The sequence below is a fragment of the Pseudomonas sp. HP_08 genome, from assembly GCF_055284095.1.
Genome location: NZ_JBTOQC010000018.1, coordinates 56,883 through 105,927 on the forward strand (window position 1 = coordinate 56,883; position 49,045 = coordinate 105,927).

At 62.5% G+C, this 49,045-nt stretch carries 41 protein-coding genes (1 of these 41 running past the window's edge); 27 read left to right on the forward strand and 14 right to left on the reverse strand.

Translation table 11 applies throughout. The features are described 5' to 3' along the window. On the reverse strand, positions 1–3,417 hold the 5' portion of the coding sequence (locus ACYAS9_RS17265) for an alpha-2-macroglobulin family protein (RefSeq protein WP_463569486.1). 1,551 nt of this gene lie to the left of the window's left edge; the window shows 3,417 of its 4,968 coding nt (coding positions 1–3,417); it begins with the start codon at positions 3,415–3,417; the stop codon falls past the left edge of the window. A gap of 192 nt (positions 3,418–3,609) precedes the next feature. On the opposite strand from ACYAS9_RS17265, the gene ACYAS9_RS17270 reads away from it, so the two are divergent. Further along, positions 3,610–4,950, forward strand: a complete 1,341-nt coding sequence (locus ACYAS9_RS17270) for an MATE family efflux transporter (protein WP_463569527.1) — start codon at positions 3,610–3,612, stop codon at positions 4,948–4,950. On the opposite strand, the gene ACYAS9_RS17275 is transcribed toward ACYAS9_RS17270, so the two are convergent. The 5 genes from ACYAS9_RS17275 to ACYAS9_RS17295 form a co-directional block, all read right to left on the reverse strand. After that, positions 4,852–6,282, reverse strand: coding sequence for a contractile injection system protein, VgrG/Pvc8 family (locus ACYAS9_RS17275; RefSeq protein ID WP_463569487.1), 1,431 nt, complete (start codon positions 6,280–6,282; stop codon positions 4,852–4,854). The genes ACYAS9_RS17270 and ACYAS9_RS17275 overlap by 99 nt on opposite strands. Positions 6,283–6,434: 152 nt before the next feature. Next, positions 6,435–8,348, reverse strand: a complete 1,914-nt coding sequence (speA, locus tag ACYAS9_RS17280; RefSeq protein WP_463569488.1) for an arginine decarboxylase — start codon at positions 8,346–8,348, stop codon at positions 6,435–6,437. A gap of 75 nt (positions 8,349–8,423) precedes the next feature. Next, positions 8,424–8,795, reverse strand: a complete 372-nt coding sequence (locus tag ACYAS9_RS17285; RefSeq protein WP_463569489.1) for a translation initiation factor Sui1 — start codon at positions 8,793–8,795, stop codon at positions 8,424–8,426. A gap of 165 nt (positions 8,796–8,960) precedes the next feature. Next, positions 8,961–9,512 (reverse strand): NUDIX hydrolase, encoded by a 552-nt coding sequence (locus tag ACYAS9_RS17290; RefSeq protein ID WP_463569528.1) that lies wholly within the window; start codon positions 9,510–9,512, stop codon positions 8,961–8,963. Between the two features lie 9 nt (positions 9,513–9,521). Next, entirely contained in the window at positions 9,522–10,601 is a 1,080-nt protein-coding gene (locus ACYAS9_RS17295) for a DUF2333 family protein (protein WP_463569490.1), read from the reverse strand. A 258-nt stretch (positions 10,602–10,859) separates the two neighbouring features. Between ACYAS9_RS17295 and ACYAS9_RS17300 the strand changes: the two genes are divergently transcribed. From ACYAS9_RS17300 to ACYAS9_RS17365, 14 genes are all read left to right on the forward strand, one after another. Next, on the forward strand, positions 10,860–12,509 hold the full coding sequence (locus ACYAS9_RS17300; protein ID WP_463569491.1) for a diguanylate cyclase: 1,650 nt from the start codon (positions 10,860–10,862) through the stop codon (positions 12,507–12,509). Between the two features lie 134 nt (positions 12,510–12,643). Next, entirely contained in the window at positions 12,644–13,186 is a 543-nt protein-coding gene (locus tag ACYAS9_RS17305; protein WP_463569492.1) for a hypothetical protein, read from the forward strand. 336 nt (positions 13,187–13,522) lie between these two features. After that, complete coding sequence (locus ACYAS9_RS17310) at positions 13,523–15,316, forward strand: protein-disulfide reductase DsbD (protein ID WP_463569493.1); 1,794 nt, start codon at positions 13,523–13,525, stop codon at positions 15,314–15,316. A gap of 127 nt (positions 15,317–15,443) precedes the next feature. Continuing rightward, positions 15,444–15,896, forward strand: coding sequence for a type II 3-dehydroquinate dehydratase (gene aroQ, locus ACYAS9_RS17315; protein ID WP_463569494.1), 453 nt, complete (start codon positions 15,444–15,446; stop codon positions 15,894–15,896). Between the two features lie 86 nt (positions 15,897–15,982). After that, complete coding sequence (gene accB / locus ACYAS9_RS17320) at positions 15,983–16,435, forward strand: acetyl-CoA carboxylase biotin carboxyl carrier protein (RefSeq protein WP_463569495.1); 453 nt, start codon at positions 15,983–15,985, stop codon at positions 16,433–16,435. 17 nt (positions 16,436–16,452) lie between these two features. Continuing rightward, a complete protein-coding gene (accC, locus tag ACYAS9_RS17325) occupies positions 16,453–17,799 on the forward strand; it encodes an acetyl-CoA carboxylase biotin carboxylase subunit (RefSeq protein WP_463569496.1) in 1,347 nt (448 codons plus the stop codon). A gap of 181 nt (positions 17,800–17,980) precedes the next feature. Next, positions 17,981–18,859, forward strand: coding sequence for a 50S ribosomal protein L11 methyltransferase (gene prmA / locus ACYAS9_RS17330; RefSeq protein ID WP_463569497.1), 879 nt, complete (start codon positions 17,981–17,983; stop codon positions 18,857–18,859). A gap of 24 nt (positions 18,860–18,883) precedes the next feature. Further along, positions 18,884–20,254 carry a DUF3426 domain-containing protein gene (locus tag ACYAS9_RS17335; protein WP_463569498.1) on the forward strand — a complete coding sequence of 457 codons (1,371 nt, stop codon included), beginning with the start codon at positions 18,884–18,886 and terminating at the stop codon, positions 20,252–20,254. Between the two features lie 307 nt (positions 20,255–20,561). After that, positions 20,562–21,575 carry a tRNA dihydrouridine synthase DusB gene (gene dusB / locus ACYAS9_RS17340; protein ID WP_463569499.1) on the forward strand — a complete coding sequence of 338 codons (1,014 nt, stop codon included), beginning with the start codon at positions 20,562–20,564 and terminating at the stop codon, positions 21,573–21,575. After that, entirely contained in the window at positions 21,572–21,892 is a 321-nt protein-coding gene (gene fis, locus ACYAS9_RS17345) for a DNA-binding transcriptional regulator Fis (protein ID WP_045486967.1), read from the forward strand. The genes dusB and fis overlap by 4 nt, the downstream gene beginning before the upstream one ends. A 77-nt stretch (positions 21,893–21,969) precedes the next feature. Continuing rightward, entirely contained in the window at positions 21,970–23,574 is a 1,605-nt protein-coding gene (gene purH / locus ACYAS9_RS17350) for a bifunctional phosphoribosylaminoimidazolecarboxamide formyltransferase/IMP cyclohydrolase (RefSeq protein ID WP_463569500.1), read from the forward strand. 158 nt (positions 23,575–23,732) lie between these two features. After that, on the forward strand, positions 23,733–25,028 hold the full coding sequence (purD, locus tag ACYAS9_RS17355; RefSeq protein WP_463569501.1) for a phosphoribosylamine--glycine ligase: 1,296 nt from the start codon (positions 23,733–23,735) through the stop codon (positions 25,026–25,028). Positions 25,029–25,114: 86 nt separating this feature from the next. Continuing rightward, positions 25,115–27,907 carry a hybrid sensor histidine kinase/response regulator gene (locus tag ACYAS9_RS17360; protein WP_463569502.1) on the forward strand — a complete coding sequence of 931 codons (2,793 nt, stop codon included), beginning with the start codon at positions 25,115–25,117 and terminating at the stop codon, positions 27,905–27,907. A 49-nt stretch (positions 27,908–27,956) separates the two neighbouring features. Then, a complete protein-coding gene (locus ACYAS9_RS17365) occupies positions 27,957–28,556 on the forward strand; it encodes a MarC family protein (RefSeq protein ID WP_463569503.1) in 600 nt (199 codons plus the stop codon). Between the two features lie 18 nt (positions 28,557–28,574). Here ACYAS9_RS17365 and ACYAS9_RS17370 read toward each other — a convergent pair whose 3' ends face one another. The 8 genes from ACYAS9_RS17370 to cobG form a co-directional block, all read right to left on the reverse strand. Next, positions 28,575–29,225 carry a hypothetical protein gene (locus ACYAS9_RS17370; protein WP_463569504.1) on the reverse strand — a complete coding sequence of 217 codons (651 nt, stop codon included), beginning with the start codon at positions 29,223–29,225 and terminating at the stop codon, positions 28,575–28,577. Between the two features lie 229 nt (positions 29,226–29,454). Further along, positions 29,455–30,072 (reverse strand): hypothetical protein, encoded by a 618-nt coding sequence (locus ACYAS9_RS17375; RefSeq protein WP_463569505.1) that lies wholly within the window; start codon positions 30,070–30,072, stop codon positions 29,455–29,457. A gap of 16 nt (positions 30,073–30,088) precedes the next feature. Next, positions 30,089–30,799 carry a hypothetical protein gene (locus tag ACYAS9_RS17380; protein WP_463569506.1) on the reverse strand — a complete coding sequence of 237 codons (711 nt, stop codon included), beginning with the start codon at positions 30,797–30,799 and terminating at the stop codon, positions 30,089–30,091. A gap of 70 nt (positions 30,800–30,869) precedes the next feature. Beyond that, positions 30,870–31,682, reverse strand: a complete 813-nt coding sequence (locus ACYAS9_RS17385; protein ID WP_463569507.1) for a hypothetical protein — start codon at positions 31,680–31,682, stop codon at positions 30,870–30,872. Positions 31,683–32,063: 381 nt separating this feature from the next. Beyond that, positions 32,064–33,788 carry a precorrin-3B C(17)-methyltransferase gene (cobJ, locus tag ACYAS9_RS17390; RefSeq protein WP_463569508.1) on the reverse strand — a complete coding sequence of 575 codons (1,725 nt, stop codon included), beginning with the start codon at positions 33,786–33,788 and terminating at the stop codon, positions 32,064–32,066. Continuing rightward, positions 33,788–34,519 (reverse strand): precorrin-2 C(20)-methyltransferase, encoded by a 732-nt coding sequence (locus ACYAS9_RS17395; RefSeq protein ID WP_463569529.1) that lies wholly within the window; start codon positions 34,517–34,519, stop codon positions 33,788–33,790. The genes cobJ and ACYAS9_RS17395 overlap by 1 nt, the downstream gene beginning before the upstream one ends. Next, on the reverse strand, positions 34,519–35,145 hold the full coding sequence (locus ACYAS9_RS17400) for a precorrin-8X methylmutase (RefSeq protein ID WP_463569509.1): 627 nt from the start codon (positions 35,143–35,145) through the stop codon (positions 34,519–34,521). Before ACYAS9_RS17400 ends, ACYAS9_RS17395 begins: the two co-directional genes overlap by 1 nt. Then, positions 35,138–36,481 carry a precorrin-3B synthase gene (gene cobG / locus ACYAS9_RS17405; protein ID WP_463569510.1) on the reverse strand — a complete coding sequence of 448 codons (1,344 nt, stop codon included), beginning with the start codon at positions 36,479–36,481 and terminating at the stop codon, positions 35,138–35,140. The genes ACYAS9_RS17400 and cobG overlap by 8 nt, the downstream gene beginning before the upstream one ends. A 133-nt stretch (positions 36,482–36,614) precedes the next feature. Here cobG and cbiE point away from each other — a divergent pair, with 133 nt between their 5' ends. From cbiE to urtD, 12 genes are all read left to right on the forward strand, one after another. Then, complete coding sequence (cbiE, locus tag ACYAS9_RS17410; protein WP_463569511.1) at positions 36,615–37,817, forward strand: precorrin-6y C5,15-methyltransferase (decarboxylating) subunit CbiE; 1,203 nt, start codon at positions 36,615–36,617, stop codon at positions 37,815–37,817. Further along, positions 37,817–38,905 (forward strand): cobalt-precorrin-5B (C(1))-methyltransferase, encoded by a 1,089-nt coding sequence (locus tag ACYAS9_RS17415; protein ID WP_463569512.1) that lies wholly within the window; start codon positions 37,817–37,819, stop codon positions 38,903–38,905. Before cbiE ends, ACYAS9_RS17415 begins: the two co-directional genes overlap by 1 nt. Positions 38,906–38,915: 10 nt before the next feature. Beyond that, positions 38,916–39,644: a cobalt-precorrin-6A reductase gene (locus ACYAS9_RS17420; protein WP_463569513.1), complete on the forward strand. Its 729-nt coding sequence runs from the start codon at positions 38,916–38,918 to the stop codon at positions 39,642–39,644. A 116-nt stretch (positions 39,645–39,760) separates the two neighbouring features. Continuing rightward, positions 39,761–40,768 (forward strand): MsnO8 family LLM class oxidoreductase, encoded by a 1,008-nt coding sequence (locus tag ACYAS9_RS17425; protein WP_463569514.1) that lies wholly within the window; start codon positions 39,761–39,763, stop codon positions 40,766–40,768. A 193-nt stretch (positions 40,769–40,961) separates the two neighbouring features. After that, positions 40,962–41,177, forward strand: coding sequence for a DUF6124 family protein (locus tag ACYAS9_RS17430; RefSeq protein WP_463569515.1), 216 nt, complete (start codon positions 40,962–40,964; stop codon positions 41,175–41,177). Positions 41,178–41,257: 80 nt separating this feature from the next. Beyond that, positions 41,258–41,734: a copper chaperone PCu(A)C gene (locus ACYAS9_RS17435; protein WP_463569516.1), complete on the forward strand. Its 477-nt coding sequence runs from the start codon at positions 41,258–41,260 to the stop codon at positions 41,732–41,734. 13 nt (positions 41,735–41,747) lie between these two features. After that, complete coding sequence (locus ACYAS9_RS17440) at positions 41,748–42,212, forward strand: DUF2946 domain-containing protein (RefSeq protein WP_463569517.1); 465 nt, start codon at positions 41,748–41,750, stop codon at positions 42,210–42,212. Positions 42,213–42,348: 136 nt separating this feature from the next. Continuing rightward, complete coding sequence (locus ACYAS9_RS17445; protein ID WP_463569518.1) at positions 42,349–43,734, forward strand: PepSY-associated TM helix domain-containing protein; 1,386 nt, start codon at positions 42,349–42,351, stop codon at positions 43,732–43,734. A 325-nt stretch (positions 43,735–44,059) separates the two neighbouring features. Then, positions 44,060–45,325, forward strand: coding sequence for an urea ABC transporter substrate-binding protein (gene urtA, locus ACYAS9_RS17450; RefSeq protein ID WP_463569519.1), 1,266 nt, complete (start codon positions 44,060–44,062; stop codon positions 45,323–45,325). A gap of 162 nt (positions 45,326–45,487) precedes the next feature. Continuing rightward, positions 45,488–46,996, forward strand: coding sequence for an urea ABC transporter permease subunit UrtB (gene urtB, locus ACYAS9_RS17455; RefSeq protein WP_463569520.1), 1,509 nt, complete (start codon positions 45,488–45,490; stop codon positions 46,994–46,996). After that, on the forward strand, positions 46,996–48,075 hold the full coding sequence (gene urtC / locus ACYAS9_RS17460; protein WP_459746409.1) for an urea ABC transporter permease subunit UrtC: 1,080 nt from the start codon (positions 46,996–46,998) through the stop codon (positions 48,073–48,075). The genes urtB and urtC overlap by 1 nt, the downstream gene beginning before the upstream one ends. Further along, entirely contained in the window at positions 48,072–48,935 is an 864-nt protein-coding gene (urtD, locus tag ACYAS9_RS17465; RefSeq protein ID WP_463569521.1) for an urea ABC transporter ATP-binding protein UrtD, read from the forward strand. Before urtC ends, urtD begins: the two co-directional genes overlap by 4 nt. Positions 48,936–49,045: the final 110 nt, after the last annotated feature.

Genomic DNA, 49,045 nt, shown 5'->3' on the forward strand with positions numbered 1-49,045 from the left:
CTGGTTCAGCACTGCACGGTAATGACGCAGCATGGCCGGGTACGCCGGGCGCACGCCGATGGTCCATTCGCGCGACAGCGGCGGCAGGTTCTCACCCGGCAACACCAGGCCATCGACCTGCACCCGCAGCTTGCCCTGCCCCAGACCGCCTTGCGCCTGCACCGGCACCTTGAGGGTGATGCGCTGGCCTTCTTTCAACTGCACGGTCTTGAACTGGTCGCCACCGGGAATGCTCAGTTGCCCTTCGGCGAACAGTTGCACATCAAGCTTCTGCGGCTTGCCCGACAGGTTGGACAGGTCCAGCGCCACGCTGGTCTGGTCACCACCGGCCAGGAAGCGCGGCGTCGACAGTTCGGCGATCAATGGCGCTGCGACCACGGTCTTGGCCTCGGCCATGCCATAGCGCTCGTCGGTCCAGGCCTGGGCCATCAGGCGCAATTCACCGTTGAAGTCCGGAATATCGACGCTGACTTCGCCTTCGCCCTGTTCGTTGAGGGTCACCGGCGCACTTTGCAGGGCCACGATGGTGACGCTGGTATCAGGACGCTTGCCGCCCTTGGCCAAGGCATCACCACCGAACGCCAGGCTGGCCACACGGCCCTGCCCGGCTTCGATCAACTGGCCATAGATGTCGAGCTGGTCGGCGCCGTATTCCTTGCGGCCGAACAGGCTGGCGAACGGATCAGGCGTGGCGTAACGGGTGATATTGAGAATGCCGACGTCCACTGCCGACACCAGCACCTGCACCTGTTTAGGCACGCTGCCATCGGCGTTTTTCGCCGTCAGTTTGAGCTTGAGCGGTTGCTTGGGACGCATTTTCTCAGGCGCAGTAACGCTCAGCGCCAGTTTGCGCTGACCACGTTCCAGCGGCAGGTGCAGCACGCCCACGGCACGTTTTGGCGTGACATTGGCCTTGCGCTCGCCGGGACGAATGACCAGCGCGCTGACGTACAGGTCGTGGCGCGCCCATTGTTTGTCCAGCGGGATATCGAACGCCTTGCCCTCGGCCGGCACATCGATTTCCTGCCACCACAGCGGACCTTCACTGGACTCGACCAGCAGATAGCCCTTGCCGGCCGCTGGCGGTGTGACGGTTACTTTAGCGGTGTCGCCATCGCCATACGCCGGCTTGTCCAGCGCCAGTTTGACCTGGTCGGGACGTACGGCGCCGCCTTCGGCGTTGTCCTGCCAGCGGTAGCCGGCCCAGAAACGCAGGCTGCTGACCAGACCGGTGCTCGGGTCTTCAACCTCGACACGGTACGGGCCCCACTCCACCGGGAAGCTGACCTTGACCGTGGAGTCTTTCTTGATGCTGACGGTTTCTTCGTTGAGGCTGAGGAATTTCTCGTTGAAGTTGTAGCTCCAGCCGTCGCTCTCCGAGTAAGTCCAGTAGTAGTCGCGGCGCTCGCGCACCAGACGCACCTTGACGTTGTCGGCGGCCAGCTTGTTGCCGGCGCTGTCGGCAACCAGAATTTCGAACTCGGCAGGACCATCGCCATCGGTCTGCGCTTCGCCACGGCTGGCGCTTTCGTCATATTCGTCTTCACCGGTGCTGGTGCCGAACAGCGCACGCACGCCCGGCAATTGCTCGGCCGGCCACACCGGCTGCACCACACGACGCGTGATCGGGCGACCGCCGGATTCCTGCAGGCTGACCTGCACGATCACGTTCAGCGGCGAACGGGCCTTGGCCCACTCGGTCTGCACATCGAGCAGCGCCTCACCGTTGGCGTCCAGGGTCGAGCCGTCCAGCTCGCGGTCCATCTTCAGGTCTTCTTCGGTGATCGAACCGAATTGATAGCCCGGCAGTTTTTCCACCGCTTCACGCAGCGGCCGTACATACAGTTGGCCGGTCAGGCTGTTGCCCGATGCCGGAGCGCCGTACAGGTAGCGACCGGTGATTTCGAATTGCGGGTTCTGCTCGGGCGAGATCGGCGTTTCGCTGCCCTTGAGCTCCAGCGCCAGCCGCTCGGGCAGGAAGTCCTCGACATTGAATTCATACAGTTGCGGCTTGCCGTCGCCCAGGTCGTAGACCAACTGCCAGCGCCCGGTCGGCGCCTCTTCGGCCAGTTGCAACTGGTACTGGTACAAGCCGTTGCTGCCCGGTTCCCAGACAAACTTGCGGCTGACCTGCTCGTCGGGGCGGCGTACTTCAACGTTGATCGGCTGCGCCTTGACGCTCTTGCCGTCCTGATCGCGCAACAGACCATTGAGCAGCACGGTTTCGCCTGGGCGATACAGGTCGCGCGGACCGAAGATAAAGAACTGCAACGGGTGGGCTTGCGGGCCGGAGATATCAAACTCGGCCAGGTCCAGCGCCGGGCTGTTCAGGCGCAGCAGGCTGGTCTGTTCGTCCTTGTGCGCCAGAATCAGCGCGGCCTTGGCCGGCAGCGGCAGTTGCGCATGGCCCTTGCCATCGGTCTTGCCCTGACCGACGACCTTGCCGTCCTGGTCATAGACATCGACATTAACATCGCTCAGCGCCTTGCCGCCTTCCAGTGCCTGGGTGAATACATCCAGGCGCTGGCTGTAGCGGTGCACCGACAGGCCGATGTCACTCAAGGTGAACAGGGTCGCCGGCAGCGTGTAGCTGTATTTGCCCGAAGCGCGCATGACCGCCAGGTAAACGCCCGGCTGTTGCAGCGGCTTGATGCCGGCAATCGGCAGCAGCAGGGTTTCGCGGGTGTTGCGCGCAGGCTTGAGGTCGAAGCGCCCGCCGTAGACCAGGTCGGCCAGTGGCAGCAGCTCTTCGGAGTTGTACGCCGACAGACTCGACGAACCTTCCCAGTTCGCGAGGAAGTTCGGCAACTGGTCAGGCTTGATGCGGAAGAATTCGACATCGACCTTGTCGACGTTCAGCGCGATCACCGGCAGGCCCTCGGCCAGGCGGGTCGGCAACAGGCTGCCACGGCTGGCGAAACCGACGGTGGCTTGCAGGTCGCGGGTTTCCAGGCGGGCGCTGAATTCATTGGCCAGCTTGGCCTTGTTGATGCCTTGCAGGCCGGCATCGACGGTCAGCACCAGTTTGCGCTGCGGCTCAAGGTGGCGCAGGCGCAGCTCCATGAGGTTATCCGACAGCTCCCAGGCGCCATCGACCTTGCCGTTCTTGCTGTCGACCAGATGCAGCTTTTCAGCGAATTTCTGCTCAGGGTCCAGCGGCACAGACACACTGACCGACAGGGTACTGGCCCCTTCGACCTGGATTTCCGAGACATCCACCACCGTCAGCTCGCGGCCTTCATAGCGCTTGGCCAGGGCCGGCAGATCAACTGCAGGTTTCGGTTTCGCCGGCTGGCTGGCCGCAGGCGCAGACGCCTGTGCGGGCGCAGGCGGCGTCGCCGGTTTATCGGTGGAGGAAGAATCGCAGGCACTGAGTAGCGCAAGCGCGCAAGCCAGGAACAGTCCTTTGTTGAGCATGGGACACTCGTCGACAGCAAGAGGAAAGGGGTGACTATATAGCAGTCACCGTGGTGGGTCGGCGTGTAGACCACACAGTTGTGACTTCGTTCTCAATCCCCCGGAACACGCCCTGTAGGGACGGCATTGTGACTGGGCACCATGGGCTCGTTACAATGCCGGCCCCTGACCGGAGCCTGCATGTCTATCCATCTGTCCACGCTGTCCAGCGACTGGCGTCATCGCCCTGCCCACAAACGGGTCTGGGGCCTGGCGACGCCGATGATCGTGTCGAATATCTCTGTGCCGCTGGTGGCGCTGGTCGACAGCATCGTCATCGGCCATTTGCCGCATGCCCATCAACTGGGCGCGGTGGCCGTCGGTTCGACCCTGTACACCTTCCTGGCCTGGGGCATGGGCTTTCTGCGCATGGGCACCACCGGTTTTGCAGCCCAGGCGGCTGGGCGCGATGACGGCGCGGCGTTGCGGCGCATCTTGCTGCAAGGGCTGTTGCTGGCGCTGGGCCTGGCCTTGAGCCTGGCGGCGCTGGCGGTGCCGTTCAGTCACGTGGCGCTAGGCTTGATGCAGCCTTCGGCCGAGTTGCAGCAGTCGGCGCTGGATTTCTTTCATACCCGGCTGTACGGCCTGCCCGCGACCCTGGCCAGCTTTGCCCTGATCGGCTGGTTTCTCGGCACCCAGAACGCCCGGGCGCCGCTGGCGATTCTGCTGACCACCAACCTTGCCAACATCGCCTTCAACTTGTGGTTCGTGCTGGGCCTGGATTGGGGCGTGGTCGGTTCGGCGCGTGCCTCGGTGCTGGCGGAATGGCTCGGTGTGTTGCTGGGCCTGGCGCTGACCCGTGGCAGCCTGCGTGCCTGGCCGGGGCAGATTGCCTGGCGGGCCTTGGCGCTGTGGCGCAACTGGCGGCCGCTGCTGGGGGTCAACCGCGATATCTTTCTGCGCACCCTGGCGCTGCAATCGGTGATGTTTCTGATCACCGTGCAGGGTGCGCGGCTCGGCGATGTGACGGTGGCGGCCAATGCTTTGCTGCTTAATGGCCTGCTGCTGACCTCGCATGCGCTGGACGGCCTGGCGCACGCGGTCGAGGCGCTGTGCGGGCATGCCATCGGTGCCCGTGACCGCACCGCGCTGCGCCGCTATCTGGTGGTCGCCGGCGGCTGGTCGCTGATCGCCAGCCTGCTGTTTGCGGCGGCGTTTCTGGCCGGCGGGCACTGGTTCATCATTCTGCAGACCGATATCCCGGCGGTGCGCGAGACCGCCATCGCTTATCTGCCTTACCTGGCTGCGATGCCGCTGCTGGCGGTCTGGAGCTATTTGCTCGACGGGCTGTTCATCGGCGCCACCCGCGCCCGGGAAATGCGCAATGCCATGCTGGTCAGCGCGGCGCTGATCGCACCGGTCGCCGCTCTGGCCTACAACCATGGCAACCACGCGCTATGGCTGACCTTCCTGCTCTTCACCCTGCTGCGCGGGCTGAGCCTGGGCCACATCGCCTGGCGCCTGAGCCGCGATGACGGCTGGTTCAGTCGCTGACACGCTGAAGTTCACTGCCGGGCTTGTCAGGCTCAGGCCGTGGGCATCCAGACGAACCTCGCTGGCGCCAACCTGCAACACCAGTTCGGCGCCCGCTGCCAGCGTTACAGACGGGCCGTCGTCAATGTTCATTACGCCGCCCTCGCCCAGCAGCCAGCCCGCGTCGAGCCGGGCCTGAACCGTGGGCGGCGTATCGCCCATACGCAGCGGTTCGTGCGGGCGGTGATCGAGACAGGCAATGACCACCGGCACGGTATCGGGAGGCGCCGGCGAACCCACCAGCACCGCCATGCCGCCTTGCAGTGGCCCGCCTGCGCCCGCATCGACCGGCAACCAGCAATCGGCGAAGCGTGCGCCATGGCCTTGCAAGGCCCACTCGAACTGCACCCGCACCCGTCCGACCGCATCGTGCAGTACATCCTGCCCTGGCGGACCGACCAGCCACGCCCGCTGCAAGGCCGGCAAACCCTCGGCCAGTACCTGCGGCACGCTGATGCCCACCTCCCACGGCAAGGCCACAAAACGGTTGCCGTAAGCGCCGGCGCCGCGGTGCTCGACATGCGTCACCCGCCACAGGTGATTGCATTCAGCGCGCGCATGGCCGGTCAGCGGCAGCAAGTGCCCGCTGCTGACAAAGGGCAGCGTGCTGTGCCCTTCGGCGCGCTGGCCGACGCGGCTTTTCGCTTCGGCAGGCGCGGTATGGCACACCGTGAAGCGCGTCACTCCCGGTACATCCAGCCGCGTACGCCAAGGCGCTTCGGGCGTACGGCGGGCGCCGTGGAGGCCACTGCCAAACACCAGTTCGTGGTGCCGGGGCGAGTGGACAAAGTGATAGTGAATGCTCTCTTCGGCGCACAGGCGCTGGATGAATTGCAGGTCGTTCTCGCGGTACTGGGCGCAAAACGCTCGCTCGGTGCACAGCGTCTTGAGTTCGAAGCGGTAGCTGTCTTCCAGCAACCCGTGCTCGCTCAGCACCTGGTCGATGATCTGCGTGGCGCTCATGTGCTGGAACACCCTGGAGGTGTGGCGCTGCGCCAGGCATGCCAGGCGCGGGCCGAGGCTCACGCGCAAACTCACCGGTCCCGGCCGGTAGTGATTGCGGGTCACGGCGTGGATCTGCCCATGAAACCCTGCGCGCCCCTCATCCACGGCCAGAAAAGCCGGCTGGTACATCAGTTGTGCGGGGGTGATGTCAGTGCTGCAAAGCACATCGAGGGTAAAGGTATAGGGCTGGCTGATCGCTTCACGGCCCCGAAAAGACACAACGGCCAGACGCTGCCGCCCGCCGCCGATCTCCAGGCGGAAGCGCGGCACGCTCGGTGAATCGGGCATTGGAGGGTCTCTACATGGCAAGGCGAATGCCAATTCTGGTCGAGAAGCGTGGCCAGGTAGAGAGCCGGAGCAATAACAGGAAGCGCCCTACAGCGCCTGAGGCTTTTTCTTACATGAGTGGGGCCAGACGAACGTCGTCTGGCCCACTTCCATCACGACGACAGGTACGAAGAGCGGGTCAGCCCCAAACGCAGGGCATCCAGGAACTGGGTGCGCTCGCGCGGGGTGATTCTGGCGCTGGCGACCTTGTCGCGGTAGTGAGTCATCAACTCCTCCGGCGACAAGTGCACATAGCGCAGCATGTCTTCGATGGTGTCGTGGGTCTCGATACCGGCGTGGTACACGCTGCCGTCCTGGTTCTGGTAGATGTTCACCGAGTCGGTGTCACCGAACAGGTTGTGCATGTCGCCGAGGATTTCCTGATAGGCACCCACCAGGAAGATCCCCAGCAGGTAGTCCTCGCCTTCTTCGATGGCGTGCACCGGCATGCTGGTCTCGATGCTCTGCTCGTCGACGTACTGGTTGATCTTGCCGTCCGAGTCGCAGGTCAGGTCCTGCAGCACCGCGCGACGCACCGGCTCTTCGTCCAGGCGATGCAGCGGGATGATCGGCAGTACCTGGCCGATGGCCCAGGTATCGGGCAGGCTCTGGAACACCGAGAAGTTGCAGATGTACTTGTCGGCCAGCTTGTCGTTGAGTTCGTCGAGCACCTGGCGATGCGAACGCTGACGCGCCTTGAGCGAGTTGTGCAGGCGCCGGCACACGGCGAAATAGCACTGCTCGCCCAGCGCCTTTTGCGCCAGGGTGATCTTGCCGTCGGCGTACTGCGAAGCGATGTCGCTCATGTAGTGCGTGGCGCGCCAGTAGGTTTCGGTGACCATCTCCAGATCGGTCGGGCCGAGCAGGTCAACCAGCCACTGTACGGTTTCCGGCAGGTTTTCCTTGTCGTCGACTTGCGGCACCTGATCGTTATGGCGTTCCACGTCAGTGACCTGGACCACCAGCACGGCGTGGTGCGCGGTCAGCGAGCGGCCGCTTTCGGAGAAGATGTGCGGGTGCGGCAAACCTTGTGCGTCGCAGAACTCCTTGAGCATGCCGACCACGACACCGGCGTAATCGTCGATGTCGTAGTTGATCGAGCTGGCGTTGCGCGAATGGGTGCCGTCGTAGTCGACACCAAGGCCGCCGCCGACATCGATGTGATCCACCGGCAGGCCGAGGCTGCGCAGTTCGCCGTAATAACGGATCGCTTCCTTGAAGCCGTGCTGGTAGTCGGCCAGGTTGGCGATCTGCGAGCCCATATGAAAGTGCAGCAGGCGAATGCCCTGGTCCAGGCCGGCCTGACGGAAGCGCTCGACCACCGACAGCAGTTGCGCCGCCGACAGGCCGAACTTGGACTTCTCGCCACCGGTGTCGGCCCATTTGCTCGATGCCAGCGACGACAAACGCACACGCAGGCCGATCTGCGGCGCCACCTTGAGTTCGGCGGCCTCCTCGATCACCAGTGCGACTTCGGATTCTTTCTCGATGACGATGAACACGTTGTGGCCAATCTTCTGGCCCATCAGCGCCAGACGGATGAACTCACGGTCCTTGTAACCGTTGCAGACGATGGTGCCGCCCTTGGGCGCCAGCGCCAGCACGGCCATCAGTTCAGGCTTGGAGCCGGCTTCAAGACCGATCGAAACGTCCTGGGTGGCAATGATGTTTTCCACCACCGCTTCTTGCTGGTTGACCTTGATCGGGTACAACGCGGTGTAGCGGCTCTGGTATTCCAGGCGCGCAATGTTCTCATCGAACGCGCCGGTCAACTGGCGCACCCGGTCTTGCAGAATGTCGGGGAAGCGCACCAGCAAGGGCAGGCTCAGGCCGCTCTTGCGCAGGTTATCGACCTGTTCATACAGATCGATCGGGGTGCTGCCTGCACCGTTGGGGCGGACTTCAACGCGACCGGCTTCGTTGATGGCGAAATAACCGGCGCCCCAATGGCGAATGCCATAAACACTGCGGCTGTCTGCCACGGTCCATTGGCTGCCATCGTCTTTGCGTGTGCGTCGTACGGACATCGAAGTCCCCTATAGATAAGTCGGTAACGTCGGACGAGTCCGACCGGGCGCAGTATAGAGTGCGCAAATGACGGTTTAGCCGCCGGATTTTCTGGCCTTGAAGCCTTTCTTGACCAGCTCGGCCAGCAGCAGTTCGACATGATCGCCCTGAATCTCGATCACACCGTCCTTCAGCGAGCCGCCAGTGCCGCAGCGCTGTTTGAGCACCTTGGCCAGCTCCTTGAGTGGCTCTTCGGCCAGCGGCACGCCTGTAATGGTGGTGACGGTCTTGCCGCCCCGGCCTTTGCTTTCGCGGCGTACACGGGCAATACCGTCGCCTTCGGGAATTGCCGATTGCTTGCAGATACAGGCGTCGACAGGTTTGCTGCAGTCGGGACAATGGCGCCCGGCGTCAGTGGAATACACCAGCCCACCGAGGGCTGCGAAAGAAGCGGCTTTCTTGGCCACGAGAAATCCTCTTGTTGAGGACCGAACAATGGGTCGGGCCCGGTACAGAGCCGACCGCGAGGCCCCACTCTGGCAGGGGCAGCGCTTTCGGACAGCCTGTGCTGCCCGAAGGGCGCGAAGTGTAACGGCAAAATACCGGATTGCTAAGGGTGCGAATGCGCCAATTTACTGAGCTTTTGCGACCTGTTGCAGATAGCGCTGTAGCGCGACCAGCGAGTCGGGGCAGCAAGGCTTTTCACGGCCCAGGCGCACGGCCTCTTCAATCGGCAGAAAAGTGGCCTCCAGTACCTCTTCAGGTTGCAACCTGAGCGGGGCATCCGAAACAGCGCTGAACACCGCGCACCACAGCCGGTTGCCGCGTTCGTCGAACAAAAACCGGCCATGCGCCTGTAATGGCACACCACTGATGCCCAACTCTTCTTCAAGCTCGCGGGCAGCCGATTCGGCGTAGCTTTCATCGGGACCGACCAGACCGCCGGCGGCCACGTCCCAGTAACCGGGATAGACCGCCTTGCTCAAGGTGCGCCGGTGCACGCACAGCTCGCCGCGTGAGTTGAACAACAGAATGAAGGTGCCGCGCCCGATCAGGCTGCGCTCGCGCAACTCGATACGCGGCACGGCGCCCAGTAACTGATCGTGCTCGTCGACCCAGGCGACCTGTTCGGCATCCGAGGCCGCCCGGTGGGCGACCTCTTGCTCAGGCGTACCTTCCGGCAAACTCACCGGTCAACCCTGGTTCAGCAGTTGACGCAGGTCGATGACCGCCGCGTTGGCCCGCGAAATGTAGTTGGCCATGACCAGCGAGTGGTTGGCGAATACACCGAAGCCGCTGCCATTGAGGATCATCGGGCTCCACAGCGGCTCTTGCGAAGCCTCAAGTTCGCGGATGATCTGACGCACGCTGACCGTCGCGTTCTTCTTGGCCAGTACATCGGCGAAGTCGACCTCGATGGCGCGCAGCAGATGCGACAGTGCCCACGCCTGGCCACGTGCTTCGTAGAACACGTTGTCGATTTCCAGCCATGGGGTTTCGACGATTTCTTCATCGACCTGTGGCACTTCACCCGGCTTGACCTGCGCCAGCGCCTCGGTTTTCAGCGTGGTGTTGAGCTTGACCCGGCCAACACTGGCCGACAGGCGTTGCGACAGCGAGCCCAGACGGGTGCCGACATCGCCCAGCCAGTTATTGAGGTTGTCGGCGCGGGCATAAAACAGCGCGTTGCGCTGGTTCGGGTCCGACAGGCGCGCCTGGTAGCGGCTCAGGGCATTGATGCCTTCCTGATACTGCGACTCGCTGGAGGGCAGGACCCAGCTGCGGTTGTTGAAGTTGAACAGCGGCTCGGCGCGTGCCAGATCGCCATCTTCAGCCGACTGCGACTGAGAACGGGCAAAATCCTTGCGCAGCGCACGGCTCAGGTCGCGGACCTGCACCAGCACACCGTATTCCCAGCTCGGGATGTTGTCGAGCCACAGGCCTGGCGGCAGGCGGTCGTTGGACAGATAGCCGCCGCGCTTGTTGAGCAGCGTGCCGGTCACTGTTTTGAGGGTTTCGACGGTGGTGTAGCCAATCACCATCTGCTTGCCTTCGCGCTCGGCGGCAGCCTGGGCATTCTGCTGCACCGGAAACAGTGCCGGTTCCTTGCTCCAGTACCAGCCGACCACCAGGGCCACCAGCAGATAAATGACAATCAGTGCACCCAGGGCGCGACTGTAGAAAAGGCTGCCCAGGTAACCGCGTCTTTTGACCGTCGCCGTGTCGGCGCTGCGCTCACCCGCGCTGCCTGCGCGGTTTTTCCAATCCAGCATGGTGGGGGTCCTTTGGGTCTTGGGGAGGAACAGTGCTCAAAAGCTGTGACCGCAACCTTACCGCAAGGTGCGTTTGGCCGGTACGTGCAGCGTGCTTTTTATGCCGTGGCAGTCGCGACACAACGATTGGATGTCGTAACGGGCAATTGTGACGGGGAAGTGACTTACGGTAGACCTTGCCCATGGCATAAGTGATAGCATTGAGACATCAGCTTCATTCCCTGTGTTTCGACCGCAGCCTCGAACAGTAGCCTCGACATGAGCGAACCAGCCGACCCCAGTCGCGAACGCCTGAAGCACCATTTCGCCCAGCGGGTCATTCATCAGGCACGCCAGATTCTGGAGACCTGGCAGCGTCTGCATAAAGGCGAATGGACCGAGACCGACCTGGCCGAGCTTAAAGATTCAGCGCTGCGTCTGTCGCGCTTCGCCGAGCGTTTCGAGCAGCCCGAACACCGCGAACTGGCCCATGCGCTGGGCGCCACTCTGGACAATATCGAGGCCAATCGCGGGCGCCTTAATAGCGAATTGATCACCGACCTCAATCGCTTGATGCAGCGCCTGTCGCGCACCGGCCTGCGCCAAGGCGACACGCTTGCACACATTACCCTGCCACCGCTGCGCAAGCCGGTACACATCGCCCTGCAAAATCACGAACAGGCCGAGCGTCTGGCCCGGCAACTGGAGTTCTTCGGCTGGCCCGCGCTGCCGCTGGACAGCGTTGCGGCAGTGCAGGCCGCGCTGCTCGAACGCTTGCCTGCCGCCATCGTCATGGACATCGACTTTGCCGGCGCGGGCGCAGGCCTGAAGCTGGCAGGCGATATCCAGCACGGCCTGGAACAGAAGCTGCCACTGCTGTTTTTCAGCACCGGCGAAACCGACACCCCGACCCGCCTGCAAGCGGTACGTGCCGGCGGCGAAGAGTTTCTCACCGGCACGCTGGAAACGGCCAGCCTGCTGGAAAAGCTCGAAGCCCTGACCTTTTCGACGCAATACGAGCCCTTCAGGGTGCTGATCATCGATGACTCACGGGCCCAGGCGGCCTACACCGAGCGAGTCCTGAACAATGCCGGCATCGTCACCCGCACCCTGCTCGACCCGATCCAGGCGATGGCCGAGCTGGCGCACTTCCAGCCCGACCTGATCATTCTCGACATGTACATGCCGGGCTGCACCGGCACGGAACTGGCCAAGGTCATTCGCCACAACGACCGTTATGTCAGTGTGCCGATCATCTATCTGTCGGCCGAAGATGACCTGGACAAACAGCTCGATGCCATGAGCGAAGGTGGCGACGACTTTCTGACCAAGCCCATCAAGCCGCGGCATCTGGTGACTACCGTGCGCAACCGGGTAGCACGGGCGCGCAACCTCAAGGCGCACATGGTCCGCGACAGCCTGACCGGGCTGTATAACCACACGCACATTCTGCAGTTGCTCGACGATTGCAGCTTCCAGGCACGCCGCGAACACCAGTCGCTGTGCTTTGCCATGCTCGACATCGACCACTTCAAGAAGGTCAACGACAGCCACGGCCATCCCATGGGCGACCGGGTCATTCGCAGCCTGGCGCTGTTTCTCAAGCAGCGCCTGCGCAAGACCGACTTCATCGGCCGTTATGGCGGCGAGGAGTTCGCGATCGTGATGCCCGATACGCAGATTCATAACGCCCACAAGGTGCTTGAAGAAATCCGCCAGCGTTTCTCGGAAATTCACTATCCCGCCCAGCCTGTGGACCTGGTGTGTACCTTCAGCGCAGGCGTTGTAGCGCTGGGACCGGACGACGACAGCCAGACCCTGGCCGCACAGGCCGACAAGGCGCTGTACCGCGCCAAGAAAGCCGGGCGTAATCAGGTGCAGTCGGCGGTGAATGCGGTGCCGTATCACGTGGTGATACCGGAGGTTTAGGGAGCGATTGGCAAACTCCTTGAGTGAAAATTCCGAAAAACGCGACGGTAAATACGACAGTACAACCGCCCCTCACATGCCTCAGGGAACGGTAACGCACAATCGCCTCCGGATCGTCATGGAAGGTGTACTCGGTGTCCTCCCCCTATTTTCAAACTATCGTCATCGGCGAGGAGGTCTTTGATCTGGCTCACCTTGAGCCTTTTACGTTCAAGGTTTTCAGTCAGCTCGCCAAGAAGTCATTGCGCGTTCACGTGACATATTCGAATCATTGCTTCAGCACCGCTTACGACCCTGCCAGTCAGCCATCAGGCGAATTCATTATTGATAAAGGCCTTCCACGGCCCAGGGCATTTTGTCCGACCCGATACCGGCTCTCATTCAAATTGCAGGCGGTGATCAATTCATTTGCAAGCCCTGAGACCAAAGTCAGGGAGACCGCCTCTCGGCGTAACTGGTGCTACTCAATGACTGTGGATGATCCCAAGGGGCGGTATCACATATTTTTTGAAGTACGCCGTGCGTCACAAGAACGTCGGCAATGGCAGGATTTACAAATAGTGGTGGAAAGCGCCTACCACGAGGAGGGTGCGCCACCAAAAGTCAGAGCAAGCATGGGATTTGCGCTGCTGTGCGGCAAAATCTACAAAGGCGAGCGCACATCGACAATACGATAAGAAACAAATGAAAAAAGCGCCCAGAGGCGCTTTTTTCATTTGTTTCGGTAAAGCAGATCCGGACACCACTACGGCTTTCACCTTGACCCGCCTTGCGCGAGTACTGGATTGCTCCAGCTGGGGAGTGTTCAATCTCATCCGGTCAGTCACTCCGATGCAGCGTAGTGTATAGAATTTGATCAGTGCGTCAACGAGACGGGAGAAATGAACGAGCGCCACCGAACCTTGGCACATGACACAAAACGACATCACTTCAGTCCCGCCTGAGATCCGCCCCACCAGCACAAAACGACACTCTTGGTTATCATGCGCGCTCTGCCGAGACCCGAGACTGCCATGCGCCGCTTGTTATGCCTGTTGCTGTTGATCCTTGCCCTGCCCGTCACGGCCCAGGCTGCCGGCCTGCTGGACAATCGTCCTTCGGCGACGCTGGGTAGCTCCGCGCTGGATAACAGCAAGCAATTTCTGCCCGTACGCCAGGCCTTCCAACTGAGCCGGCTCGACACCGACGGCCCCTCGATCAAGCTGCGCCTGGTCGCTGCCGACGGCTATTACCTGTACCGCCACCGTTTTCAGTTTCGCACCGAGCCTGCCGACATTGGCCTGGGCGAAGCGCAGCTGCCGGCCGGCGAGCAAAAGCACGACGAGTATTTCGGCGATGTCGAGGTGTACCACGGCATTGTCGACATCGAGCTGCCGCGCCCGCCCGGCGAGCAAAAACCCTTCACCCTGGTCGTCAGCTATCAGGGCTGCGCCGACCACGGCCTGTGTTACCCGCCGGAAACCGAGCGGCTGAACATCGGTGATGTGACCGGCAGCAGCACCACGGCGACCGCAGGCAATAGCGCCGCCGTGCAGCCCTGGACCTGGAAAGAACTGGCGCTGTTTCTGCTGGCCGGTATCGGCCTGACCTTCACGCCGTGCGTGCTGCCGATGCTGCCGATCCTGTCGGGCGTGGTATTGCGCGGCCAGGTGGGCGGCCTGCGCGGTTTAAGCCTGTCGCTGGCCTATGTGCTGCCGATGGCGGTCTGTTTTGCGGTACTGGGCGCCTTGATGGGCCTGTTCGGCGCCGGCCTGAACCTGCAGGCGCGCCTGCAATCGGCCTGGGTGCTGGTGCCCTTCTCGCTGTTCTTCGTGATTTTCGCCCTGGCCATGTTTGGCACGTTCGAGCTGCGCCTGCCGCAGGCCTTGAGCGCGCGGCTGGACCGTATTGCCGGCAAGGCTGAAGGCGGCTCGCTATGGGGCGCGGCGGTGCTCGGCGTGCTCTCCAGTTTGCTGGTCTCGCCGTGCGTGTCCGCGCCACTGGCCGGCGCGCTGCTTTATATAAGCGCCAGCGGCGATGCCCTCGGCGGTGCGCTGAAACTGTTTGCACTGGGCCTGGGCATGGGCTTGCCGCTGGTGCTGGTTGCCACCGGCGGTGCGACCTGGCTACCGAAAAGCGGCCCCTGGCTGGTCACCGTCAAGAACGCTATTGGCGTGCTGCTGCTCGGGCTGGCGATCGGGCTGCTCAGCCGGGTTCTGCCGGGGCCGATCACCTTGCTGTTGATCGGCCTGCTGGCTGCCGGCGTCGCGCTGTTTCTCGGCACGCTGTGCTTCACGGAAAAAAACACCCGGCAAACCCTCGCACAACTGCTCGGCCTGTTTTTGTTGGTCTACGCTCTGGCATGCTGGTTTGGCGCATTCAAGGGTGAAAGCGACCCGCTGCGTCCGCTGGGCCGCCCACAAGCGGTGGTTTCTGGCGGCGCAGGCGTACAACCCGACAGCCAGTGGCAGACCATCCGTACGGCTGCCGAACTGGACAAGGTTCTCGGCAACGCCCGCGATGCAGGCCAGCCACTGGTACTGGACTGGTATGCCGACTGGTGCATCAGTTGCAAAGTCATCGAGCATGAAGTCCTTCCCGATCCACGCGTGGTTGCCCGACTGGCCGGCTTCAGTCGGGTACGTTTCGACATGACCGAGAGCAACGCAGAACAACGTGCACTGCTTGATCGCTACAAACTGTTTGGCCCGCCTGCGCTGCTATTTTTCGGGAAAAGCGGCGAAGAGGTGGCAAATGTCAGGGTTGTCGGTGAAATAGATGCACAGGGGCTGATCACGCGACTTGAAGGGGCAAATGACCCATTTTGACAAGCGGGTCACAAATTTTGCGTGATAATCGCTCATCGTGCTGACTACTGTTGTTAACTGGACAGTTCATGAGGCTTGCGGCATAGTCGCGGCACAAAAACGCTCGTGAATAAAAAAGGAACCGACAATGGCGACTCTGCTGGTCCTGCATGGCCCGAACCTGAACCTGCTTGGCACCCGTGAACCGGGTGTGTACGGCACGACCACCCTGGCTCAGATCAACCAGGACCTCGAACAGCGCGCCCGCGATGCAGGCCATCATCTGATGTACCTGCAAAGCAACGCCGAGTATGAATTGATCGATCGCATCCATGCTGCACGCGGTGAGGGCGTTGATTTCATCGTCATCAATCCGGCGGCTTTCACGCATACCAGCGTGGCGATACGTGACGCGATCATGGGAGTGAGCATCCCATTCATCGAAGTGCATTTGTCCAACGTGCACAAACGCGAACCTTTCCGTCATCACTCCTACTTTTCCGATGTCGCGGTAGGAGTGATCTGCGGCCTGGGTGCCAGCGGATACCGCATGGCCCTGGAAGCTGCCCTGGAACATTTGGCCAAAAACGCCAAGCCTTGAAAACGGCACGGCCAGACATTAGAGCCGTATAAGCCGCAACCGGCTGCCGAATTGCCCCTTACAGACCCTTTGGGAGTTGATGATTAATGGATATCCGTAAAGTCAAGAAACTGATCGAACTGCTGGAAGAGTCCGGTATCGACGAACTGGAGATCCGTGAAGGTGAAGAGTCCGTACGGATCAGCCGTCACAGCAAGACCCCTGCCCAACCGTACTACGCACCCGCTCCGGTTGCGGCCCCGGTCGCCGCACCTGTAGCGGCTGCACCTGTTGCTGCCGAAGCACCTGCTGCCCCGAAACTGAACGGCTTTGTAGTTGCATCGCCAATGGTCGGTACCTTCTACCGCACGCCTGCGCCTACTTCGCCTGCGTTCGTCGAGATCGGCCAGACCGTCAAGAAAGGCGACACGCTGTGCATCGTCGAAGCCATGAAAATGATGAACCACATCCAGGCCGAAGCCAGTGGCGTCATCGAATCCATCCTGGTGGAAAACGGTCAGCCGGTTGAATTTGACCAGCCTCTGTTCACCATCGTTTGAACCAGGGAGACGCTGCGATGCTGGAAAAAGTCCTGATCGCCAACCGCGGTGAAATCGCCTTGCGCATCTTGCGTGCCTGTAAGGAACTGGGCATCAAGACCGTTGCTGTGCACTCCACGGCCGACCGCGAGTTGATGCACCTGGGCCTGGCGGACGAAACTGTCTGCATCGGTCCACCGCTGGCCAACAAGTCGTACCTGAACATTCCGGCGATCATCTCGGCCGCCGAACTGACCGGCGCCACCGCGATCCACCCAGGCTACGGTTTCCTGGCTGAAAACGCCGACTTCGCTGAACAGGTCGAGAAATCCGGATTCGCCTTCATCGGCCCCAAAGCCGACACCATTCGCCTGATGGGCGACAAGGTTTCGGCCAAGGACGCGATGAAGCTGGCCGGCGTGCCGACTGTTCCAGGTTCCGACGGCCCGCTGCCGGAAGACGAAGAAACCGCCCTGCGCATTGGCCGTGAAGTCGGCTATCCCGTGATCATCAAGGCCGCCGGTGGCGGTGGTGGTCGCGGCATGCGCGTGGTGCACAAGGAAGAAGACCTGATCGAAGCCGCTGCCCAGACCCGCGCCGAAGCGGCCGCCTGGTTCAGCAACCCGATGGTCTACCTGGAAAAGTACCTGACCAACCCGCGTCACGTGGAAGTCCAGGTCATTTCCGACGGCCAGGGCCAGGCTATCCACCTGGGCGACCGTGACTGCTCGCTGCAGCGCCGCCACCAGAAAGTTCTGGAAGAAGCGCCGGCACCGTTCATCGACGAAGAGGCTCGCAAGGCTGTGTTCGATAGCTGCGTCAAAGCGTGCATCGACATCGGTTACCGTGGCGCAGGCACTTTCGAGTTCCTGTACGAGAACGGCCGCTTCTACTTCATCGAGATGAACACTCGTGTCCAGGTAGAGCACCCGGTTTCGGAAATGGTCACCGGTATCGATATCGTCAAGGAGATGCTCAGCATCGCCGCCGGCAACAAGCTGTCGTTCACTCAGGACGACGTGGTCATTCATGGCCACTCGCTGGAATGCCGGATCAACGCCGAAGACCCGAAAACCTTTATCCCGAGCCCAGGCCTGGTCAAGCATTTCCATGCGCCAGGCGGCAACGGCGTGCGGGTGGATTCGCACCTGTACAGCGGTTACAAGGTCCCGTCCAACTACGATTCCCTGATCGGCAAGCTGATCACCTGGGGCGCGACCCGCGATGAGGCCATGGCCCGCATGCGCAACGCCCTGGACGAAATCGTGGTCGACGGCATCAAGACCAACATCCCGCTGCACCGCGACCTGACCCGTGATGAAGGCTTCTGCAAAGGCGGCGTCAACATCCACTACCTGGAACACAAGCTGGCCAGCGAGAAGTAATTTTCGCGCACCGCTGACGCTCCAGATAACAAGCCCCGCCCATGCGGGGCTTGTTGTTTATGGGCCGCACACACCATTCATTCGCCGTCACGAGCATTTGCCGCCAAGCTGAAGTAAACTTCGCCGCTTTCCTGTCATTTCCATATTTCCTGCTTATTTTCATATTTCATAGGAACCCGCCATGCCCTGGCTGCAAATTCGCCTCGCCATCAGCCCGGAACAAGCCGAAACCTACGAAGACGCCCTGCTTGAAGTCGGCGCCGTGTCCGTGACCTTCATGGACGCCGAAGACCAGCCGATCTTCGAACCCGAGCTCAACACCACGCCACTGTGGACCCACACCCACTTGCTGGCACTGTTCGAAGCCGATACCGACGCCGATCTGGCACTGGCGCACTTGCGTCTTCTGACCAACGCCGAGTTGCCCGAACACAGCGCCGAAGTCATCGAAGACCAGGACTGGGAACGCAGCTGGATGGCCGACTTCCAGCCCATGCGCTTCGGCCAGCGGCTGTGGATCGTGCCCAGCTGGCACGCCGCGCCAGAGCCTGAAGCCGTCAACCTGCTGCTCGACCCGGGCCTGGCCTTCGGCACCGGCACTCACCCGACCACCGCGCTGTGCCTGGAATGGCTCGACGGCCAGGACCTGAAAGGCTGCAACGTGCTGGATTTCGGCTGCGGCTCGGGCATCCTCGCCATCGCCGCGCTGCTGCTGGGTGCCGAGCTGGCCGTGGGCACCGACATCGACGTGCAGGCCCTTGAAGCGTCCCGCGACAACGCCGGGCGCAATGGCCTGGCCGCCGAGCGTTTCCCGCTGTACCTGCCCGAAGACCTGCCGGCCGAACAGGCCGATGTGCTGGTGGCCAACATTCTTGCCGGCCCTCTGGTCGCGCTGGCCCCGCAACTGACCAGCCTGGTCAAGTCTGGCGGCCGCCTGGCGCTGTCGGGCATTCTTGCCGAGCAAGGCGAAGAAGTTGCTGCAGCCTATGCTGAAGCCTTCGAGCTTGACCCGATCGCCAACCGTGATGGCTGGGTACGCATCACCGGCCGTCGTCGCTGATCGCGGCCTGAACCGGAGCGCCGCATGACCGACAGTTTCGTCACCCAGTGTCCGCACTGCCAGACCAGCTTCAAAGTCGGCACCGCTCAATTGAGCGTTGCCCGCGGCGTTGTACGCTGCGGCGCTTGCCTTGAGGTGTTCAACGCCGCAAGGCAACTGCTGGAACAACGCCAGCGCGAACGCCAGGCCGAAGACCCCGAACACGCCCCGCTGGTACCGCTGCCGCTTCCAGGCCAGTTTCAGTTGCCGGTACCGCTGGAGCCCACCGCGCCCGCAGCGGCGCTCGCCAACACGGCGCCAATCCTGACACCGCAGCCACCGGCGGCAAAAGCCGCCGCGCCGGATGAAAATCCCTGGCTGGTCAGCGAGCTGGACCTGGACAACCTCGACCTGGACGAAGAACTGGCTCGCCTTGAACAGCGCGACCACCGACCCAACCGCCCTTTCAACCGGCCGCCGGTACGCAGCAGCGATGCCAGCCTGAGTGCGCGGCGCGACACCACGCAAAGCGAACAGGGTGACTGGGTCGGCAGCTTGCGCAACGACGATGTCGCGCACTTGCCTGAAGTTCAGGCCGAGGTCATCAGCACCACCGCCCATGTCGAGGATGAGCCCGAACCGCAACCCGAGCCGGCGCCGCCGCAAGAGACCCGTACCGAGCCCTCGCTGTCGAGCAGCACGCTTGTCGTGGACGATGACGACGAACCCGAAGCACCGGCACTCGGCCTGCTCAAACCGCCGGCGCAACGCCAGGAGCGCCTGTCGGCAGTGGATGACAGCGACGATCACGTCGAGCCTGTCGATGAGCCTCCCTACAACCCGCGCGCGCGCAATGAACCGGCGATCCGCGAAAAGGCCCTGCTGGAACTGACCGATGACCCGCTGCAACTGGACTGGCAAAAGCCCAAGTCGCGCGGTGGCAGCCGCCTGCTCTGGATCATCCTGATCCTTCTGGCATTGGGCGGCCTGGCCGGCCAGTACATCAACTATCACTTCGACCATCTGGCCCGCCAGGACCAGTACCGCCCGCTGTTTCAGCAGTTTTGCCCGCAACTGGGCTGCAAGGTGCCGTCCAAGGTCGACATCAACCAGCTCAAGAGCAGCAACCTGGTGGTACGCAGCCATCCTGACTTTCAGGGCGCGCTGGTGGTCGATGCGATCATTTATAACCGTGCCGCCTTTTCCCAGCCCTTTCCATTACTGGAACTGCGCTTTGCCGATACCAGCGGTCAACTGATTGCCAGTCGTCGCTTCAAACCCAGCGAATACCTCAGCGGCGAAATGGCCGGCAAAGAAGAAATGCCGCCCCAGACACCGATCCATATTGCGCTGGATATCCTTGATCCAGGCGCCAAGGCTGTGAACTACAGCCTTAATTTCCGCTCGCCCGAATAAGCCCTACGCCCCGGCATCGGGGCGCCGGCAACACCGCCATACTTTGCATATATCGGCATGATCGACGCCGTTGACGAGTCGTACCCGTCAATAAAGCGTCTATTGACGGCACTTGGACAACTGTTCAGATTTTATCCAATTCAGCCTTTATCCAGTCATCCAGAGCGGGTATCATGCCCACCCTTTTTCAAACTCCAGGTTCGGTCTGGCCATTGCGCAAGCAGCTGGACGAACGAACCGTTGCAGACCCCATGCAACGGTTTTTCATGCGGCCTTTGGATGATTCGGCCCCTTTATAGGTAAAGCTATGGCGGCGGTACGTATCGGCCCTTACACATTGCAGAACGGCTTGATTCTCGCCCCGATGGCGGGCGTCACCGACCAGCCTTTCCGCCAGTTATGCCGTCGCCTCGGAGCGGGCCTGGTGGTGTCGGAAATGGTCACCAGTGACATGAGCCTGTGGAACAGCCGCAAATCGCGTCTGCGCATGATCCATGAAGGTGATCCCGAGCCGCGCTCGGTGCAGATCGCCGGTGGCGACCCGCAGATGCTGGCCGATGCAGCACGGGCCAATGTCGAGTTCGGTGCACAGATCATCGACATCAACATGGGCTGCCCGGCCAAGAAGGTGTGCAACAAGGCAGCAGGTTCTGCGCTGTTGAAGGACGAGCAACTGGTGACCGAGATCCTGCAGGCCGTGGTCGGCGCAGTCGATGTGCCGGTCACCCTGAAGATTCGCACCGGCTGGGACCGTGACAACAAGAACGGCCTGACCGTGGCAAAGATCGCCGAACAGGCCGGTATCCAGGCACTGGCCGTTCACGGCCGCACCCGGGCCGACCTGTACACCGGTGAAGCGGAGTACGACACCATCGCGGCGATCAAGCAGGCGGTGTCGATTCCGGTGTTTGCCAATGGCGACATCGACTCGCCCGAGAAGGCCCGGCACGTGCTGCAGGCCACCGGTGCCGATGGTTTGCTGATTGGCAGGGCCGCTCAGGGGCGGCCATGGATTTTTCGCGAGATAGAACACTACCTGCGCACCGGCGAGAAGCTGCCGGCGGTGGGTCTGAATGAAGTGGAAGGCATCCTGATGGAGCATCTGCACGCGCTCCACGCCTTCTATGGCGATGTGATGGGCGTGCGGATCGCACGCAAGCATGTCGGCTGGTATCTCGCAACCTTGCCGGGCGCCAGGGAGTTTCGCGCCCACTTCAATCGTTTGGACGATACGCAAGAACAATGCGCCAACATCCGGGAATTCTTGCGCCAGAGTGGCCAGGGGCCGGATGACGAGAATGAAGAAGAGGTGGCCGCATGACGATGATGACCGAGACTTTAGTGAGTGGAACGACACCCGTGAGCGACAATGTCAATTTGAAACAGCACCTCAACACGCCGAGCGAAGAGGGCCAGACCCTGCGCGGCAGTGTCGAGAAGGCGCTGCACAATTATTTCGCCCACCTCGAAGGCGCCAATGTCACGGACGTGTACAACCTGGTGCTCTCCGAAGTCGAAGCCCCACTGCTCGAAAGCGTCATGAACTACGTCAAGGGCAACCAGACCAAAGCCAGCGAGGTGCTGGGCCTGAACCGCGGCACGCTGCGCAAGAAACTCAAACAGTACGACCTGCTTTAAGCATCCCTAAACAGACAAAGCCCAAGGCGACCCGGTCGCCTTTTTTGCTGATTCCTTTTGCTTTGATGGAAATCGAGATGACCGACCAGACCACCCGCCTGCCGATCCGCCGCGCGTTGATCAGCGTTTCCGACAAGACCGGCATCCTTGAGTTTGCCCGTGAGCTCGAAGCCCTGGGCGTGGAAATCCTGTCCACTGGCGGCACCTTCAAGCTGCTGAGCGACAACGGTGTCGCGGCTGTTGAAGTGGCCGACTACACCGGTTTCCCGGAAATGATGGACGGCCGGGTCAAGACCCTGCACCCGAAAATCCACGGCGGCATTCTGGGCCGTCGCGGCACTGACGACGGCGTGATGGGCGAACACGGCATCAAGCCGATCGACCTGGTCGCGGTCAACCTGTACCCGTTCGAAGCCACGGTTGCCAAGCCAGGCTGCGACCTGCCGACCGCCATCGAGAACATCGACATCGGCGGCCCGACCATGGTCCGCTCGGCAGCCAAGAACCATAAGGATGTGGCCATCGTGGTCAACGCCAGCGACTATGCCAGCGTTCTTGAAGGCCTCAAGGCCGGCGGCCTGACCTACGCGCAGCGCTTTGACCTGATGCTCAAGGCCTTCGAGCACACCGCTGCCTACGACGGCATGATCGCCAACTACCTGGGCGGCATCGACCAGAAGGCCGAGACCCTGAGCACCGAAGGCCGTGGCCAGTTCCCACGCACTTTCAACACCCAGTTCGTCAAGGCCCAGGAAATGCGCTACGGCGAGAACCCGCACCAGAGCGCGGCGTTCTACGTTGAAGCCAAGCCTGCCGAAGTCGGCATCGCCACCGCCACCCAGCTGCAAGGCAAAGAGCTGTCGTTCAACAACGTGGCCGACACCGATGCCGCGCTGGAATGCGTCAAGAGCTTCGTCAAGCCAGCCTGCGTGATCGTCAAGCACGCCAACCCGTGCGGCGTCTCGGTTTGCCCTGACGACGAAGGCGGCATCCGCAAGGCCTACGACCTGGCCTACGCCACCGACACCGAATCAGCGTTTGGCGGCATCATTGCCTTCAACCGCGAGCTGGATGCCGAGACCGCCAAGGCGATCGTCGACCGTCAGTTCGTCGAAGTGATCATTGCCCCAAGCGTCAGCGCCGAAGCCCAGGCCATCGTCGCCAGCAAAGCCAACGTGCGCCTGCTGGTCAGCGGCCAGTGGGGCGAGCGTCAGGCCGGCTGGGACTACAAGCGCGTCAACGGCGGCCTGCTGGTACAAAGCCGCGACATCGGCATGATCGGCGCCGACGATCTGAAAGTGGTCACCCAGCGCGCACCGAGCGAGCAGGAAGTCCATGATCTGATCTTCGCCTGGAAAGTGGCCAAGTTCGTCAAGTCCAACGCCATCGTCTACGCCAAGAACCGCCAGACCGTCGGCATCGGCGCCGGCCAGATGAGCCGCGTCAACTCGGCCCGCATCGCCGCCATCAAGGCCGAACACGCAGGCTTGCAGGTGCAAGGCGCGGTCATGGCCTCCGACGCCTTCTTCCCGTTCCGCGACGGCATCGACAATGCGGCCAAGAACGGCATCACTGCCGTGATCCAGCCAGGCGGCTCGATGCGCGATGCTGAAGTGATCGCTGCTGCCGACGAAGCCGGAATCGCGATGGTGTTCACCGGCATGCGCCACTTCAGGCACTAAGCAGCCGCAAGCTTCAAGCTGTCAGCTGCAAGCAAGAGCCGACCGAGGTGTTCTTGCTTGCAGCCCACAAAATCCAAAGCCATACGCTGTAATCCGAATCGACCCGATCCGCTTTTACTTGCAGCTTGTGGCTTATAGCTTCTCCGAAGGAGTCTGTTGTGAACGTATTGATCATTGGCAGCGGTGGCCGTGAACACGCCCTGGCCTGGAAAGTCGCTCAGGACCCGCGTGTCGAGAAAGTCTTCGTTGCACCGGGCAACGCCGGTACCGCCACCGAAGCCAAGTGCGAGAACGTCGCCATTCCCGTGCTGGCCCTTGAGCAACTGGCTGATTTTGCCGAGAAGAATGTCTCGCTGACCATCGTCGGCCCTGAAGTGCCGCTGGTCGCAGGCGTTGTGGACCTGTTTCGCAGCCGTGGCCTGGACTGCTTCGGCCCGACCGCAGGCGCAGCCCAGCTGGAAGGTTCCAAGGCGTTCACCAAGGACTTCCTCGCTCGCCACAAGATTCCGACCGCCGACTACCAGAACTTCACCGAGGTCGAGCCTGCCCTGGCTTACCTGCGTGAAAAAGGCGCGCCGATCGTCATCAAGGCCGACGGCCTGGCCGCCGGCAAGGGCGTGATCGTTGCCCTGACGCTTGAAGAAGCCGAAGACGCGGTACGCGACATGCTGGCCGGCAACGCCTTTGGCGATGCGGGTTCGCGCGTGGTCATCGAGGAGTTCCTCGACGGCGAAGAAGCCAGCTTCATCGTCATGGTCGACGGCAAGAACGTCCTGCCGATGGCGACCAGCCAGGACCACAAACGTGTCGGCGACGGCGACAGCGGCCCGAACACCGGCGGCATGGGCGCTTACTCGCCAGCGCCTGTGGTCACCCAAGAGGTGCATCAGCGGGTCATGGACCTGGTGATCTGGCCCACCGTGCGCGGCATGGCCGAGGAAGGCAACGTCTACACCGGCTTCCTCTATGCTGGTCTGATGATCGATGCTGCGGGCAACCCGAAAGTCATCGAGTTCAACTGCCGCTTCGGCGACCCCGAAACCCAGCCGGTCATGCTGCGCCTGCAATCGAGTCTGGTCTTGCTGGTCGAGGCCGCACTGGCGCAAGCTCTGGACAAGGTCGAAGCGCAATGGGACCCGCGTCCGAGCCTGGGCATCGTCCTGGCTGCCGGTGGCTACCCTGGCGATTACGCCAACGGCGATGCCATCAACGGCCTGGAAGCGGCAGCGCAACTGCCCGGCAAAGTGTTCCATGCCGGTACCGCGCTCAAGGATGGCAACATCGTGACCAGCGGCGGTCGTGTGCTGTGCGCTACAGCGTTGGGCAACACAGTTGGCGATGCCCAGCAAAACGCCTACGCTCTGGCCTCGAAGATCGAATGGCAAGGCAGTTTTTACCGCAAGGACATTGGCTATCGTGCCATTGCCCGTGAGCGTGGTGAAGGCCCGAAATAAGGCCGCCAGGCCAGCCCCTTCGGGGGCTGGCAGGTTATACCGACACCGCGCATGTTTTCGGCATTTATTCACGAAGGGATTTCGCCGTGCGCAGGCTCAGGATTGCCATAGCTTCAACCGTTGTTGGCTTGTTGTCCCTGTTCTTGTTGCTGTCGGCCCAGGCAGCAGGCACGGGATGGTCTTCCTTGCTCGACGAGCAGGGCAGCCTGAGCATTGCCGAGATTCGCGCCGCCCAGCAACAGAACCAGTTCAGCCCTCGCGAGCCCGAAAACATCACCGCCGCCGGTCGCAACAGCGCCCTGTGGCTGCACTACCGGCTGCCTGCGGGCAACCACGAACAATTGCTGCGCATTTTCGCCCCCGACCTTGCCAGCGCCGACCTGTACGTTTTCAAGGGTGATCGACAAGTCGACCACCAGCGCACCGGCAATGCGGTGCCCAAGGAAAGCCAGCGCCTGCCCTCCAACGATTTCCTTCTGCCGGTGCCGCAAAGCGATGGCGTGCAGGACCTGTACCTGCGCCTGGCATCGACCCAGAAAATGCGCCCCGACATCAGCCTGCAACTGGCTATCGAAAGCGCCGCCGACGAACACGAACCGTTTCTGGCCGGACTGATGTTCGGGCTGCTGGGCATGCTGATCCTGCAAAACATCGCCCGCTACAGCCACAGTCGCTCCAAGACCAACCTGTGGCTGGCCGCCTGCGAAGCACTGCTGGCCATCAGCGCACTGCTGCTGCTCAACCGCCTCAATGTGTTCAGCGGCTGGCATGTGCCGCAGACCCCCGCCGCCCACGTGGCGCTGTTGATGGCCGCCATTACCGGCCTGATGTACACCTGGTGTTTCTTTGCCCACCGCAAGGCCCGCGCGCTGGATCGCCTGCTTCTGATCGATGGCGTCCTGATGGCCGTCGGTGCGCTGCTGGTGGTGCTGGTCGACCACATGGCGATCAACCTGCTGACGTTCCTGCTGGTCGCACTGACCATCCTGAGCATCCTGGGGGTTTCGATCTGGCACTGGATCACCGGTTATCACTCTGCCCGGCTGTTCGTGCTGTCGATGGTCATCTTCAACCTGGGCTTCATGGTCCTGTTGCCGGGCATGCTGTGGCTCAGCCTGATCCCGCCGCAATGGCTGGTCGTGATCCTGCTGGGCGTGTTCTGCGTCAGCGGCCTGCTGATGAACACCGCCCTGAGCGAACGCCAGCGCAGCATTGCCGAAGACAAGTTCAGCATCAGCCGCGACGAGGCGGCCAGCACCGCGGAAATCAACGCCAAGGCTGAGTTTCTGGCCAAGATCAGTCACGAGATCCGCACGCCCATGAACGGCGTGCTGGGCATGACCGAACTGCTGCTGGGCACCCCGCTGTCGGTCAAGCAACGCGACTATGTGCAGACCATCCACACCGCCGGCAACGAGCTGCTGAGCCTGATCAACGAAATTCTCGACATCACCAAGCTGGAATCCGGGCAGATCGAACTGGACGATGTGCAGTTCGACATCGGCGCCTTGATCGAAGACTGCCTGAATATCTTCAGGGGCAAGGCCGAACAACAGAACGTCGAGCTGATCAGCCTGGTTCAGTCTCAAGTGCCGCGGGTCATCAGTGGCGACCCGACCCGGCTGCGCCAGACCTTGCTGAGCCTGCTGGAAAACGCCCTGAAAAAGACCGAGGGTGGCGAAATCCTGCTGGTTGCCGCCCTCGACAGCCGCGCCGGCAAGCAACGCCTGCGCATTGCCGTGCAAGACACCGGCGAACCGCTGTCGAGCGAAGAGCGCGATGCGCTGTTGCACACCGAACTGCACAGCAAGAATTTCCTGGCCTCCAGCAAACTGGGCGGGCACCTGGGGCTGGTGATTGCCCGGCAACTGATCATGCTGATGGACGGTGACTTCGGCATCCAGAACAGCGCAGGACTGGGCAATACCCTGTGGCTGAGCCTGCCGCTGCCGGCGCACCTGCTTGAACAACCGACCCTGGACCTGGACAGCCCGCTCAAGGACGCACGCCTGCTGGTGGTCGACGATAACGACACTTGCCGCAAGGTGCTGGTGCAACAGTGTTCGGCATGGGGCCTGAATGTCAGCGCCGTGGCTTCCGGCAAGGAAGCCCTGGCGCTGCTGCGGACCAAGGCGCACTTGCGCGATTACTTCGATGTGGTTCTGCTCGACCAGAACATGCCCGGCATGACCGGCATGCAACTGGCGGCCAAGATCAAGGAAGACCCGAGCCTGAACCACGACATCCTGCTGATCATGCTCACCGGTATCAGCAACGCGCCGAGCAAGATCATCGCGCGCAACGCTGGCATCAAGCGCATCCTGGCCAAACCGGTGGCGGGCTACACGCTCAAGACCACGCTGGCCGACGAACTGACCCAACTGAACAAGGGCGGCGTCCATGCCTCCCCCGAGCCTTCGCCGGTCATTGTCAGCCCGATCGATGTGCCCAGCGACTTCCGCATTCTGGTGGCCGAAGACAACAACATTTCGACCAAGGTGATTCGCGGCATGCTCGGCAAGCTCAACCTCAAGCCTGACACCGCCAGCAATGGCGAAGAAGCCTTGCGCGCCATGAAAGCCCAGCGTTACGACCTGGTCCTGATGGATTGCGAAATGCCGGTACTCGACGGCTTCTCGGCCACCGAGCAGCTGCGGGCCTGGGAAGTGGGCAACCAGCGGGTGCGTACGCCGATCGTCGCCCTCACCGCGCACATTCTCACCGAGCACAAGGATCGCGCCCGCCAGGCGGGTATGGACGGCCACATGTCCAAGCCTGTGGAATTGTCGCAACTGCGCGAGCAGATCGAGTACTGGCTGGTGCAGCGTGACCAGGCCCGTGCCGTGACATCCGACGAACAGCTCTACCAGCAGAACTGATGCCGCACAGGTAGACTGAGCGCACCCTTTTCCGTCGCGAGCGCGAACCATGCTCCATGTGCTGTCCAGCGTGTACCTGAAGATGCTGGTGCTCTATAGCCCGTTCTTCGTGTTGTCCTGCTTCATCAGCCTGACCCGTGGCCATTCACGCAAGGAGCAGAAGCGCCTGGCCTGGAAAGTCGCGCTGGCGACCCTGGTATCCAGCGTGTTGCTGTACCTGTTCGGGCGGGTGATCTTCGACCTGTTCGGCATTACCGTCGATGCCTTTCGCATCGGCGCCGGCACGGTGCTGTTCATCTCGGCGCTGGGCATGGCGCAAGGCAAATCGGCGGTGCAGACCGACAACATCCAGCAGGATGTGAGCATCGTGCCGCTGACCATTCCCATCACCGTCGGCCCCGGCACCATCGGCGCCCTGCTGGTCATGGGTGTCAGCCAGCCGCACTGGGACGACAAGATTACTGCGCTGTTGAGTATCGCCCTGGCCAGTATGACGGTGGGTGTGGTGCTGTTCATGGCCAACCGGATTGAACGCCTGCTGGGCGATCAGGGCTTGCAGATTGTCAGCCGTTTGATGGGATTGTTTGTCTGCGCCCTGGCGGCGCAGATTATCTTTACCGGCATTCGCGGTTATCTGGTGGTGTCCTGAGCCGGGAATAAAGCCCGCTCAGGCGGCAAGCAACGGACAGATCAGGCTCTGGCGCCGGTCACGCAGGGTCATGGCAAACGCCATGCGCAGTGGCCCATAGCGCTCTTCGGACAATTGCAGACGGTGGACACTCAAGGCGATATCGCCCTTGACCGCCTTGCTGCTCCAGGGCCCGAACAAGGTGCTGGCGCTCAGAGGGCCGTCATGTTCGAAGTGGATCTGTAACAAGGTCAGGGTGCAGTCTTTGGTGACCAGCCCCATCTGCAAGCTGATGGTTGTCGCGCCCAGCCCCAGAACCTGATCGGCCAGCAACGTAAAACCGATCTGCTCCACGGGGCAGCGGTTCAAGGCGGCCCTGCAATCGTCGAGCAGCGCAGGTTCGACAGATGCCGGACACAGGGTCCAGACCCAATCCCAGAAAGTCCCGGCCTGGATACAGGGAACCGTCTGCTCGAAACTCTCACTGGCCTGCAACATCCAGCCCAGTCGCCGGGCAGCGGCCAGCCAGGTCTGCTTCCAGCGCGGGTATTGGGTAAAGCGTGAGTATTTGTTCGACGCCGACAACTGCGTATACAACGTGGAGTCCAGGATATCCCGGCAGCTTGGCAGGCCCTGGAAGAACATCAGGCATCCGGCATTGACGATCACTTCATTCACTTTCGTACTCATGAACAACCTGCTCCTTGATAAGCCTCTTGCGGATAAAAAAACAGCCTAGCGATTTCCCTTTTGGGCCGTATCGCCACACCGCCCGGGAAAAACACCAGGACGGCGTGGGATCACAGACTGTCGACGCCATCGAAGCAGCAGGAAATTTCCTGAAGCGTGCGCGCATTGGTTACTTATCAATCGGTTAACCCTGCAAGCAGGCACTACCGGGACGCGACTCGACAGCGCCTCAAGGCAACCTGTCGAAATAGATCAATGTGTATTCCTTCAATTCGTTGCGGATCATTTGCCGATAAGGCGCATACCCCTGCGCCGAATAGCGAAAGGCTCCGCCATCGATGGCAATCGTCATCAGCGCTTGCGGGCTTTTGAACCATGATCCCGCCGTCTCTTCGGTGTGCATTTGCACGCCACAGATCATCACATCGATAAACCCTGCCGCGTCCTTGCGACACGGGACGACCTGCATGCTTTCACTGCGCCCGAACGTGAACCAGCCGTCGAAAAAGGACTGCGCATGAGGGCTGTCCAGCATGGTTTGCAGCGCCGTGCGGGCAAGCACGGATAACGCCTGATGCCCTGTGGCTTCAATGACATTGCCCATTACATGGTGCAGCTCGCGCGAATCGCTGATGGAGCGGACTTCATGGGGCAAGGCGCCGCTGAGGGTAAACCCGCTTTTGTACAAACCCGCCTGATACGTGTTGATCCAGCGCCTCCAGGCTCGATTACGGTCATGTTTCTTATTCGCCAGGCTTTGCGAATAGCGCAGGCAATCGAGGATATCCCTGCGTTCCTGCTGCGAGGTGTCCTCAGAGAACGACACCAGGTCGTTACCGCTCAGCAAGACACCTGCTTGCCCATCAGACCTGATCGACACCCTCGGGTACCTCACAGGGAATTGGCACAATCAACGAACCCTGCTTGCCATTGAGAAAGTCACGGATGCCTTGGCGTACCGGCTGATACTTGCCTGCGTCCCATACGCGCCGGGAAAAACGCGCCTCGATATCGCCCACCGTGTGATGACCGGTAAATGTCTGCGCAAACGGATGTTCCGCAAGAGGCTGCCGGGTGGAGAAAGTCACGAACAACGAGGCCAACTGCGCCGGCGCTTCAAGCACGCTGAACTGCACGGCAAAGGTTGAAGTACCCGGCCCATCGTCCGGCACTTTCAGCGCCTGTTGATGCCACTGCAAGGCGAGCGGATCGGTGCTCGCCAACCCGGCCATGCGTTTGAACAACTGCCTTGTTTGCCCGGCGTCCGGCGGCGACAGTCGCGTCAGCAAACAGGCCTCAATCAGTGCCTCAAGGCTGACACCCGCATCGGCGCCTGGCTGCTCCTTATGGTCATGGCTCTCGGTGATTGTCCACTGCGCACGCAACATGCAGTCTTCATAGTGTTTCAACCATCCATTGGGCGACTTGAACTTGTCGACATCGCCACACTTGAAGTCGGCGTACAGTTGCGAGCACAGCAGGATGTCCTGAATATCGACAGCCTCTTCAGAACACCCCTGCGTTTCCATTAACAACAGATGACCCGCCACCAACTGACCGCTTGCACATTCCATGGTATCGACTCCCGATAAAAACCCGCGAAACACTCGGGCCATCGAATGCATGGCCCGAGCACTCAAGGCATTACTGCCTTGGCAAGCCAGCAAAGAAGTCTTCGGCATTACCCTTGATGTAGTCACGCATCATTTGCTTGTTGTCATTATGGCAATCAAGATCAAAGTTAACGCCGGCCACCATCTCGCGGATATTCAGGCTGGACACCGAACACTCCCAGAACAGTGCGCTGCCCGTGTCCTGAGAGAACTCGACTTCCATCGCCAGCAGATAGGTCACGGGAGTGCCCGCACTTGACTCCAGGCAGGGCATGATCCGGAAACTTGAGGTCGCCCCTTTCTTGCTGTTTTTTTCAAACAGTTTGATCAGTGAGTTTTCGCCTTGCAGCTTGTCCAGCGTCAGGCTCAAGAGCTGGAGCAGCGCCGCCTTGTTAGGGCCGGCGACTGCAGCGATGAGGTCAATCACCAGCGCATCCATGGTCAGTGATACATCGCTGGTCGAAAGTTTGGTGAAGTGCCGGCCGCCCAGGCCAAGCCAGCCGCCGTGGAACATGGCTTCTTCATAATGTTGCAGCCATGCGATACGGTCTGGATTTCCGTTGTCCTGGGCGCGGGCAGCCGCCTCGGCGAACTTCATACTCAGCAAGACGGCCTTGCGGTTTTCCGGGCTGACGCCATCGGCAAAGGCGATGACCAGCGCTTCATCCTTGCAGACTTCAGCCAGGCTATTGGTTGCAACAGCGGGTTGCGACACGTCGGTCAATGCCATTGCCTGCGGCATCGAGGCATCAACAACATCACGTTGCTCAAGAGCCGGCAAGCCTTGAAAGTAAACAGCCGATTCTTTTGGAGTGGGGGAAATATCGTATGCCTTGGTATTCATCATGCATTCCTTGCAACATTATTCAGGTGGACGGCTCTTCTGGCCGCCGCTGAAAACTAGCCGCCCACCTTTTATGCAACAAGGCATAACAAGTAACAATTCATATCGTAATTCGGCCCCCTCAATAAAAACCCACTTCCAACTACAACCCGCCACGCCTACTGTTTATTACACCGGCAGCACTTTCGCACACAGGTAGTGCCTCAGGCACTTCATGCACAAGTCCATAATTACCGTTACAAATTCCATAAATCGATAAAGCGTTACTGTTATGTCCGACTGAAACAGGACACAGGTCACACACGTACCGTAAGAACAGTCCTACAAACCCTCGTCACTGCTTTTAGTGACGTGCCATTGACGAGGGTTTGTAGACACACTTTAGTTGGCCGTACGCTCAGGCTTTGCACCATACCAGCGCGGCGTATACACCCATTGCCCGCCATCACTGCGCGGGAAGGTACAGGTGGTGGACGAGCCGATCAGCACCATGGTGCGCATGTCGACCTGTTCGGGGGTCAGCTCGCCGAGGGTGATGATGCGCAAGGTCTGCCCCGGCCGGCCGATGTCGCGGCCCAGGGTCACGGGCGTTTCGGGCGTGCGGTGCTTGCGCACGATTTCCAGGGCACGGCCCAGTTGCCACGGCCGCGAGCGCGAGATGGGATTGTAGAAGGCCAGTGCCAGATCGGCCTGTGCAGCCAGCGCCAGGCGCTGCTCGATGACGGCCCACGGCTTGAGGTTGTCCGACAGCGACATGACACAGAAATCATGCCCCAGCGGCGCGCCGGCCTGGGCGGCGGTGGCCAGGCTGGCCGACACGCCAGGCAGGATTTCCAGCTCTACCGCTCGCCAGTCGGCGCGTGCCGCATCGTCGACCACTTCGTGCAGGGCTTCGAGCACCGCGGCGGCCATGGCGAAGACGCCGGGATCGCCCGACGACACCACCACCACCGAACGGCCTTGCGCGGCCAGTTCGAAGGCGTGCCGGGAGCGCTGCATTTCTTCGCGGTTATCGGTGCAGTGCAGCACCTGGTCGTCACGAAAGGGGCCGGCCATGCGCACATAGGTTTCATAGCCCAGCACATCGGTGGCGCGGGCCAGTTCGGCCTTGACCGCCGGCACCATCAGCTCGGCAGCACCCGGCCCGAGACCGATGACCGCCAGACGGCCACGGCCCTGGCCGATACGCTGCACAGCCAGCGGCCGTTCAGCGACGCCAATGCTCAGCGCTGTGTTTGCCACGGGCACGCTGTGCAGCGCCACGCCGACCTGCGCCAGGCGCCCGGTCGTTGAAGCCGCTGCGATATAACGCACCGGCACCTGCAATTCGGCGGCCGCCCGATGCAGCAGCGGGTTGGCCATCTGCGTGGTATCGGCCAGCAGGCACGCCAGCGCCGGGGCGGCGATGCCCGCGCCATTCAGGGCGGCACGGACCTCGTCGGCCAGTTGCTCACCCACCTGTTCGACCGCCACCAGCACATTGCGCGGGTAAATCAGCAGTTCATCGGCAGCTGCGTCCCGCTCGAGATGGCTGACATACAGGGTGCGCCCGGCCTCTGCACCCTGAGGCAATTGCGCGTCGCTCAGCCACGGTGCCGCCCCTTCGACCCGCAGCGTTTCACCGGCCAGCAAATCGGAGACAAAACGCTTGCCCTGTTCCAGATCCGCCAGTGCATAACCCGCCGGTGGGTTGAGCAGACAGGTGCCGAAACGCAGCTCGCCACTGGTGGTGATCGCCGGCTGTACCGCCAGCGCCGCAGCGATGTCGCGGGCCAGGACGTTGACCCCGGCCAGGCCACCGAGCAGCGGCACCACGGCGCTGCCGTCCTCGGCCACGGCCAGCACCGGCGGCTCGGCGCCCTTTTCCAGCAACAGCGGCGCCAACGTACGAATCACGATGCCCGCCGCGCACAGGGCCACGATGGGCGTGTTCTGTTGATAAAGCTCACGCACGCTGGCGCCGAACTCGCTGTACAGCCGGTCGGCGTCCTGCACGCGGCCGCTCAGGCCATGAATCAGTGCGCCGGGAAACGCCTGCTGGATACGCCGCGCGGTGGCGAGACTGCCATTGCCGAGGATGACAATGGCCGGAACGTTCTGGGCCATCAGCCTTGCCACCTTTCGCCGGGCACGATAATCAGCGAGAAATACGGCGAAGACATCGGGTCGACTTCATCGAGCGGCACGATCTTCTGGTTGGCCATGGTCGCGCGCTCGACATACAACGCCCGCCCGGCCAGCCCCAGCTCACCGAGTACCTGGCGCACCTTGGGAAAATTACGCCCCAGCTTCATGATCACTGCGGCATCGGTGTCGGCCAGCTTGCGCTTGAGTTCATCGGCCGGCAGCACACCGGAGAGTATCGACAGGCTCTGGTTGCGATACACCAGCGGCGCGCCCAGCACGGACGCGCCTCCGAGCATCGAGCAGACGCCTGGAATCACCTCGGCCACATAGCGCTCGGCCAGGCGGTCATGCAGGTACATATAAGAGCCATAGAAGAACGGGTCGCCTTCGCAGATCACTGCCACGTCGCGGCCGGCATCCAGATGCGCGGCCACCTCAAGGCTGGCCTGATCGTAGAAGTCGCTGATCACCTGTTCATAAGACAGCGGCGCCGGCAGCACCTCGGTGGTCACCGGATAAACCAGCGGCAGCAACACCTGGGCGTCCTGCAGATGACCCTCGATGATGCCAAAGGCATTGCCTTTCTTGCCCTTGGCCACGAAATACGCCACCACCGGCGACTCGCGCAGCAAGCGCAAGGCTTTGACGGTGATCAGCTCCGGGTCGCCGGGGCCGACGCCCAGGCCAATCAGTTTGCCGCGCGCCTGCATCACTCGACCTCCGTGGCCAGTGCGTTGACCGCCGCCACCGCCATGGCGCTGCCACCGCGCCGGCCTTCGACGATCACGAACGGTACGCCACGGCTGTCGGCCGCCAGCATGGCCTTGGATTCGGCGGCGCCGACAAAGCCCACGGGGAAGCCGATGATCAGCGCCGGTTTCGGTGCGCCGGCATCGAGCATTTCAAGCAGATAAAACAGCGCGGTCGGCGCATTGCCGATCACCACCACGCTGCCTTCCAGGTGCGGGCGCCAGTGTTCCAGCGCCACGGCGGAACGGGTATTGCCCACCTCTTTGGCCAGCTCTGGCACGCCTTCGTCGTGCAGGGTGCAGATGATCGGGTTATTGGCCGGCAACCGCGAACGGGTGATGCCCTCGGAGACCATGCGTGCATCGCACAGAATCGGCGCGCCGGCCGCCAGCGCCTGGCGCCCGGCCGCGCCTGCACCTTCGGAGAAGCGCAAATGCTCGATCACATCGACCATGCCGCAGGCATGAATGACCCGCACAGCGAGCTTTTCCAGGTCGGCGGGAATGGTCTCCAGCCGCGCTTCGGCGCGGATGATCGCGAAGGAGTTACGGTAGATCTCCTGACCATCGCGGATGTAATCAATCATGCAGTGCAGCTCCTCGGTCGGCATTCAAAAATTCGCCGACTGCGTCAATAGTAAGGTGGCGGGCGCGCAGCACACCGAAACCGGTGTGCTGCGCATCACGCAGATAAAGATCGTAGCGGCCCGGCGCGACTGCCAGCAGGGTCATTGGCGCGATATGCGCACTGGCGCACGAACGGCGGCAACCCGTCAGGTGTACGGCGGCATGCACCGGCAGGTGTTCGGCCAGCGTCAGGGCATCGGCCTTGGTGTCGGCCAGGCCCTTGGCACAACCGGCGGAACCGGTGCAAGCCACCAGACGCGCCAGCGGTTGCTGCGCAGCGATGCTCAGGCCGAGCGCTTGCAAGGCGGCCAGTAACGGCGCGGCGCGCATCGCGGGCACATTGGGCAGCAGCAGGCTTTGCCAAGGGGTCAGGTGCAGGCTGGCGTCACCGTATTCGCCAGCCAATCGGGCAACCTGACGGAGCAAGCCGCTGTCCAGCCGTCCCAATGGCGGCGCGGCGCCCACGGCCACCCGATCGTCCTGCGCCTGTGGATAAATGCCCAGATGCCGGTACGCCAGCGCCGCTGGTCGTTGCCAGCCGGTGATGGCTGGATCGCGGCGCAGCGGGGTTTCAAGGCGCTGTGCCAGTTGCTCCAGAAACACCTCGACCGGGATGTTTTCCAGCACATGGCGCATGCGCGCCTGTTCGGGCCGGGCCAGATCGAGAAACAGCTCGAGCACAGCGATTACCAGCGCATGCCCATACGCCTGCGGCACCGCCGCCAATGGCCGGTGTTGCCCAGGACTTCCGGCCAGGCCGAAGCCCAGCCAGGTCTGGCCCTCAAGTGTCAGCGCCGACAACCACACGTCATGGTGATGTTCGAGCATCGCCAGCCCTTCGCCGCCATCGAGCGACACGGCGAACTTGGCCGACAGCTCGTGCAGGCGCGGCCGGTTCTCCAGCGAGGCCAGAATCTGCGCAGCCAATGGCCGGGTGTCACACAGCATCGCCGGATCAAGGCCGGCAGTGGGGCTGAGCATCAGGTTGCGCACATCGTCGCTGGCCGGGTTGGCCGGCCCAACGCCTGCGGCCATCAGTTCACCGACCAGTGCCTGGTGATCGCCATCGATGCCGCGAATCTGCAGGTTGGCACGGTTGGTCAGTTCGATGACGCCATGGGCATAACGCTCGGCAGCCGCCGCCACGGCCAATGCCTGCGCGCTGCCCAGCACGCCACCGGCCAGCTTGATCCGGCAGATGCCGCCATCGCGCGCCGCGACGATGCGCAGCAACCCCGGACAGGCCGAGGGACGAGGTGTCGCGATTGAAGGGCGAACGGACTGCGGCTCGTTCAAGGGGTCACCGATGCGAACGTGGGGGGCTGACAGGGGAATGCGGCCGACACATGGGGCGGACAGGCGCGGTATTATGCCTGCTTTGGCGGCAGGCATGAAAAACGCTCTGTCGGAAGTTCGCATCGAGGTTGTTATGGCTCCCTGGCTCACCGTGGTTGGAATTGGCGAAGACGGCTACAAAGGCTTGGGTCGCCAGGCCCGGCACGCCCTGCTCAATGCCCCTGAAGTGTTTGGCAGCACGCGCCAACTGGCGCTTTTGCCGCCGTGCATCCAGGCCGAGCGGCATGCCTGGCCCAGCCCGTTTTCGCTGAACGCGGTGCTGGAGCGACGCGGCCATCCGGTGTGCGTACTGGCCAGCGGCGACCCGATGCTGTTCGGCGTCGGCGTCAGCCTGTCGCGGCTGGTCGAGCTGGCCGAGATGACCGTGCTGTCGGCACCGTCCTCCTACTCGCTGGCGGCGGCGCGCATGGGCTGGGCCTTGCAGGACGTGGTCACCCTGTCGGTGGTCGCCCGGCCGCTGGCAGCGGTGAGCGCGCATTTGCACCACGGCCTGCGCCTGCTGGTGCTGAGCAACGACAGCTCAAGCCCCGCCGCACTGGCAAATTTACTGCGCGAGCGCGGCTTCGGGCCCAGCCATATGACGGTGCTGGAGCATCTGGGCGGCCCCGCCGAACGACGCCTCGACGGCCTGGCTTGCGACTGGGGCACGCCGGAGATTGCTGCACTGAACCTGGTCGCCATCGACTGCCGCGCCGAACCCGGCACCTTGCGCCCGAGCCCACTGGCCGGCCTGCCGGACCATGCCTACCAGCATGACGGTCAATTGACCAAGCGCGATGTACGGGCCATGACCCTGGCGCGCCTGGCGCCGGTGCCGGGCGAACTGCTGTGGGACGTCGGCGCCGGTTGCGGTTCGATCGGCATCGAATGGATGCGCGCCCACCCGACCTGTCGGGCGCTGGCCATCGAGGCTGACGAAGGCCGCCAGCAACTGATCGAACGCAACCGCGACAGCCTCGGCGTACCGGGCCTGCAACTGGTGCGCGGTACGGCGCCCGATGCACTGGCCGGTCTGGAAAGCCCGGATGCCATTTTCATCGGCGGCGGCGTGACCCGCCCCGGCGTGCTGGATGCCTGCTGGGAGCGCTTGCGCCCCGGCGGCCGACTGGTGGCCAACGCGGTCACCCTGCAAAGCGAAGCCACGTTGATGGCCTGGCGCGAACAGCATGGCGGCGAGTTGACCCGCTTGCAGGTCGCCCATGCCAAACCTCTTGGCGAGTTCGACACCTGGCGCCAGGCGCTGCCCATCACCCTGCTGGACCTGGTCAAACCCTGATGCGTGAAGAAACCGCCGAGCAACCCGCCCCCCTGCGCAGCGGCCTGACCACCGGCAGCTGCGCCACGGCCACCAGCCTGGCGGCGGCGCGCCTGCTGCTCAGCGGTCAGGCGTGCGATGCGGTCGAAATCGTCTTGCCCAAAGGCAAGCAGGTGCAGATGCGCCTGGAGTTCTGCCGCCTGCTCGACGATGGCGCCGAAGCATCAACGATCAAGGACGCCGGCGACGACCCGGATGTGACTCACGGCGCGCTGGTGTTTGCCCAGGTACGGTTGACCGGCGAGCCGGGCGTGCGTTTTCTCGCAGGCCCCGGCGTGGGCACTGTCACCCGCCCAGGCCTGGTGCTGGCGGTGGGCGAACCGGCGATCAACCCGGTGCCACGGCAGATGATGAGCCAGCACTTGCAGCGCCTCGCCGACGAGCACGGGCATACCGGCGGCTTTGAAGTGACCATTGGCGTCGAGGGCGGCGAAGCCCTGGCGCTGAAAACCATGAACCCGCGCCTGGGCATTCTTGGCGGGCTGTCGATTCTAGGCACCAGCGGCATCGTGCGGCCGTTTTCCTGCGCGGCCTACATCGCCTCGATCCAGCAAGGCATCGATGTCGCCACCACCAACGGCTATATGCACATCGCCGCCTGCACCGGCAACGCCAGCGAAGACACCATGCGCCGGGTCTATGGCATCCCGGACATCGCCCTGATCGAAATGGGCGACTTTGTCGGTGCGGTGCTCAAGCATCTGCGCAAGGTGCCTGTGGCCAAGTTGAGCCTGTGCGGCGGCTTCGGCAAGATCAGCAAACTGGCCGCCAAACACATGGACCTGCACAGCCGCCATTCCAGCATCGACCTGCCGCAACTGGCGCGCTGGGCCGCCGATGTCGGCGCCGATGCCGGGCTGCAACAACGCATCTGCGACGCCAACACCAGCCAGCAGGCCCTGGCCATGTGCAGCGCGGCCGGCGTGCCGCTCGGTGATACGGTATGCCGTCATGCGCTGGCGTTCGCCCGCAGCGTGGTGCCGGCCGGCATTGAGGTAGAAGTCTTTGCCATCGACCGTCAGGGCGGCATCGTCGGTCATGCCTTATAAGGAAGCTGTGATGAAACGCATTTTGCTGCTCGGCGGCGTGACCGAGGCCCTGGCTATCGCCCGCACCCTTGGGCCTGAACACATTTACAGCCTGGCCGGCGTCGGCCGGGTACCGACCGACCTGACCTGCCAGGTGCGCGTTGGCGGCTATGGCGGCGCCGAAGGGCTGGCGCGCTTTATCGGCGAACAGGGCATCGACCTGCTGCTGGACGCGACCCACCCGTATGCCGCGCAAATGAGCCACAACGCTGCCGCCGCCGCACGGCTCACCGGCGTGCCTTGCTGGGCCTTGCGCCGTCCGGCCTGGCATCCCGGGCCGGACGACGACTGGCGTGAAGTTGCGGACTGGGCCGGATTGATCGAGGCACTGGCGCCGTTTCGCCGGCCATTATTTACGCTGGGCCGTGAGCCGATGCAGCATCTGGATGAAATCCCGCCGCAGCAGTTCTGGACGCTGCGGGCGCTGGACAGCGCTCCGGGCAGCCCCTCGAGCAGTGAACGCTACGACGTGATCGCCGCACGCGGGCCGTTTCATCTGCAAGACGAGCGAGTGTTGTTTGAACAATGCAGCATTGATGTGTTGATCAGCAAGAACAGCGGCAGCCAGTCCACCGAACCCAAGCTGCAAGTGGCCAGAGAACGCGCAATACCGGTGCTGATCCTCAAGCGGCCCGAGCTGCCGCCGGTAGACCGGGAACTGGACAGCGTGGCGGCGGTGCTGGAGGCATTGAGCGTATAAGCGCCGCTGCCGGGTACTATCCGCAGGATCGCTTGCACTTTTGCCCACGCACCGGCGGCGCATGCCCGGCAAACGCTATCATCGCGCCTTTCTTCCCGCCCGACAGGACCTGCCCCGTGGCCTTACGCCTGACCGTGATTGACCAAACGCCGGTACACGGCGATCGCCCTGCACTGCTGGCGCCGCAGTCTTCGGTGGAACTGGCCATCGCCTGCGAGGGCTTTGGCTATCACCGTTACTGGCTGGCCGAACACCACGACAGCATTCAGTTCGCCGGCCCCGCGCCCGAGATTTTGCTCACCCGCGTGGCCAGCGCTACCCACACGATCCGGGTCGGCAGCGGCGGCGTCATGCTCAGCCACTACAGCCCGTTCAAGGTCGCCGAGACCTTTGCGCTGCTGGGCAGCCTGTTCCCCGGTCGCATCGACCTGGGCATTGGCCGGGCGCCCGGCGGCGGGCACCTCAGTTCACGGGCGCTGGCCTCGGGCGTGCCCGGCCACGGCGAAGACTTCGCCCGCCAGGCTGCCGACCTGTGCGGTTTTCTGCGTGGCACCCTGCCGGCCAACCACCCGTTCGCCGCCCTGCACTACCCGGTCGACGCGCAAACCCGGCCCTCGCTGTGGATGCTCGGTTCCAGCGGCGCCAGCGCCCACCTGGCCGGGCAACTGGGCATGGGCCTGGCACTGGCACGCTTCATCGCGCCCGAAACCTGTGACCCGGTGATCTTCGATCATCATGCTCAAGCCTTTACCGCCACAGGTAATGGTGCCCGACCACCGCGCCTGCTGGCCCTGGCGGTGATCTGTGCTGAAACCGACGAGCAGGCGCGCTTTATTGCCGGCACAGCGGCCTACCGCAAACTGACCAGCGGCCAACGCCCGCAACAACCGTTGCAGAGCCCTGAAGATGTTGCGCAGCGTTACCAGAAGATGTCACCGGGTGAGCAAGCCGGGTTCGACCAGACCCTGAGCAATATGGTGGTGGGGTCACCCGCGAGTTGTCGCCAACAGATCAGTGAACTGGCCGAGCGGTTTGGCTGTGAGGACATCGGGATTGTGACGGTGACATATGCGTTCGAGACGCGACTGGCGAGCTATCGGTTGCTGGCGCAGGGGTTGAGATAAGCGCAAGTGGGTTATTTCATCGCTTGAAGCCGCCCTTTTCTGACAGCCACTTCTCTTTCGCCCGTACGAATTTTCCGAGAAAATCGCCACCCCTTGCGTGTGGCATTCATCGATTCTAGGCTGCGTCAAAACAGCCCCGACAGGCGCTTGACAGCGTCCAGCCGGTGACCCCAAGGATCAGGATGACCCCGCCATGAGCAAAGTAATACCCCACCAACTCTCCCTTGAAGATTCCCTGGCACGCCTCTCCGATCTGCTGCGCTGCGCATCGGCCACCGCTCATGAAAGCGGCAGCAAGCTGAAGGGGACAAAACAAGGTCTGGCCCTGTCGACCCTGTACCTGATCGATATGGCCCGGGTTGAACTGAAGAATTCGTTACAGCGCCTGGAAGCTGCAGAGCCGCAATGATGCACTGCAACGCTGCGCTTTTTACTTCTCCTACCCGTTCAGGCTAAATGGCGCACTGATAACCGGCCACGGAGCCTGCCATGCTCAAAAAAGCCCTGCTACTGGCCGCACTGATGTTGCCTGCCATGTTCGCCCATGCCCATGAGTACAAGGCCGGCAGCCTGCTGATCGAGCACCCGTGGTCGATGCAACTGCCACCCAATGCGCCAGCCGTGGCGGCGTACTTCGTGATCGACAATAAAGGCAATGCCGACCGGTTGCTCAGTGTCGACAGCCCTGTCGCCGGTCGCGCCGAGTTGCACGAGCATGTGCATGTCGACGGCCTGATGAAGATGCGCCAGGTGCCGAGTGTCGAGGTGCCAGCCAATGGCCAGGTGCGTTTTGCCCCCATGGCCTACCATGTGATGCTGCTGGACCTCAAAGACCGCTCGCAACTGGTCGATGGCCAGCGTTTCGAGCTGGTTCTGCACTTTGAAAAAGCAGGCGCTGTGCCCGTACAGGTCATGGTACAAAAGCAGCCCCCTGAGCCTGGCCAGGAACCACAGCACAACCATTGAGTAAACGCCTGACGTGAGCGCCGTGCGGCCAAATCGCAAAGCCAAGGCTCAGCCTCGTAACCCGCGAGGCACCTGGCTGAGCCTGTTTGCCATGTTGATGATCTTTATCGGTCCACTGATTTCACAGTCGATGCCGATGGAGCATCACGCCGGTATGCCCATGCCCGCCGCGCAGCCTGTCGGCATGGCAATGCACGCTGATCACAGCCATCACGACAACGCTCATGCCGGGCATGCCACCGTAGCCGCCACCGACAGCACCGACAGCACCGACATGGATCACGCCCTGTGGGCCAAGTGCGGTTATTGCACCCTGCTGTTCGGTTGCCCCGCCCTGCCGCAAGTGCTGACGCTGGTGGCCGTCACCCCGCCCAAACCCTCCGACTTCTATGCCGCCCTGACCCGCGACGGGCATGCGCGCCATACCATATTCCTCAATGCCCTGAGCCGGGCGCCGCCGTTGTTGACGCTGTCTTGATCCGCTAACCCACGCAGCCACCAAGGCTGCGCGATCCTGACTGCTGGACGGAAAGAACCATGAAACATTCTCTCGCCCCCGGTGCGCGCATGCCCGGCGCTGCGCATTTGTCAGCCCTCGACCCTGAGGTCCTGTCATGAAAACCACCCAACCGTCGTTCTACAACCTGGCCTGGCGCTGGCACTTCTATGCCGGGCTGTTCGTCGCGCCGTTCATGATCCTGCTGGCCGTGACCGGGATCATTTACCTGTTCAAGCCGCAACTGGACAACCTGATGTACCGCGACCTGCTGCACGTCGAGGCCGGCCATCACCGCCACAGTGCCGACATGCTGCAACAGCATGTGCTGCTCGCCTGGCCGCAGGCCACGGTGAGCAAGTATTTCCCGCCGCTGGATGCCGAGGGCAGCGCGCAGTTCGTGATCCGCGATCAGGGCCGCGAACTGAACGTGTTCATCGACCCGTACAACGGCACGCTGCTGGGCAGCCAGGACGCGCAAAACAACCTGCAAGCCATCGCCCGCGCCCTGCACGGCGAGCTGATGATCGGCACGGTCGGCGACCGGCTGATCGAGCTGGCCGCCGGCTGGGGAATCATGCTGGTGATTTCGGGGCTATACCTGTGGTGGCCGCGCGGCAGCCAGAATCAAAAGGCAGCAGCCGGCGTGCTCTGGCCACGGCTGTCGCGGCGCGGCCGGGCGCTGTGGCGCGACCTGCATGCGGTCACCGGTTTCTGGGGTTCGCTGCTGTTGCTGTTCATGCTGCTCAGCGGCATGACCTGGACCGGCTTCTGGGGCAAGCAATACGCCGACTTGTGGAACACCTTTCCGGCGGCCATGTGGAATGAAGTGCCGCGCTCGACACAACTGGCCGGCACGCTCAACACCGCCAGCGCGCAAACCGTGCCCTGGGCGCTGGAAAACACCCCGCTGCCGCAGTCCTCGGGCGAACATGCCGAGCACATGCACCAGCATGGACCGTCGAGCGGACCGGCGGCGCCCACCGTCACGCTGCAACAAGTGGTCGATATCGCCACCCGATACGGCACCGAACCGGGCTATAGCATTACCGCACCGAAAACCGCCGAAGGCGTGTTTACCGTCTCGGTGTTCGCCGACGACCCGCGCAACGACGCCACGTTGCACATCGATCAATACAGCGGCAAGGTGCTGGCCGATGTCGGCTGGGAGCATTACAGCCTGGTGTCCAAGGCCACCGAGATGAGCGTGATGCTGCACGAAGGCAAGTTTTTCGGCTGGCTCAACCAGCTGTTGATGCTGCTGGTGTGCCTGATGATTCTGCTCGGCTCGGTCAGCGGCCTGGTGATCTGGTGGAAGCGCCGGCCGGAGGGTGGATTAGGCGTGCCGCCACTGCGCCATGACTTGCCACGCTGGAAAACCGCGATGGTGATCATGCTCGGTCTGGCGATTATCTTTCCACTGGTCGGCGCCTCGCTGATCGCTGTATGGGTATTTGATCGAATAGTACTTTCACGCTTTGCCAAATCGGCGGCGGCAGCTTAAATTGCAGCAACGGGGCCTGAAGCCGACGAGCGGTTTTGTGATGAATTCCTCACTCGATACGTTTCAGGCCCCGTCCCTCCCCGGCGTTTCCCTTCCCTGATCGTGCGCTGCAGCCTTTGCGGCTAAATCCTGTGCCTGCCTGCACCATTTGCGCTCACTGCACCGCCTTGCGACGTGCAATGGGGCCTTTGTGGTGCGACCGGTCAGACCAGAGCGCTCTACTGCACGCCTTCGCACAGACTTTTCTGATTGGGCACAGCCTTTGCTAGCAACCGAAGCAGGCAAAAGATTCGCCCTCGATAATTCGAAAAACGGAGCCGTCCCAATGAAGCGTCGCAGTCTGATCAAAGCGTTTACCCTGTCCGCCTCCATCGCCGCAATGGGCATGAGCTGGACTCTCCAGGCCGCCGAGACCATCAAGGTCGGCATTCTGCATTCGCTGTCGGGGACCATGGCGATTTCCGAAACCTCGCTCAAGGACATGGCCTTGATGACTATCGAGGAAATCAATGCCAAGGGCGGCGTCAATGGCAAGCAACTGGAGCCGGTGATCGTCGATCCTGCGTCCAACTGGCCGCTGTTCGCGGAAAAAAGCCGTCAGTTGCTGACCCAGGACAAGGTCGACGTGGTGTTCGGCTGCTGGACGTCGGTGTCGCGTAAATCGGTGTTGCCGGTGTTCGAAGAACTCAACGGCCTGCTGTTCTACCCGGTTCAGTACGAAGGCGAAGAGATGTCGCCGAACGTTTTCTACACCGGCGCGGCGCCTAACCAGCAGGCGATTCCGGCGGTCGAGTACCTGATGAGCGAAGACGGCGGTGCAGCCAAGCGCTACTTCCTGCTGGGCACCGACTATGTCTACCCGCGCACCACCAACAAGATTCTGCGCGCCTTCCTGCACTCCAAAGGGGTGAAGGACAGCGACATCGAAGAGGTCTACACCCCGTTCGGCCACAGCGATTACCAGACCATCGTCGCCAACATCAAGAAGTTCTCTGCGGGCGGCAAGACGGCGGTCATCTCCACCGTCAACGGCGACTCCAACGTGCCGTTCTACAAAGAGCTGGCCAACCAGGGGCTGAAAGCTACCGACGTACCGGTTGTAGCCTTCTCGGTGGGCGAAGAAGAACTGCGCGGCATCGACACCAAGCCATTGGTCGGTCACCTGGCGGCCTGGAACTACTTCCAGTCGGTCGAGAACCCGGTCAACAAGAAGTTCGTGGCCGACTGGCAAGCCTACGCCAAGAAGAAAAACCTGCCGGGCGCCGACAAGGCCGTGACCAACGACCCGATGGAAGCCACCTACGTGGGCATCCATATGTGGGCGCAAGCGGTCGAGAAAGCCAAGTCGACCGACGTCGACAAAGTGCGTGAAGCCATGGCCGGCCAGACCTTCGCCGCACCGTCGGGCTTCACCCTGACCATGGACAAGACCAACCACCACCTGCACAAGCCAGTGATGATCGGCGAAGTCGAGGACAACGGTCAGTTCAACGTCGTATGGCAGACCAAAGAGCCGATCCGCGCCCAGCCGTGGAGCCCATACATTCCGGGTAACGACAAGAAGCCGGACCATGCGGTGAAGAGCAACTAAGCGGACAGATAGCTCAATGCACTCCTGTGGGAGGCAGCTCTGCTGGCGACTGTCAGTGCCAGCCGACGAAGATGCGTCGGCTGTAACACCGCTATCGCGAGCCGAGCTCCCTCCCACAAAGGAGATACGCCGATCAGATCGCCGCAACACAGGCCACTCGCCATGCCCACTATTGTTTACCGCTTGATCCTGATGTTTACCCTGCTGCTGCCCATGGCGGCTCAGGCCGACGACGCCAGCGATTTCGTTGCCGCCGGCTCCTCCGAGCAGGCCACATTGCTGGAAAGCTGGGCGGCCAGACCGCTGCCTGAGCGCGTAGCCTTGCTCGAAGCGCTGCGCGATGGACGCGAGATCCAGATCAGTAATGAAGAACCGCGCAAACTGCGCCTGAATAACCGTCTGCGCGGCCTGGTCGAGACCGCGCTGGCCAGCCATCAGTTGTTGGCCAGCGACCCCGGCGTACGCCTGGCCGCCGCGCAGCACCTGCAACGCAACGCCCGCCCCGCGCAGCTTGAGGTCCTCAGCCAGCGCGTGGCCAGTGAAACCGACAGCAACGTCCACGATGCACTGACCCTGGCGCTGGCCAACCTGCAACTGACCGACAGCAGCCCGACCGTGCGTCTGGCCGCTGTGCGCCTGCTCGGTGAAACCGGCGACCCGCTGGCCCGCACGCGCCTCGAAGCCCTGCTTGAACCCGGCGTCGAGCCGGACGCCAGCGTGCGCATTGCCGCGCAAACCAGCCTGGCGCAGGTCAAGCGCAAGCTGATGGTGGGCGAAGTCCTGGGCCAGGCCTTCACCGGCCTGTCGCTGGGCTCGATCCTGCTGCTGGCAGCCCTGGGCCTGGCGATCACCTTCGGCCTGCTCGGGGTGATCAACATGGCCCACGGCGAGATGCTGATGATCGGCGCCTACACCACCTACATGGTGCAAGTGCTGATGCAGCGTTACGTCCCGGATGTGCTGGCGTATTACCCGCTGGTCGCGCTGCCGGTGGCGTTTTTCGTCACCGCCCTGATCGGCATGGCGCTGGAACGCACCGTGATCCGCCATTTGTATGGCCGCCCGCTGGAAACCCTGCTTGCCACCTGGGGCATCAGCCTGATGCTGATCCAGGCCGTGCGCCTGATCTTCGGCGCGCAGAACGTCGAGGTCGCCAATCCGGGCTGGCTGTCCGGCGGTTTTCAAGTGCTACCCAATCTGGTGCTGCCGTACAACCGCATCGCGATTATCGTCTTCGCCCTGCTGGTCGTGGCGCTCACCTGGGCGCTGCTGAACAAGACCCGCCTTGGCCTGAACGTGCGTGCCGTGACCCAGAACCGCAACATGGCCGCCTGCTGCGGCGTGCCGACCGGGCGTATCGACATGATGGCCTTCGGGCTGGGCTCGGGCATCGCAGGCCTGGGTGGCGTGGCCCTCAGCCAGATCGGCAACGTCGGGCCTGACCTGGGCCAGAGCTACATCATCGACTCGTTCCTGGTGGTGGTGCTCGGCGGCGTCGGACAACTGGCCGGTAGCGTGCTGGCAGCCTTCGGGCTGGGCATCGCCAACAAGATTCTCGAGCCGCAGATCGGCGCCGTACTGGGCAAGATTCTGATCCTGGGGCTGATCATTCTGTTTATCCAGAAGCGCCCGCAAGGCCTCTTCGCACTGAAAGGACGGGTGATCGACTGATGAGCCAGCCACTACTACTGACTGCAACGCAAAAAGCAGGCCCGCGAGTGACCTTGGCGGTTGGCATCATTGTTTTAGCCATCCTGATTGCCATGCCGCTGCTGTCCTTGCTGCCCGCCGACAACCCGCTGCAGGTATCGGCCTACACCCTGACCCTGGTCGGCAAGATCCTCTGCTACGCCATTGTCGCCCTGGCACTGGACCTGGTGTGGGGCTACGCCGGGCTGCTGTCGCTGGGCCACGGGCTGTTCTTTGCCTTGGGCGGCTATGCGATGGGCATGTACCTGATGCGCGAAGCCGCCGGCGACGGTCTGCCGGCGTTCATGACCTTTCTGTCGTGGACCGAGCTGCCGTGGTACTGGGCCGGCACCGACAACTTCCTCTGGGCCATGTGCCTGGTGGTGCTGGCGCCCGGCTTGCTGGCGCTGGTGTTCGGCTTTTTCGCCTTCCGCTCGCGGATCAAGGGCGTGTATTTCTCGATCATGACCCAGGCGCTGACCTTCGCCGCCATGCTGCTGTTTTTCCGCAACGAAACCGGTTTTGGCGGCAATAACGGCTTCACCAACTTCCGCAGCATTCTGGGCTTTTCGATCAGCAGCCAGGGCACCCGCGCCGTGCTGTTTCTGGCCACGGTGCTGTTGCTGGTGGCCAGCCTGTACCTGGGCTGGCGCCTGGCGCAGAGCAAGTTCGGCCGGGTGCTGACCGCGCTACGCGATGCGGAAAACCGCCTGATGTTCTGCGGCTACGACCCGCGCGGCTTCAAGCTGTTCGTCTGGGTGCTGAGCGCGGTGCTGTGCGGTCTGGCCGGGGCGTTGTATGTGCCGCAGGTCGGCATCATCAACCCCAGCGAGATGTCGCCGACCAACTCCATCGAAGCCGCCGTGTGGGTCGCCCTCGGCGGGCGCGGCACACTGATCGGCCCGCTGCTCGGTGCCGGCGTGGTCAACGGCATGAAGAGCTGGTTCACCGTGGCCTTCCCCGAATACTGGCTGTTCTTCCTCGGCGCGCTGTTCATCGTCGTGACCCTGTACCTGCCCAAGGGCGTGATCGGCCTGCTGAAGAAAAGGAGCGAATCATGATAGCCCCGACGCCATCACCGGCTTTCATGCTGGAACCGGTCCTGGACCCCAACAGCGACGCCGGCACCAGCCGCGATGCACTCGGCCTTGGGCGCAGCGCCGGCAAGGGCCTGAACACCCGCCACGGCACGATCCTGACGCTGGAAGACATCAGCGTCAGCTTCGACGGCTTCAAGGCGCTGAATAACCTCAACCTGTACATCGGCGTCGGTGAACTGCGCTGCATCATCGGCCCCAACGGCGCGGGCAAGACCACGCTGATGGACGTCATCACCGGCAAGACCCGGCCGAGCCACGGCGAAGCCTGGTTCGGCGAAACCCTCGACCTGACGCGCCTGAGCGAAGTGCAGATTGCCCAGTCGGGCATTGGCCGCAAGTTCCAGAAGCCCACGGTGTTCGAGGCGCTGAGCGTGTTCGAAAACCTGGAGCTGGCGCTCAAGACCGACAAATCGGTGTGGGCCAGCCTGCGGGCAAAGCTCAATGGCGAGCAGCAGACACGCATCGATGAAGTGCTGGACACCATCCGCCTGAACGCCTCGCGCGATCGACCGGCAGGTTTGCTGTCGCACGGCCAGAAGCAGTTTCTGGAAATCGGCATGCTGCTGGTCCAGGACCCGCAGCTGCTGTTGCTCGACGAACCGGTGGCGGGCATGACCGATGCCGAGACCGAGTTCACCGCCGAGCTGTTCAAGGGCCTGGCCGGCAAGCACTCGCTGATGGTGGTCGAGCACGACATGGGCTTTGTCGGCTCGATTGCCGACCATGTGACCGTACTGCATCAGGGCAGCGTGCTGGCCGAGGGTTCGCTGGCCGATGTCCAGGCTGATGAGCGCGTGATCGAAGTTTATCTGGGCCGTTAAAGCAGCGGCCCCCTGTAGGAGCGGGGGGGGGGGGGGGGGGGGGGGGGGGGGGGGGGGGGGGGGGGGGGGGGGGGGGTGGGGGGGGGGGGGGGGGGGGGGGTGGGGCGGGG

Excerpts from the sequence above, each read along its gene's own strand:
- purH (WP_463569500.1), top strand. The coding sequence starts at position 21,970 with ATGACCGACCAGACCACCCGCCTGCCGATCCGCCGCGCGTTGATCAGC.
- ACYAS9_RS17380 (WP_463569506.1), bottom strand. The coding sequence starts at position 30,799 with ATGGAATGTGCAAGCGGTCAGTTGGTGGCGGGTCATCTGTTGTTAATG.
- urtC (WP_459746409.1), top strand. The coding sequence starts at position 46,996 with ATGAGCCAGCCACTACTACTGACTGCAACGCAAAAAGCAGGCCCGCGA.
- ACYAS9_RS17310 (WP_463569493.1), top strand. The coding sequence starts at position 13,523 with ATGCGCCGCTTGTTATGCCTGTTGCTGTTGATCCTTGCCCTGCCCGTC.
- cobJ (WP_463569508.1), bottom strand. The coding sequence starts at position 33,788 with ATGGCCCAGAACGTTCCGGCCATTGTCATCCTCGGCAATGGCAGTCTC.
- ACYAS9_RS17395 (WP_463569529.1), bottom strand. The coding sequence starts at position 34,519 with ATGCAGGCGCGCGGCAAACTGATTGGCCTGGGCGTCGGCCCCGGCGAC.
- urtA (WP_463569519.1), top strand. The coding sequence starts at position 44,060 with ATGAAGCGTCGCAGTCTGATCAAAGCGTTTACCCTGTCCGCCTCCATC.
- dusB (WP_463569499.1), top strand. The coding sequence starts at position 20,562 with ATGGCGGCGGTACGTATCGGCCCTTACACATTGCAGAACGGCTTGATT.
- ACYAS9_RS17335 (WP_463569498.1), top strand. The coding sequence starts at position 18,884 with ATGACCGACAGTTTCGTCACCCAGTGTCCGCACTGCCAGACCAGCTTC.
- aroQ (WP_463569494.1), top strand. The coding sequence starts at position 15,444 with ATGGCGACTCTGCTGGTCCTGCATGGCCCGAACCTGAACCTGCTTGGC.
- fis (WP_045486967.1), top strand. The coding sequence starts at position 21,572 with ATGACGATGATGACCGAGACTTTAGTGAGTGGAACGACACCCGTGAGC.
- accB (WP_463569495.1), top strand. The coding sequence starts at position 15,983 with ATGGATATCCGTAAAGTCAAGAAACTGATCGAACTGCTGGAAGAGTCC.
- ACYAS9_RS17275 (WP_463569487.1), bottom strand. The coding sequence starts at position 6,282 with ATGCCCGATTCACCGAGCGTGCCGCGCTTCCGCCTGGAGATCGGCGGC.
- ACYAS9_RS17400 (WP_463569509.1), bottom strand. The coding sequence starts at position 35,145 with ATGATTGATTACATCCGCGATGGTCAGGAGATCTACCGTAACTCCTTC.
- speA (WP_463569488.1), bottom strand. The coding sequence starts at position 8,348 with ATGTCCGTACGACGCACACGCAAAGACGATGGCAGCCAATGGACCGTG.
- ACYAS9_RS17300 (WP_463569491.1), top strand. The coding sequence starts at position 10,860 with ATGAGCGAACCAGCCGACCCCAGTCGCGAACGCCTGAAGCACCATTTC.
- ACYAS9_RS17420 (WP_463569513.1), top strand. The coding sequence starts at position 38,916 with ATGAAACGCATTTTGCTGCTCGGCGGCGTGACCGAGGCCCTGGCTATC.
- ACYAS9_RS17385 (WP_463569507.1), bottom strand. The coding sequence starts at position 31,682 with ATGAATACCAAGGCATACGATATTTCCCCCACTCCAAAAGAATCGGCT.
- urtB (WP_463569520.1), top strand. The coding sequence starts at position 45,488 with ATGCCCACTATTGTTTACCGCTTGATCCTGATGTTTACCCTGCTGCTG.
- ACYAS9_RS17415 (WP_463569512.1), top strand. The coding sequence starts at position 37,817 with ATGCGTGAAGAAACCGCCGAGCAACCCGCCCCCCTGCGCAGCGGCCTG.
- ACYAS9_RS17370 (WP_463569504.1), bottom strand. The coding sequence starts at position 29,225 with ATGAGTACGAAAGTGAATGAAGTGATCGTCAATGCCGGATGCCTGATG.
- cbiE (WP_463569511.1), top strand. The coding sequence starts at position 36,615 with ATGGCTCCCTGGCTCACCGTGGTTGGAATTGGCGAAGACGGCTACAAA.
- ACYAS9_RS17365 (WP_463569503.1), top strand. The coding sequence starts at position 27,957 with ATGCTCCATGTGCTGTCCAGCGTGTACCTGAAGATGCTGGTGCTCTAT.
- urtD (WP_463569521.1), top strand. The coding sequence starts at position 48,072 with ATGATAGCCCCGACGCCATCACCGGCTTTCATGCTGGAACCGGTCCTG.
- ACYAS9_RS17430 (WP_463569515.1), top strand. The coding sequence starts at position 40,962 with ATGAGCAAAGTAATACCCCACCAACTCTCCCTTGAAGATTCCCTGGCA.
- ACYAS9_RS17445 (WP_463569518.1), top strand. The coding sequence starts at position 42,349 with ATGAAAACCACCCAACCGTCGTTCTACAACCTGGCCTGGCGCTGGCAC.
- prmA (WP_463569497.1), top strand. The coding sequence starts at position 17,981 with ATGCCCTGGCTGCAAATTCGCCTCGCCATCAGCCCGGAACAAGCCGAA.
- ACYAS9_RS17435 (WP_463569516.1), top strand. The coding sequence starts at position 41,258 with ATGCTCAAAAAAGCCCTGCTACTGGCCGCACTGATGTTGCCTGCCATG.
- accC (WP_463569496.1), top strand. The coding sequence starts at position 16,453 with ATGCTGGAAAAAGTCCTGATCGCCAACCGCGGTGAAATCGCCTTGCGC.
- ACYAS9_RS17295 (WP_463569490.1), bottom strand. The coding sequence starts at position 10,601 with ATGCTGGATTGGAAAAACCGCGCAGGCAGCGCGGGTGAGCGCAGCGCC.